Genomic DNA, 52,186 nt, shown 5'->3' on the forward strand with positions numbered 1-52,186 from the left:
GGCGGTGGCGCAGGGCATTCCCGGCGCGCAACTGGCGCGCCTGCCGGGCGGGCATCTCTCCTGCCTCGAGCAGCCCGAGGCATTTGCGAAGACGGTGCTGGATTTCCTCGGCTGAGCCTGCCGTGTCATGCCCCTGCCATGGGAGGCGCCCTAGAGCACGTACCGCGTAGCCGCGACGGGGCCGGTGCTTCGGCGGGGAACATTCCCCGATCGCTCGGCCTTGACGGCGGGCCTCATCGGCGCGGTAAAGGCGTGAGGGCGGGAGACAGCCATGGGCAGCGGGCACGATCATTCGCACGATGCGGCCGAGACGACGCGGCACGCGGGCCATAATCACGCTGGCCACGACCATGGTGAAGGGGGGCATGCTGGCCACGCGCACGCTGCCGAGAGGCATGGCGGCCACTCCCATGGCGGTCATGCGGGACACAGCCATGCGGTGCCCAGTTCCCTGCGGGCCTTCGCCATCGGCGCGTCGGCTAATTTCGCCTTCGTGGTGGTGGAGGCGCTGTTCGGCTACTGGTCCGGCTCGCTCTCGCTGCTGGCGGACGCCGGCCACAATCTCTCCGATGTGCTCGGCCTGCTGCTGGCCTGGGCCGCCGCCTGGGCGGCGCAGCGCGCGCCGACGGAGCGCCGCACCTTCGGCTATGGCCGCACGTCCATCCTCGCTGCGCTGACCAATGCCATCATCCTGCTGCTCGGCACCGGCGGCATCGTGGTGGAGGCGGTGAGCCGCCTGTCCGATCCCGAGCCGGTTCAGACCGGCATCGTCATGGTGGTGGCGCTCATCGGCATCGGCGTGAATTTCGGCACGGCGCTGCTCTTCATGGCCGGGCGCAAGGGCGATCTGAATGTGCGCGGCGCCTTCGTCCACCTCATCGCGGACGCGGCCATCTCGCTGGGCGTGGTGATCGCCGCAGGGGTGATCGCTGTGACCGGCTGGCTCTGGCTCGATCCGGCGGTCAGCCTCGTGATCGCCGTCGCCATCATCGCCGGCACCTGGAGCCTGTTCCGGGACAGCGTCGATCTGGTGCTGGACGCGGTGCCGCGCCACGTGGACCGGGCGGCGGTGGAGACCTATCTGGCGGGTCTGCCCGGCGTCACGGAGGTGCATGACCTCCACATCTGGGGCCTCTCCACCACCGAGGTCGCCCTCATGGTGCACCTCGTCCGCACGACGCCTGCGCCGGACGATGCCTTTCTCGCCGAAGTGACGGGCGAGATGAAGCGTCGCTTCGGCATCGGCCACGTCACCATTCAGGTGGAGGCCGGAACCCACCCTTGCGCGCTGGCGCCCGCCCACGTGGTGTGAGCGGAGCACCTGCAGGCGAAACTCAGTTGTGCGACGACGCGGGAAGGCCCTCCAGCGCCTCGCGGGCGATGGGCAGGAGGCTGGGGTGCTCGGCCAGAAGGTGGGGCACGCGGCCGCGCATGCGCGGATCCCAGAACTTGCGGATGTGCTGCCGGGTGCCGTCCACCGCCTCCGCATGGGGCTGGGTGGAGAAGAAGGTGGCGATCTGGTTTGCCATATAGACGAGGCGCTCGTCCGAGCTCTTGTGCGTGCCCTCGTGGGCGTGGCCGCCGTGGCTGTGCTCGTGATGGTGCTGGCTATGCGACATGGGCTTGCCGTTGGTTCGTCCCGAGGCTGATCCGCCGGGGATGGGTGAAGAGTTCAAAGCCATCGCTGCGCACGATGGCGGCCAGGGTGATGCCCGCGCGCTCCGCCGTGCGGATGGCGAGTGAGGTGGGCGCCGAGACGGCGGCGATGACCGGCACGCCCAGGACGGCGGCCTTCTGCACCATCTCGATGGAGACGCGGCTGGTCAGCAGCAGCACGCCGGAGGCCGGATGCGCCTCAGGCAGGCGGGCGACCTTGCCCACCAGCTTGTCGAGGGCATTGTGCCGGCCCACGTCCTCCGCCACCGCGAGAAGGCCGGCGCCGTGCTGGTAGAAGCCGGCGGCATGCACCGCCCGCGTCTCGTGATTGAGCGTCTGGGCCGGACCCAGCGCCGCCATGGCCTCCAGAAGCGCGCGAGCCTCAATGGTGAGGTCTCCCGCCACCTGTGCGGCCGGCTTCACGGCTTCCGCGAGGCTCTCCACGCCGCACAGCCCGCAGCCGGTGGGGCCGGCGAGATAGCGGCGGCGGGCGCCCAGAAGCGACATGCGTTCCTCGGCGATCCACATGCGGGCCTCAATGCCATCCTCAACCGCGATCACGTCGAGGGAGAGGATGTCGGCGGCCGAGCGGATGATGCCTTCGGTGAGCGAGAAGCCCAGCGCAAACGCCTCGATGTCGATGGGCGAGGCCATCATCACCGCATGCGTGGTGCCGTTATAGGTGAGCGCCACCGGCGTCTCCTCCGGCACCGCGCGCTCGCCCTGCGCGACCTCCCCCTCGCGCCAGACCGCGCGGGCCACCCGCCGGACGGGCTCCGGAATGTCCGGAATCTCCGGCAGGTCGTCAGGGGAGAGGGAAGGGGCCTTGGTCATGATGCCATCCGCGAAACGGGGTCTGTCTCACAGATTGGACCGAAGGCTTCCGACTGCAAGCACTCTGCCCGTGACCCGACCCGGCCGCCACCACGCCCGCTCCCGCTGGACAGGGAGAGGGCGTGGCGACGCGCGGGTGGCCGGGTGTCACGCACAGCTCACTCCGCAGCCTCGGCGATGCGACGGCTGTTGCGGGAGAGCTTCTCATACTCTTCCTGCCACTGCGTCGGACCGTTGGAGGGCGACACCTGGACCGCCGTCACCTTGTACTCGGGGCAGTTGGTCGCCCAGTCCGAGAAGTCGGTGGTGATGACGTTGGCCTGGGTGATCGGGTGGTGGAAGGTCGTGTAGACGACGCCCGTGGGCATGCGGTCGCTGATCACGGCCTTGAGCGAGGTGGAGCCGGCGCGGCTTTCGAGGCGGACGAAATCGCCGTCGCGGATGCCGCGGTTCTCCGCATCGTGCGGGTGGATTTCCAGCACGTCCTCCGGATGCCAGGCGACGTTCGCGGTGCGCCGGGTCTGGGCGCCCACATTGTACTGGCTGAGGATGCGGCCGGTGGTGAGCAGCAGCGGGAAGCGCGGGCCGGTGCGCTCGTCGGTCGCCACATACTCGGTGAGCATGAACTTGCCCTTGCCGCGCACGAAGCCGCCGATGTGCATGACCGGCGTGCCTTCCGGCGCCTTCTCGTTGCAGGGCCACTGCACCGAGCCGAACTCGTCCAGCTTCTTGTAGGAGACGCCGGTGAAGGTGGGCGTCAGCCGGGCGATCTCGTCCATGATCTCGCTCGGGTGCTGGTAGTCCATCTCATAGCCCAGCGCCTTGGAGAGCATCATGGTGACTTCCCAGTCGGCATAGCCGTTCTTGGGAGCCATCACCTTGCGCACCCGCTGGATGCGGCGCTCGGCGTTGGTGAAGGTGCCGTCCTTCTCCAGGAAGGAGCAGCCGGGCAGGAAGACGTGGGCGTAGTTGGCCGTCTCGTTCAGGAACAGGTCCTGCACCACGAGGCATTCCAGCGCGCCGAGGCCGGCGGAGACATGACGGGTGTCGGGGTCGGACTGGAGAATGTCCTCGCCCTGCACATACATGCCCTTGAAGGTGCCATCGACGGCGGCATCGAACATGTTGGGGATGCGCAGGCCGGGCTCGTCGTCCAGCTTCACGCCCCAGTCACGCTCGAACAGCACGCGGGTGTCGTCTTCGGCCACGTGGCGATAGCCGGGCAGTTCGTGCGGGAACGAGCCCATGTCGCACGAGCCCTGCACGTTGTTCTGGCCGCGCAGCGGGTTCACGCCCACGCCGTTCCGGCCGATGTTGCCGGTGGCCATGGCGAGGTTGGCGATGGCGATGACGGTGGTGGAGCCCTGCGAATGCTCGGTGACGCCGAGACCGTAATAGATGGCCGCGTTGCCGCCGGTGGCATAGAGGCGGGCCGCGCCGCGCACCAGCGCGGGATCGACGCCCGTGTACTGCTGCACCGCCTCGGGGCTGTGGCGCTCTTCGGCGACGAACTCGGCCCACTCCTGGAATTCCTCCCAGTCGCAGTAAGTGCGCACGAAGTCCTCGTTCACGAGGCCCTCGGTCACGATCACATGGGCGAGCGCGGTGACGATGGCGACGTTGGTGCCCGGGCGCAGCGGCAGGTGATAGTCGGCTTCCACGTGCGGGGTGCGCACGAGGTCGATCTTGCGCGGATCGACGATGATGAGCTTCGCCCCTTCGCGCAGGCGCTTCTTCATGCGCGAGCCGAACACCGGGTGCCCGTCGGTCGGGTTGGCGCCGATCACCAGGATGACGTCGCTGTCCTCGACCGAATCGAAGTCCTGCGTGCCCGCCGAGGTACCGTAGGTCTGGGAGAGGCCATAGCCGGTGGGCGAGTGGCAGACGCGGGCGCACGTATCGACATTGTTGTTGCCGAAGGCGCCGCGGATCAGCTTCTGGACGAGGTAGGTTTCCTCGTTGGTGCAGCGCGAGGAGGTGATGCCACCCACCGCGCGGCGGCCATACTTGGCCTGGATGCGCTTGAACTCGGAGGCGGCGTAGGCGATCGCCTCCTCATAGCTCACTTCCTTCCACGGCTCGTGGATGGAGGAGCGGATCATGGGCTTCAGGATGCGGTCCTTGTGGGTCGCATAGCCATAAGCGAAGCGGCCCTTCACGCAGGAGTGGCCACGGTTGGCCTTGCCGTCCTTGTAGGGGACCATGCGCACCAGCTCGTCGCCGCGCATCTCCGCCTTGAAGGTGCAGCCGACGCCGCAATAGGCGCAGGTGGTCACCAGCGAGTGCTCGGGCGTGCCGATCTCGTACATGGCCTTTTCGTTGAGGGTCGCCGTCGGGCAGGCCTGAACGCAGGCGCCGCAGGAGACGCACTCGGACGACAGGAAGGGCTCGTCCATGCCGGGAGACACGCGCGAGCCGAAGCCACGGCCGGAAATGGTGAGGGCGAAGGTGCCCTGCACTTCCTCACAGGCGCGGACGCAGCGGTTGCAGACGATGCACTTCGACTGCTCGTAGGTGAAATAGGGGTTGGACTCGTCCTTGCCGAGCTTGGTGTGGTTCTCGCCCTCATAGCCGTAGCGCACTTCGCGCAGGCCCACGACGCCGGCCATGTCCTGCAGCTCGCAATCGCCATTGGCGGAGCAGGTCAGGCAGTCCAGCGGGTGGTCGGAGATGTAGAGCTCCATCACGCCCTTGCGGATCTGCTTCAGGCGCTCGGTCTGGGTCTTCACCACGATCCCGTCCGCCACTGGCGTGGTGCAGGAGGCGGGCGTGCCGTTGCGGCCCTCGATCTCCACCAGGCAGAGCCGGCAGGACCCGAAGGCGTCGAGCATGTCGGTGGCGCAGAGCTTGGGGATCTGGTTCCCCACCTCCATGGCCGCCCGCATGATGGAGGTGCCTTCCGGCACCTGCACCTTCATGCCGTCGATGGTGAGCGTGACCAGCTTCTCGGATTTGGAGGCCGGGGTGCCGTAGTCGATTTCATGCACGAGGGACATGGCGTTCCTCCTATTCGGCGGCCGCGGGCAGCTTCGGCGTGGCGCCGAAGTCTTCCGGGAAATGGGTGAGGGCACTGAGCACGGGATAGGGCGTGAAGCCGCCGAGCGCGCAGAGCGAACCGAGCTTCATAGTCTGGCAAAGGTCGGTAAGGACGGCGAGGTTCGCCTCCCGCCGGTTGCCGGCGATGATCTTGTCCAGCGTCTCCACGCCACGCGTGGAGCCGATGCGGCAGGGGGTGCACTTGCCGCAGCTCTCGTGGGAGCAGAACTCCATGGCGAAGCGGGCCATGTGGGCCATGTCCACCGTGTCGTCGAACACCACGATGCCGCCATGGCCGATGAGCGCGTCCTTGGCCGCGAAGGCCTCGTAATCGAAGGGCGTGTCGAACTGATGCACCGGCAGATAGGCGCCGAGCGGGCCGCCCGCCTGCACCGCGCGCACCGGGCGACCGGAGGCGGTGCCCCCGCCGATGTCATAGACGAGCTCGCCGAGCGGAATGCCGAAGGCGGTCTCGAAGATGCCGCCGAACTTGATGTTACCGGCAAGCTGGATGGGCATGGTGCCGCGCGACCGGCCCATGCCGAAGTCGCGGTAGAAGGCGCCGCCCTTCTCCAGGATCACCGGCACGGTGGCCAGCGAGATCAGGTTGTTGATGACGGTGGGCTTGCCGAACAGGCCCTTGTGCGCCGGCAGCGGGGGCTTGGCCCGCACCACGCCGCGCTTGCCTTCCAGGCTGTCCAGCAGCGCGGTTTCCTCGCCGCACACATAGGCTCCCGCGCCCATGCGCATTTCGAGGTCGAAATCATACTGCGAGCCGGCGACATTCTTGCCCAGCAGGCCGGCGGTGCGGGCGATGGCGATCGCCTTCTCCATCACCTGCAGCGAGAGCGGATATTCAGAGCGGCAGTAGACGAAGCCCTTGGTGGCGCCCACCGCGAGGCCGGCGATGGTCATGCCCTCGATGAGGCAGAAGGGATCCGCCTCCATGATGAGGCGGTCGGCGAAGGTGCCGCTGTCGCCCTCGTCCGCATTGCAGACGATGTAGCGCTGGTCGGCCGGAGCGGCGGCCACCGTGCGCCACTTGATGCCGGTCGGGAAGCCGGCGCCGCCACGGCCACGCAGGCCGCTCTCGAACACCTGCTCGACGGTCGCGGAGGGGCCGATCTCGATGGCCTTGGCGAGGCCCTTGTAGCCGCCGTGGGCCTTGTACTCTTCCAGCGACAGCGGGTCGATGATGCCGCAGCGCGCGAAGGTGAGGCGGGTCTGCTTCTTGAGGAAGGGGATTTCCTCCACGAGGCCGACGCTCAGCGGGTGGTCCGCGCCATGGACGAGGCCGGCGGTGAGCAGGCTTTCCACGTCGGAGGGCTTCACCGGGCCGTAGCCGACACGGCCCTTGGGCGTCTCCACCTCGACGAGGGGCTCCAGCCAGAACAGGCCGCGCGAGCCGTTGCGCACGATGTTGGCGACGATGCCACGGGCGGCGAGCCCCGCCTCGATCGCGCGGGCCACCTTGTCGGCGCCGCAGGCGATGGCGGTGGCGTCGTTGGGAACGAAGATGCGCACGCTCATTGTCCGGCCTCCGCCACGAGTTCGTCGATGGTGGCTTCGTCGAGCCGGCCGACGAGGCGGCCGTCGATCATGGCCGAGGGGGCACAGGCGCACAGGCCGAGGCAGTAAATGGGCTCCAGCGTCACCTTGCCGTCCGGCGAGGTCTCGCCCATCTCGATGCCGAGGCGCTCTTCCGCATAGCGGGCGAGTTTTTCCGAGCCCATGGACTGGCAGGCTTCCGCCGCGCAGAGCTTGATGACATGGCGGCCCGGCGGCTCGCGCCGGAAGTCATGGTAGAAGGTGACGACGCCATAGACCTCGGCGCGGGAGAGGTTCAGGCTCTCCGCGATCATGGGCACGACAGGGTCGGGGACGAAGCCGAAGGTCTCCTGCACCGCGTGGAGGATGGGCATGGTGGCGCCATCCATGTGCCGGTGCTCGGCGATGATCTCCGCTGCGCGCGAGGCGCTCCATGGTTCGTAGCCGGCCATCGGCAATGCCCTTCCCCGTCCCGCCTGAAGCGGTTTCCTTGTGATCGTTCCAATGAATGTGTCACAGGGGCAGGGCGGATCAAGCCAGCTGTGGGATGTTGCAATAGAACATCTCTATCGTTCGGAGCTGCGACAAAAGGTGCGAGTCCCTTATATATGAGGACTTTCGCGACGCCTTGTGTGCGGTATGCCAAGGACACAAACCCTTAGGCGATGCTCCCTGATCGGATTTCTCTATCCGACTCCAGAGCGCGGCCGCCGCTGGAACAGGCGTTGTGTGCAGTGCAGCAGTGCGATTGCGAGACGCAGCGTGACGGCCGTCTTCACACTGGAAAAATTTGCGTGAGGTCAGTTCCTTCGGAGCGGTCGGCGCGTCGCGCGAGCGATTCCTCGACGGTGATCTGGAACGGGGACGGGGGCCGGAGAGACCGAGGATGTCCGGTCCAGGCCGCCGTCGGGTGCCAAAACGCAAACCGGCGGCCCCATCGGGACCGCCGGTCGCTTTTCCGTCCCTGGGCACGGGAGGGGGCGCAGCTTGTCGCGCCACTCGTCAGGGCAGGACGGGCCGGCCCGGCGTGCCGGCATCAGGCCGCGGCACCGGCTTCCAGTTCCTTGAGCTTCTTGCGGGCGTCTTCCAGCGTCTTGAAGGTATTGTAGGTCTCCTGCGCCACCTCGAGGATGCTCTGCCAGTTGGTGGGCAGGTCCTCGGAGAGGTCGTGCAGGTTCATCTTGGCATTCACCGACTTGGCTGAGAGCTTCTTGATCTCGGCCTTGAGGGTCTCGATGTCGGACATGTGGCGTCTCCTGATGATGCGGCCGGTCAGCCGAACTTGAACAGCACGCCGAAGCCGCCGCGCGGATAGGTCCATTCGATGTCGCCGGAGGGCTCGGCGATGACGCGGCAGGTGCCGCATTCCACGCAGCCGTCCACGGTGACTTCCACCTGGCCGGTTTCGTTGAGCTCGTAGCAGCGGGCCGGGCAGAGCTTGAGCATGCTCAGCAGGGCCGGCGGCGGCTCGGTGTGTGGCCGCACCTTGATGTGGGCCCGGCCGGAATCGACCAGGTAGCGATTGTAGAAGAGCTTGTCCTCGACACGGACCGATGCGTCAGCCATCTGTCATCTCCTTGTCTCGCCCGGCCTCAGGCCGGTGGCGGAACGCCCGCTGCAGGGGCAGCGGACCGGGAACGCATGTCACTCGAAACCTTTCGACCGGGCGGGCTCACCGCCACGCGCGGGCGAAGCGGAAGGCATCGCCGAACAGGCCGAACCAGGAGCGGGCCTCCACGAAGGCACGCAGCGTCCGCTTCTCCTTCTCGACCTTCGGGGTGCCATCCACCCGCACGAAATTCTGCATGGCCTTGGAGACCAACTGCGGATAGGTGAGGAAGAAGTTCTGCGAATTGATGTGAAGCAGGGCCGGAAGGTCCTTGTACTTCTTCATGTCCTTCAGGACGAAGCTCTCTTCCAGCATGGTCTTGTAGAGCGAGAGGTTCTTCGCGCTCATGGGCTCGCGGCGGGATTTCACCTGGAAGATGGCTTCCGCCGCGATGCGGCCCGAGGTCATGGCAAGGTTCGACCCCTCGCGATGGACGGCATTGTTGAGCTGGGCGGCATCGCCCACCACCACCCAACCGTCGCCGAAGAGCTGGGGAATGGCCTTGAAGCCGCCCTCGGGAATGAGGTGCGCGGCATATTCCTTCACCTCGGAGCCCTCGATCAGCGGCGCGACGGAGGGATGGCTCTTGAAGCGCTCCAGCAGGCCATAGGGCGTCTCGCCGGTCTTCTGGAAATCGGAGACGAGGCAGCCGATGCCCAGCGAGATGCATTCCTTGTTGGCATAGATGAAGCCCATGCCGGTCATGCCGCGGGAGATGGTGCCGGCGGCCTCGATAACCACGCCCTCGTCACCCTGGAGGTTGAAGCGGGCTTCGATGGTCTCGCGCGGCAGGAAGTGCATTTCCTTCACCGCCAGCGCCACATGCTCGGGCTTCGGCCGTTCGCGCAGGTGCGCCTTGGTGCCGAGCAGGCCGTTCACGCCCTCCGCCAGCACCACCACATCCGCATGGATCTGGCCACCGGAGCGGTCCGTCTTCACCCCGATCACCTTGCCATAGGCATCCTGCACCAGTTCCGTCACCGTGGTCTCGCACAGCACCGTGGCGCCGGCTTCCTTCACCTTGGAGGAGAACCACTTGTCGAACTGGGCGCGGATGATGGTGTAGCGGTTCGGCTTCTCCTCGTTGAAGTCCTCCGAGCGATAGTGGAGGCCCACATGGGAGCGGTCGTCCAGCATCCAGAAGCGCTGTTCCACGAGATGGCGCTCCAGCGGCGCGTCCTCGCGGAAATCGGGGACCAGCTTCTCCAGCATGTCTGCATAGAGGATGGCGCCCTGCACATTCTTGGAGCCGGAATATTCGCCCCGCTCCAGTTGCAGCACCTTCAGGCCGCGCCGGGCGAGGGTGAGCGTGGCGGCGTTGCCCGCCATGCCCGCGCCGACGACGATGGCGTCGAACTTCTCATCAATCATGGCACGCTCCTTCAGCTGGCGATCCGGTCGCGCGAATGGGGGGAGAGGCGGGCGCGGAAGGCTTCGGTCAGCGCCGGCAGCAGCCGGATCGCGTCGGTGACAATGCCCACATGGGCGAAATCGAAGATGGGGGCGTTCTTGTCGGTGTTGATGGCGACGATCATGTCCGCGCCCTCGACGCCCACACGGTGCTGGATGGCGCCCGAAATGCCGGCGGCGATATAGAGCTTCGGCCGGATCGTCTTGCCCGTCTGGCCGATCTGCCGGTCAGACGTGACCCAGCCCTTCTGCACCAGCGGGCGGGAGCAGCCATATTCCGCCCCCAGCACGCCGGCGAGCTGGCGCACGAGCTGGAAATTCTCCGGTGAGCCGAGGCCGAGGCCGCCCGCCACCACCACATCCGCATAGGCGAGGTTGGACTTGGCGGAATCGCGATCCGGCAGGAAGGACAGGATCTTGGTGACGATATCGTCCTCCACCATCCCCAGCGGGTGGGTGATGATGCGGCCGATGGGCTTTTCCTCACGCTCCGGCATGGGCATCACGCGCGGACGCACCGTGGCCATCTGCGGCCGGTAGTTCAGCGTGTAGATGGTGCAGAGCAGGGAGCCGCCGAAGGTGGGGCGGGTGGCGGCGAGTGAGCCGTCCGCATCCACGTCGAGCTCCGTGCAGTCGGCGGTGAGGCCGGTGAGCAGCGTGGTGGCGACCGAGCCGGCAAGGTCACGGCCGAGCGTGGTCGCACCCAGCAGCAGGATCTCCGGCTTGTAGGTGTTCACCACATCGGTGAGGGCCTTGGTATAGGCCTCGTTGCGATAATCGGTGAGCAGGGGATCGGCCACCACATAGGTGAGGTCGGCGCCATAGCTGAAGGCTTCGGCTGCGGCGTGCTGCGTCGCCGCGTCGTCCGGCCCCAGCACGACGGCCGCCAGCTCCACCTTGAGCTTGTCGGCGAGCTTGCGGCCGGCGCCCATCAGCTCCCACGAGACCGGATGGACCTGTCCGCGCTCCTGCTCGATGAACACCCAGACGTGCTTATAGGCCTTGAAGTGCTCGGGCAGTTCCTTCTTCGTCGCGGCGCGGCTTCCGGCGGACGCGGCGGGTGCTTTGGTGGGTTCGCTCATGACGTGCTCCCTCGTCTGTCCGTCAGTAGCCGCGTGCCAGGGCCGCGAGGTCGTCCTCGAGCTTGGGCTGGCGCTTGAAGATTTCCGCGATCAGGGCGTCCGTCGGCGCGGTCTCGCTGAAGTCGACCATCGTCGCCTTCTCCGCGCGGGCGGAGGGCGCAAACACGCGCTTCACGATCGTGGGCGAGCCACGCAGGCCGCATTTGGAGATGTCTTCGACGCCGGCGTCCTTGGCGCTCCAGATCACCACCTCGGCGCGGGCGGCGCGGAGCGCATCGGCCATGGCGCCACGGCGGATCTCGTTGGTGGCCTCCAGCATGGTGATGAGGCAGGGCAGGCGGGTCTGAAGGACCTGCACGCCGCCTTCGGACCGCCGCTCCACCTGGATGCTGCGACCCTCAAGATCGACATTGGCGATCTTCGCCACATAGGTGAGCTGGAGCAGGCCGAGCCGCTTGGCGATGCCGGGGCCGACCTGCGCCGTGTCACCGTCGATGGTCTGCTTGCCGGTGAAGACGATGTCCGGCGCGCCGAAGGTCTCGCCGATCTTCCGCACGGCGGTGGCCAGCGCATAGGTGGTGGCGAGCGTGTCGGAGCCGGCGAAGAAGCGGTCGGTGAGCAGCACCGCCCGGTCGGCACCGAAGGTGAGGGCCTTGCGCAGGCTGTCCTCCGCCGACGGCGGGCCCATGGTGAGCACGGTGACCTCGCCGCCATGCTGGTCGCGCAGCGCGAGCGCGGCCTCCAGTGCGAAGAGGTCGTAAGGATTGATGATCGTGGGCACACCCTGACGCATGATGGTGTTCGTCACGGGGTGGACGCGGATCTGCGCGGAGTCAGGAACCTGCTTGATGCAGACGACGATGTGCATTGCGTTCGCTCCCGGAACGGTTGGGCTCTTGGGGAGGAATGAGCAAGTGTCGTACCAACTGTCTTTCAGCCCGAAAACGCGCATGGAATCAAAGGGCTGTCTGGCATGCCACAATGCGCTTTCCGCCCCGGCTCCGCCGGCCGACAGGAACGTCCGCCACCGGCGTCGGGAATGCGACAGGCGCGTCTTGCCCGTCGCATCTCACCACCCGCCCGCGCCCTGAAACGCGAAGGGCGGCCTGCCGGGTGCAGGCCGCCCTTGACGGACGCGGGAGGGGGGAACGTCACTTGAGAACGGTGAGCGATACCATCGGCTTGGGCTTCGGCGGCTGGGCGGCCTCCTTCAGCACCTTGAACACTCGCTCCTGCAAGGGCGAGGAGGCGAGGAAGTCCGCATAGGCCTGTTCCAGCACCTCTTTGCACCGGGCGCGGATGGCGTCATCCGCCTGGCCTTCGAAATTCTCGCTGACCAGATACTGGCCCATGCGCCGCAGGATATGCAGGCGCACCACGTTCACCACTTGGGGATCGTAATCGACCTCGAGCAGCGCGAAGAAGTCTTCCGCGCTGGATGCCTTGTTGAGCTGATCGAGGATGCCGCCGGCGGTCGCCATGCTCCGTCTCCTGAAAGTCTGGTGCGTGATCGGATGAGGTGAACTCATCCGGTCGCTTTGGCGGGCGAACCCGTTGCCCCGATGTCGGGGCACGGATGAGGTTCAAGCAATGCCCGTGCCAGTACTGGCGATGGGCCAGTCCGCGGGAGGCGGGCGCGCTGCTGCGCGGATGCGGGTGTCCCGAAGGCGACAGGCGGAGCGTCCCTCAGCGGCCCGTGCGACGCAGGCGGACGACGATATCGACGCCGCTCACCTCGTTCTCGTCCGGAATGACGGGCAACTGCGCGACATTCACCGCGCTGGCGTCGATGTCATAGAGGCCGAGCTCGCCCTCGATGAAGAAGTGATGGTGGTGGCTGGTGTTGGTGTCGAAGAAGGTGATGCTGGAACTGATGCCGATCCGCCGTAGCAGGCCGGCTTCCGTGAAATGGTTCAGCGTGTTGTAGACGGTGGCGAGCGACATGGGGATACGGGCGCGCATCGCCTCGTCATGCAGCACCGCCGCCGTCACGTGCCGGTGGCCCTTGGCGAACAGGAGGCGGGCGAGCACCACCCGCTGGCGGGTGGGCCTGAGGCCGTGGCGGCGGAGCATGGCGCTGGCGTCCAGCCACGGCGCATCATCCTTCTTCAGCCGGCGCCAGACCAGACGGAGCTGCTGCTCCATGTTGAGGTCGGCCTGTTCGGGAGAGACGGGAGCGTGCATGGCATCCATCCGTGTCTGTGTCGGTCAGGAAGCGGGGGCGGCGAGGGCGATGCTGCGCCGGCGTTCCGCCATGCGGCTCTCCCCGCTCTCGTCGCCGAAGCAGAGGGCAAAATCGCCGCATTCTGTACAAACGGGCGTTGCGCACATGACGAAGCCGTCGTCCTCGCACAGGCTTCGGTAGAAGAAGCGCTTCCAGCGCATGTTGCGGGTGTTGCGGCCGGCGAGCGGCGCGAAATGCCGGTTCATGAGCCGCGTCAGCTCATCGCGCGCGCGCAGGCCCAGATCCTCCCACAGATGGTTCGGCTCCATGGCCCGGCGCGCCAGCATGGCGGCGAGCCAGCCGCCCACTTGCGGATCGGCCGAACGCTGGGCGAGGAGCAGATCACGCACCATGGCGCTCTCCTCATCGAGGGGCGATGCGTGGGCCTGCCAGCGGGCACCGAGATCGCCCACGGCGGGGAAGAAGCGGTGCAACAGGTCGGAAATCTCGTGCGCCGCAAGACCGCAGCGGCTGGCGACGGGCCCGCCTTCCGAAGCCGAGACTGCCAGGATGGCCGCCAGGACATGCCGGTCGAAGGCTGCCGTATCGCCAACGAGGGCATGGGCGGGCGCGCAGCCGATGAGGCGGCGATAGATCGCGCCGGCCGACGGAAGCGGCGAAGCCTGCCCGGCGCAGGCGGTATCCGCCCCGCCCGGGAAGGGCGTGGAAGCCAGTGGCAGAGACAGGGCCATGCTGGTCATGGGCGTGTACTCCCGGCTTCAGGACACAGTGAGAGGCATGCTCTGCGGCAGGCCCTGAGGGGGCCGCGCGATCGGCTGGGCCGTGTGCTGCCATGGCCGGTCGCGCGGATCGTCGGTCAGAATGAACGGTCGCAATCAAACGTCTTGGGATGAAAGGCTCGGGCATGAACGGATGTCCCCGGCCGGCGGCCGGGGACGGGGGCGTCACGCGGAGAGCGCGGCGAGCTCGGCCGCGGTCTTGCCGACCTGGGTCTCGTCCACGGTCTTCATGATGCCGTGCTCCATGAGCATGTCCTCGAGCTCGTCCATGGTGATGGGGGTGGGGATTATGCCCTTGCCGCCATTGTTGTGGACGCGCTCAGCGAGGTTGCGATAGTGGTTCGCCTGAACGCTGTCGGGCGCATACTCGATCACCGTCATGCGGCGCAGCTCGGCGTGCTGGACGATGTTGTCGCGCGGCACGAAGTAGATGAGCTGGGTGCCGAGCTTCTTGGCGAGGTTCTCGGCCAGTTCCAGCTCCTTGTCCGTCTGGCGCTCGTTGCAGACGAGCCCGCCCAGGCGCACGCCGCCGGAATTGGCGTACTTGAGAATGCCCTTGGAGATGTTGTTGGCCGCATACATGGCCATCATCTCGCCGGACATGACGATGTAGATTTCCTGCGCCTTGTTCTCGCGGATGGGCATGGCGAAGCCGCCGCACACCACGTCGCCGAGCACGTCGTAGGAGACGTAGTCGATGTCCTCATAGGCGCCGTTCTCCTCCAGGAAGTTGATGGAGGTGATGACGCCGCGGCCGGCGCAGCCGACGCCCGGCTCCGGACCGCCGGATTCCACGCAGCGGATGTCGCGGTAGCCGATCTTCATGACCTCTTCGAGCTCGAGGTCTTCGACGCTGCCGGCGGCGGCGGCCAGCGACAGGATGGTGTCCTGCGCCTTGGCGTGCAGGATGAGGCGGGTGGAGTCGGCCTTGGGGTCGCAGCCGACGATGAGGATGCGATGGCCCATCTCCGCCAGCGCCGCCAGCGTGTTCTGGGACGTCGTCGACTTGCCGATGCCCCCCTTGCCGTAAAATGCGATCTGTCTCAGTGACGACATGTCTTGAATTCCTTCGAACCGTTGCCAATGACCACCCCGCCGGGGCTGGGGCGCTCGCGCTCACAAACAGGCTCGTCGGTTACGGGAAGGAGCACATCGCTCGTCGTCGCGTCTGCGTGTACTCAGCCCTCACTCGCCGTGCAGGATGGATATCAGCAACGACCGTGCCATCCGCCTGCGTCTTCATATCCACATGGAAATACAACGGAAAAATGCGCGGGTGACGGGTGGGGAGGGCATGTCTCGAACCTGACAGAACGCCGCAGGCTGTTGGAAAGGAAACACGTCTTCCGCTCGGGTTGCGGCAGGGACCGGCGGGCCGAAGCAAGAGATCATCATCGCCGACACCCGCGTCCGGAACACGGAACGGATTTTGCACGGGTTCACGCGAGGGCCACGGAACGGCGGGGCCCGCATCGAGCGAGGCTGCCATGCAGATTGGTGTCGAAACCGCGAAGGCCGTGGACCAGCGGCGCGTCTTTGTCGTGGACGAGGACGAGATCACCCGCGCGGCGCTGCAGTTCATGCTGCACGACGAGATCGAGACCCATGAGCTGGCCACCCTCGAGGAGGCCTATGAGAAAGGAGAGGGCTGGCTGAAGCCCGACGTGGTGATGCTGGGCGTCTCCTTCCTCGCCGCGCGTGGACCGGGCCTCGTGTCCGAGATCAACGCCCGCTTTCCCGGCGTGCGCATTCTCATCGTCTGCGACAAGGCGCAGGAAGCGACGGCGGTGGAGGGACTGAAGGCCGGTGCCCATGGCGCGGTGGTGAAGCCTTTGACGCTGGAGGCGGTGCGCAAGAAGGTGGACACCATTCTCGGACGCGGCGGGGCGCAGCCGCTGGTCCAGCTTGGCATGATGGCGTAGGTGCCGCTGTGGCGCGCGTGATCTTCTACGAGAAGCCGGGCTGCGGCACCAATGGGCGGCAGAAGCGTCTGCTGGAGCAGGCGGGCCATGAGGTGATGGCCCGCAGCCTTCTCTCCGAGCCTTGGACCGGTGAGCGCCTCGCGGCCTTCTTCGGCGACATGCCTGTGCCGGCACGCTTCAATCCGGCGGCGCCGGGCATCAAGTCGGGCGCGGTCGATCCGCGCGCGTTCAGCGCCGAACAGGCGCTGGCCCTGATGCTGGAGGAGCCGCTCTTCATTCGCCGGCCGCTGCTGGAGGTGGAGGGCGTGCGCTGTGCGGGCTTCGAGGGGCCGCTTGTCGCGCGTCTTCTGGGAACGGGATCCGGGGATGCGCCGCAGGGGTGCTCCCGCCCGGAGGTTGGCGCCTGCCCCACGCCCGCCGAAGCCGCCGCGCCATGACGGCCTCCCCCGGCGCGGGCAACCGGCTGGTCCCGGAAGCGACGCATCCGGGCGCTGTGGCGCGCGGCTATCATCTGCGCACCAAGCACAGGCTCGGCCACTACGCGGCGGGACCGGAGACGCTGGACTGGGATGCCCAGCCCAATTCCTTTCGCGAGTTCTCCGGCTGCCCGAAGCTGGCGCTGCCGGCGATGGCGGAGGACCTCGCCGTCCGTTTCGACGAGATGCTCACGCCCGGCGGGGTGCCGCCCGCACCGCCGACGCTTGGCTCGGTGGCGCTGCTGCTGGAGCTGTCCTTCGGACTTGCCGCCTGGAAGGAGACGGGCCCGGACCGCTGGGCGGTGCGCTGCAATCCCTCCAGCGGCAATCTCCACCCGACGGAAGCCTATGTGCTGGCGCGCAACATCGCCGGCCTCGAGGATGGCCTGCATCATTATGTGAGCCGCGACCATGCGCTGGAGCACCGGGCGGCCGATCCCGGGGCCCCGGACGAGCCGGCGCGGCTCTGGGTCGGCCTGTCCTCCATCCATTGGCGCGAGGCGTGGAAATATGGCGAGCGCGCCTTCCGCTATTGCCAGCTCGATCTCGGCCACGCACTGGGCGCGTTGCGTTATGCGGCGGCGGCGCTGGGCTGGCGGGTGCATCTTCTCACCGCGCTTCCCTCCGAGGCGGTGGCGGCGCGGCTCGGCCTTGACCGCGCGCCCGACTTTGCCGGTGCCGAGGCGGAGGAGGCGGACGTCCTCGTCGCCATCGACATGGGCGTGGCCGGCTTCGAAGCGATGATCCCGGATGCGCCAGCCGGCCCGTGGGCAGGGCGCGCGAACTGCCTCGACCGCCACCCCATGTATCGCTGGCCGGTCATCGATGTGGTGAGCGCGGCCACCCGCGCCTCCGGCGGCGTGCTCGATGCGCTCCCGGCGCCGTCGGATCTGCCCGCGCCTCTGGCTTCGGGAACGGCCCCGGCGGCGCAGGTGCTGCTCGGCCGGCGCAGCGCGCAGCGCTTCGAGGCCGGTTTCGTCATGCCGGCGGCGGACTTCTTCGCTCTTGCGGATGCGCTTCTGCCGCGATGCGCGGCCCCCTTCGACATGTGGCCCCATGCGCCGCAGGTGCATCCCGTCTTCTTCGTCCATCGCGTTCAGGGGCTGGCGCCCGGCCTCTACGCCCTGCCGCGCCGGGCGGACGCGGAAGGCCCGCTGCGCCGGATGCTGCGCGCGGATTTCGCCTGGGACGACGTTCCGGGCGCGCCAGTGCATCTGCCCCTCCGGCGCCTGGTCGAGGCAGACGCTCGCGGCGTGATGCGCACCATCTGCTGCCATCAGGCCATTGCCGGCGACAGCTGCGTGGCCCTGAGCTTCGTCGCCGATTTCGCGCTGGAGCTGGAGATGGACCCGTGGCGCTACCGCGCGCTGCACTGGGAGGCCGGGCTTCTCGGTCATGTGCTCTATCTGGAAGCCGAGCGGGCGGGCCTGCGCGGCACCGGTATCGGCTGCTTCTTCGACGATGCCCTGCACGAGCTTCTCGGGCTTGAGGGCGAGCGTTTCCAGAGCCTCTATCACTTCACCGTCGGCCGGCCGCTCCATGACGGGCGCATCCTGTCGCTGCCCGCCTATCCCGGCCGCCGCCCGCCGCCCGCCCCTGCACAGGAGCCGCTCGCATGACCTTCCGCGTTCCCTTCCGCCGCATTCATCCCGGCGAGGCGGAGGTGCTTCTCCGGCGGGACGATCTCCTCGTCTTCGACACCCGCGATGCGGGCTCCTATGAGGCGGGTCACATGCCGGGCGCCCGGCGGCTTTCGCAGGCCAATCTCTCGGAGATCATCCTGGCGACGCCGCGGCACCATCCCGTGCTGATCTATTGCTATCACGGCAATGCCAGCCAGGAATATGCGCAGACCTTCTCCGATTTCGGCTTCCAGGACGTCTCCAGCTTGGATGACGGCTATGAGGGCTGGCGCACACGCGGCGCCACTCATGCCGTGCCCGACATCGATGCGGATCTCGCTGCCTGGCTCGTCGCCCACGGCTTTCCGGCCGATGACGTGGATGCGGTAATCGACAACGGCACCACGCCGCTCATGAAGGCGGCCCACACGGGCGATACGGAGGCGCTGTGCCAGCTCATCGCGGCGGGCGCACATCTCGATCTGCGCAATGCCGATGGCAACACGGCGCTGTGGCTCGCCTGCGTCGGCCGGCATCTCGACGCCATCGACATGCTGGTGGCTGCCGGCATCGACATCGACAACCAGAATGACAACGGCGCGACCGCCCTGATGTATGCGTCTTCGGCCGGCCTCGGTCCGGTGGTGGGCCGTCTCCTCGCGCGGGGCGCAGATGCGGAGCTCGAAACGCTGGACGGCTTCACGGCGCTGGATCTTGCGGGCACGGTAGAATGCCTGGCGCTCCTGCGCCCCGCACGACAGGCGGCGGGCTGAGGCCCGCCGCGCACGTCGGTATCAGGCGGCCCTGGGGGCGATGCCCTTCTCACTGAACAGGGCCTGAAGCTCGCCCTTCTGCGCCATCTCGCGGACGATGTCGCAGCCGCCGATGAACTCGCCCTTCACGAACACCTGCGGAATGGTCGGCCAGTTGGTGAATTCCTTGATGCCCTCGCGGACAAAGGGATCCTCCAGCACATCGAGCGTCGCATAGGGCACGCCGAGGGTGTTGAGAATCTGCACCACAGCGCCGGAGAAGCCGCAGCGCGGCATGGCGGGCGTGCCCTTCATGAACACCATGATGTCGTTCTCGGAAATCAGGCCGTTGATGCGATCGGACGTGGACATGTCTTGCGTCTCCGGTGGGGAAGGGTGAGGGCCTCAGGCGGGAACGATGGTTTCGAGCGCCAGCGCGTGCAGGGCACCGCCCATCTCCCCTTTCAGCGCGTCGTAGACCATCTTGTGCTGCTGCACGCGGCTCTTGCCGCGGAACTGCTCGGAGGTGATCCGGGCGGCGTAATGGTCGCCGTCGCCCGCGAGATCCACGATCACCACCTGTCCGTCGGGGAACGCTTCCTTGATGAGGCGCTCAATTTCCGATCCGACCATTGCCATCAGACTTGCTCCCGGTCTCTCTCGCCCGGTCCTTGCAAGCTTCAAACCAGTTGTCCTGCGAGGCCGGAATGCGTGGCGCGACGTTGGCTCCGCGTTGCCGGCCCCTGTCGCATGTCGCACATGCGACAGGGGTTCTGGTTGGTGCCGGACATCCCGCTGGCGCCTCCGGGCGCAATGGGCGCTCCCGCGTCCGGCCTCCAATTTGCATCGGCTGCGGCATGATCGAGATGTTTCCGGAAGCCGAACTCATCAATTTCGGCGACATGCCAGTGGCCATCAATGCCTTGCTACAGCAGGGCGTGGCCGCCTATCGCCATGACCATGCCAAGGCGGATGCGCTGTTCCGCCGGGCGCTCGCGGAGGCCCCCGGCGAACTGCCGGTCTATTTCTGCCTCTACAAGATCCACACCTATCAGGGCCATCTGTGGGAGGCCGAGGCGGCAGCGCAGAGCGGTCTGCGCGAGGCAGCGCGGCAGGCCGGCTGGGACGAGGACTGGCGGGCCTGGCAGCCGCGCGACGAGGCCCCGGACGGGCCGGGCCGCTTTGCCCTCTATACGCTCAAGGCTCTGGCATTCATCCATCTGCGGCAGAACCGGGTGGACGAGGCCGAGCGCAAGCTCGCCGCCCTGCGCCAGCTCGATCCGGCAGGCGTCGTGGGCTGGCGCGTCATCGAGGCGCTCGCGGAAGGGCTTTCCTGAGCCCGGCTGGCGCCCGCCAAGGTCTTCTCCTCCCATCCCCTCTCGATTGGCGCCGGGCTTGCATGACGTGGCTTCAGATACGCGCACGCTCATCACCGCCGCGTGATGGGCCGGTGGGCGCGGAGCAGCCGAGAGGAGGCGGGCGCCGATGACCATGAGCGACGATTTCATGACCGACGAGCCTGTGATGCCGGGCACCGAGACCGAGGACCTCTCTTCCGACACGGCGACCGCCGTGGACTGGGACGAGGAGGCCATCACCGCCGAGATCATCGAGGCCCTGCGTACGGTGCATGATCCGGAAATCCCGGTGAACATCTATGATCTCGGCCTCGTCTACCGCATCCAGCTGCTGCCCACGGTGGGCGCCGAGATCGACATGACGCTGACCGCGCCGGGCTGTCCCGTGGCTGGGGAACTGGTCTCCATGGTGCAGCGCGCGGTGCTGACGGTGCGCCAGATCGATGTCGCCAAGGTCAATCTGGTGTTCGATCCGCCGTGGGACACCAACCGCATGACGGACGACGTGAAGCTGGAGCTGGGTCTTCTCTGATCCGGAGGCCATCTGGCACCCTCGATGCATCGGGGAGGGCGGGACCGCGACAACCCCGGATCGCCCTGCCGCCCGCAGGGCCGCGTGTCCCGCGCGAGGATGCCATGTTCCAGCTCACCGCCGCCGACGGCCACGGGCTCTCCGCCTATCGGGCCGAGCCCAATGACGACGCCAAGGGCGCCGTCGTGCTCATTCACGACATGTTCGGCATCACCGATGATGTGCGCGCCGCCGCCGATGACTTTGCCGCACGGGGCTATCTCGCCATCGTGCCGGCCCTGTTCGACCGCGCGGCACCCGGCACTGTCCTCGCCTATGACGAGGAGGGCTTCGCCAAGGGCGTGACCTTGGTGGAGGAAGTGGGCCGCGAGCCCGCCCTCAACGATATTCAGGCGGCCGTGGACGCGGCGCGGGAGGCCGGCAAGGTCGCGGTCGTGGGCTATTCCTGGGGCGGGTTTCTCGCCTATGAGGCGGCGAACCAGCTGCGGGGTCTCGCCTGCGCCATCGCCTATTATCCTCTTGGTGTCGTCGGGGCCGGTGCAGAGAAGCGGCGCGTGCCGACGCTGATCCATTTCGGCGCCACCGATCCGCTGGTGCCGGTGGATCAGGCGCAGCGCTTCCGCGACCAGCGTCCGGATGTGAGCGCCTTCACCTATGAGGGGGCCACGCATGGCTTTGCCAGCGCCGGCCGGGCCACCTACCACGCCGCCGCCACCTGCGAGGCGCAAGCGCGCACGCAGTTCTGGATCGGCCAGTTCGTCGAGGGGCAGGCGCCCGTGCAGTTGAAGAATGCCGGCGCCTATGCCCAGGCCAAGACGGAAAAGAAGAAGGCGAAGGCGCCGGCCGGGGATGATCTTGGCCCGCCGCTCGACTGACCCGGCCGGGGGAGAACGGGATGCGTGAAGGTGAAACGTCCGCGGCGGCCACGGCCTGGGCCGCGCGCCGGCTGCGGACGCAGCTTGGCCTTGAGGCCCTCCATGAGGAGAATGTGCGCGCCAACCCGCTGCCCTATCTGGAGCGGGCCAGCGAGCACATCTACCAGTTGGAGCGGGCGCTGTTCGAGGCCATGGCGGCCGCCTTCGCGCCTCAGGAGGGCATGAGCGAGGTGGGGCCGCCGGAGGCGGGCAGCATCACCCTCAGCGCGGCGGATCATGCCCGCCTCATCGCCTGCCGGGACCGGGTGGCGCGGGCCTTGAGCGAGGTCGTCGCGCAGCGCGGCGGATAGGCCGAAGATCCGGTTGGAACGGGGCCGTTCCCGCGTCGCAATGGCTCCATCGCGACAGGCCCTCCTGTTGCCTTGCCGACAGAGGCCGCACGCTCAGGCGTGGGACGCGGGCCGGCGCTGGCGGTCCGGACCGGCAAGAATCTTGCTCGGGCCGTTGCGTCCGGCGCGCAGCCGGGATGCAGCACGGGGCGTTGAGATGAGCGAAGGTTTCTTCGTGGACTGGGACGGCAACATCCGGGCGACGGAGGATCCCGGCGGCGGCTATCTGTGTGAGGTGGACCGGGTCGCCCGCTATGTGGCCGTGAACACGACGAGCGGCACGCTTGTCCACGAAGCGACGCTCTACAAGACGCTCGCGGACGTGGCCAAGGCGGGGATCACCGCTTCGCTCGTTCCTGGTTCCCATCCCTGGGGCAAGAAGCGCGACGGATTCTGACGGCGACGCGGCGGCGCCGGGCCACCGTGTCTCGCGCCGCCGGCCGTGCCCGAAGGGGCCGGCGTAATGTTCTCGAGACGGGAGGTTCGACGATGCTGCCCACCACCATCCTGATCGACGAGGCGCCGCGCTGCGTGGTCCGGCCCACGGACAACAAGGATCTCCAGCGCTTCCTGCGCAACGGAAAGTCCTTCCTGCTGGCGGAGAAGCCCGGCGGCGTCATCTCCCACCGCATGGCCGAGCCGGCCGAGATGGACAAATGGTCGACGGCGCTTTCCCTGCACAAGGCCTGGGGCGGAGCCGAGGAGGAGTTTTTTGGGATTCCGCTCTAAATCTTCGAAAGCGCGGCGGCTTTGCCCCGCCCCTGCGATGTGGCTGCGGTCCAGCGGAGCGGAACCGGCGTTCGACAGGATCGCTCAGGGCTTCCAGGTCTGTGTGCCCTCGGGCGCGTCGGGCTGGTTGCGCATCCAGTAGGCGAGCTTGGTCAGCGTGTCGTCGAGATGGCTGCGGACGGCCTCGTCCGCGATCGTCTCGGCCATGGCGCCGCGCATGCAGAGCATCCAGGCCTCGGCGTCCGGCGACGCGATGGCAAAGCCCATGTGCCGCTGCCGCAGGCGGGGATGGCCCTTCTCCACCGAATAAAGCTTCGGCCCGCCGAGCCATTCGGTGAGATAGCGCTTGAGCACGGCCTTGGTGTGGGAGAGATCGTCCGCATGCATGAGGCGGATGCGCCGGGCGTCCAGTTCGGTGTCCATGCGCCGATAGAAGGCTTCCACCAGACGATCCACCGTCTCGGCCCCGCCGATGCGCTCGAAAATGGTGACTTCGGCCACGGTCTCGGACATCGCTCTCTCCTTTGCCGGCAGCCCTATCACACCGGCGCGTCGTGTTCAGCGCCCAAAGTGTCCCAGTTCATCGGCCGCGCGCCGACAGCGCCGCACGTTCCCTCATTCCTCCAGGCTCGGCTGGAGAATCACCTCGGAGGGCGCGCCCGGGCCTTCGCCGGCGATGAAATCGAGGCTGTCGACGCCCGCGAGGCCGCCGTCGCAATCCATCAGTACCACGGCGTCCGCCGGCAGGCTGGAGAGGGCGGCGATGAGCTGGGCGACGGTCATGGCGGGCTCCCCGCTGTGTCAGGCTTCGGAGGCGATGGGGATGCCGGCGGCATCGAAGGCGAGTTCGGCCGGCTCCTCATCCAGCATCACGATGGCCGCGTGCCGCAGCGCGCCATTGTCGTGATAGGCATAGCGGTGGGAAAGTTCGATCTCGCCATAGACCACCTTGTCGAAGCCGCGCAGCACGCCCGCGGCATCGAAATAGGCGCGGATGAAGGTGTTGCGATTGGAGAGCGCGTCCGCCGCGATGGGATTGACGAGCGTGAACGGCAGCTTGACGCCCGTGTAGGACACGAAGAACCGCTGGTCCGGCCACTGCGCTGTCTCTGCCTCTTCGATCATGCTCAGCTTGTCCTGTTGCGGAAGAAAGGATGATCAGGAACTCATTCCGGGTGGATCGAGATCTCCATGGTCTCGTCGGGCTCCTCCCGCGCGCTTTCCTCTTCCACCAGGCTGACGCCACACAGGCACACGTCGCCGGCGATGATGGTGAGGGCCAGCGGCTCAAGGCTCGCTCCTTCACAGGGGCCGGAGAGGCAGGTGCCGCTCTCGATGTCGAATTCCGCACGGTGGCGGCTGCAGGCGATGCGCGCGCGATCGGCGGTGAGGAAGCCGCCGGAGCTGATGTTGAGCCAGGTCCTGTTGTGCGGGCACACGTTCACATAGCCTACATATTCCCGCGCGCTCTTGCGGATGACGAAGATGGAAAAGGGACGCGCCTCGCCATTCTCGTGGCGCCGGAAGAGGCTGAAGGCCTTCGCCTCGCCGGGGCTGATCGCCTCCCGGTGGCAGATGGCATAGACCTCGATATCGTCGGCCGGCACGGTTCTGCTCCCTTGGGGTTTCGGCGTCGCAAATCCGACGGCCCGATGTCGCCTCCCGCGCGTCACCGGGCCTGATCTCGCCACCTGCGCCGATATTTGCATGAAGCGTGCCGAAGGCGCCGCGGCGTCGGGGAGGCTCCCATGGCGATGATGAAATTCTATATGACGCCCGGCTCGTGCTCGACCGGCATTCACATTCTGCTGGAAGAGCTGGAGCAGGTCTTCGAGGCTCATGTGGTGAACCTGCCGGCGGGCGACCACTTCCGGCCGGAATACGTGGCGATCAATCCGAAATCGACGATCCCCACTCTCGTGCGGCGCGACGGGACAGCCCTCACGGAGGTGCCGGCCATCGCCTATTGGCTCGGGCGCACGCATCCGCGCGCCGGACTCTGGCCGCAGGACGTGGAGGTGGAAACCCGGCTGCTGGAGGCCATGGCCTATATGACCGCGACCATCCACGGCCAGGGCTTCGCCCGCCTCTTCGCCACCTCCACCTTCACGCGCAACGCGGCCGACCATCCGGCCGTGAAGGCGCTGGGCGAGGAAATCGTGCGCAAGGGGTTCGGTGTGCTTGCGCAGGCGCTGGGCGAAGGGCCCTACCTTGCGGGGGGCTTCAGCGTCGCGGACCCCATCCTGTTCTATCTGGAATTCTGGGCTGACAAGCTCGGTCTCGCTTTGCCGTCCGCCGTTGCCGCGCACTACGCACGCATGCTGGACCGCCCGGTGGTGCGGCGGGTTCTGGCGGAAGAGGGCTACGCTCCGTCAAAGCTCGGTCAAGTCGCGATTGCCGAGATGGTGGAGCCCGCATGACGCATCGAGAATGGGCCGGGCGGACGCCTCTGATTCAGAGGCGCTCGACGTGATAGCGATCCTGCGCCTTGAGCGCGTCGAGGTCCCCCGCTCCGGCTAATGCCAGGTGACCCGCGAGGAGACCAACCATGGTCCGCTCGACGCCGGCCGTCACCACATCGTCGCCACAGACATAGACATGCGCGCCCTCGCTGATCCAGGCGAGCAGCTCGGGAGCGGCTTCCGCAAGCCGTCCTTCCAGGCTCCCTGCTTGGGGGCCGGACTGTGTCCAGGCCGTGGTGAGGGTGGTGAGGTGTCCCTGCGCGCGGAAGGCCCGCAATTCGTCCTCGTAGAAATAATCGGTGGCGGCGCTGGCATGGCTGAAGAACAGCCAGGCGGGCCCGGACTCCATGCGCGCCCGCCGGTCCTGCAGGAAGGCCCGGAAGGGGGCGATCCCTACGCCTGCGCCGATCATGATGAGCGGGACATCCCTTTGCTGCGGCAGGCGGAAGTGCGGCGCCCGCCGCAGCAGGCACTGAAGGCGGGAGCCCACCGGCGCACGCGTGCTCAGGAATGTCGGCGCACTCCCTTTGTCCTCCCTCTCCACCACGAGGGCCGCGATGCCCGGCTGGAGACGGGCGCTGGAGGTCACGAGATGGAAGCGGGGTTCGAGGGGGGCGAGGCACGCGAGCAGCGCCTCCGGACTCGGCCGGAAGCGCGAGAGCAGGCCGAGCGCCGAAAGCACGTCCATGGCGGGCGCAGGGGCATCGCGCAGCGCGAGGGCGATGTCCCGTCGTTCGCCCGTTGCAAGGGTCGCAATCAAGTGGAACAGATCCGGCGTCGCATGGTCGAGATCGTAACGCGCCAGAAGATGGGCGCGCAGGCTTTCGCCATCCGCGAGGCGGCCGGCGAGGCCGAGATGGTCGAGGATGCGCTGCACGAGGATCGGATCGTTCTCCGGCAGGATGCCGATGGCATCTCCGGGCTGGAACGCGACCGGCGTCTCGCTGAGATCGAGTTCCACATGCACGGCGGGTTGGGATGAGCCGGCGCGGCCAAGGCGGCGCCGGCATTTCAGCAGGGCATCGAAAGGGAGGAGGTCCGCCGTATCCGAAGCGTCGGCCGAAGGACGGGCCGGAGCGGCTGGTGGCTGCCCCATCTCGGGCGCACAGAGGCCGTGAGCGGCGAGGAGCGCGCGTACGTCCGCGCGCGCTGCCGGCGTCAGCGTGTCGAGATCAAGCAGGGCACGCGCGAAGCTGCTGGGCGCGTCCGCAATGGGCAGAGCGGCAGCGCTTGCCGACGACTCGCCGAGGGTCGGCTTGTCCCGCCCATCCAGGGCAAGGTCAGGCGGGGGGACGGGCGCCCCCGTCTGAGGCCAGTGGGTGATGGGATGGTTCATCGGGCCGCTCCCGCGCAGGCCGGTGGCGAAACGTCTGCGGGCTGTCGGGCGTGCGGCACCATGATCATCTCCGGATATCACGCGGCGGCGGGGGCGGCGCTTGCCTTCAGCGCCGGAAGCGCTTCCGTCGGGATGCGGAACACGCCGCGGCCGCCGGCGAGGGCCTGGTAGGTGCTCGGCACCTCGAGGCTCAGGAAATTGAACCAGTCCTGAGGCGTGAGCGCTGCAGGGCGTTCGCTGATCTCGATGACGCTGCCGTTGGCAGCAAAGCGCACGTGAAGAATGGCATTGCTCATGGGTCCACTCCGTCTGCTGGGGTCAAAGGAAGCGGAACGTCCGGGCGAGGGCGGGTGCCCGGACGCACGCGGAAACTCAGAGGCCCGAGCCGAAGCCCAGGAGCTCGATCTTGATGTTTTCGGTGCCCAGCACCTTCGCCTGGCAGGCGAGGCGGGACTTCGAGCCGACGCCGACGATGGAGTCGAGCTTCTCATTCTCCTCGCGGGCGATCTTGGTGAGGCCCTTGCGGCCCTCCTGCACGAAGATATGGCAGCTGCCGCAGGAGGCCTTGCCGTCGCACTTGTGCGGGATCTTGATGTCGCCCTTCAGCAGCACGTCCAGCAGGCTCATGCCTTCGGCCGCTTCGAGCACTTCCCCACTGGGAGAGATGGTGACAGTGGTCATGGAAACCTCCTTCATGTCTTCGGGTATGCGACACCTGTTCCGCCCCGGCCGGGCCGGTGCAGATGATTGAATGATCAGTTACGAGACGGAGGGTGGCCGGGATCGCGATCCCTTGGCTCCGGCTCCCGATGGACGTTCCGCCGGCAGCGCCGGCGGGCGTCAATAAATGGCTGCTCCCGCGCCCACATTGATGGAGGCGTCCTTCATCGTCTCGACGATGAACTGGATCTGGTCCTCGCTCAGATGGGCGTGGAAAGGGAGGGCGACGGCTCGGTCCGCGAGCTTCTCCGAGACCAGACAGTCGCCACGCCGGTATCCCAGGTCGAAATAGTGCCGCTGCAGGTGCAGCGGGTGGCAATAGCCGGCGGCCTCCACCTGCTCGACCTTCAGGTCCTCCACGATGGAGTCGCGGCTGGAGCGCGAGAAGCGGTTGCCGAGGTGCACGAGGTAGAGGAACCAGTTCACCTCGGTCACATCGGGCGCCATGTAGGGATCCTTGATCCCCTCGAAGGACTTGATGTGCTTGTAATAGAGGTGCTCGGTGCTGCGCCGCCGTTCCAGGATCTCGTCCAGCCGCTGAAGCTGGGTCAGGGCCAGAGCGGCGGAAATCTCGCTCATCGTGGCCTGGAAGGGCGGGGTGCCGCTCACCACCACGGACGAGCGCTCGTCCAGCCGGTGCGCGCGGTGGCGCCGGGCTGTCACCGCCACGTCCACATCGTCAGTGACGATGATCCCACCCTCGCCGCAGGTGATGGGGAAGGGTTGGGAGAAGTCGAAGACCGACGCATCGCCGAAGGTGCCGACGAGCGCGCCCTTGTAGCGCGAGCCGATGGCTTCGGTGGAATCCTCCAGCAGCTTCAGGCCGTGCCGCTCCGCCACGGCGCGCAGGCCGTCCCACGCGGCCGGATGGCCGTTGGTGTTGGCCGCGAGAATGGCCTTTGTGGCCGGGGTGATACGCGCCTCTGCCTTCTCGGGAACGAGGGTTCCCGACCAGTAATCCACGTCGGCGAAGACCGGTCGTGCGCCCACGAGGCTGATGGCATGGGCCGTTTCGCGGAATGAATAGGGCGAGGCGATCACCTCGTCGCCCGGGCCGATGCCATAGGCCTTCAGAACGAGCATGAGGGCGAAGGTGCCGCTCGGCACCGCCACCGCATAGCGCCGGCCCAGATAGGTCGCAAACGCGGTCTCGAAGGCCGCGACGACGGCTCCCCCCGACAGGCGCGGGCTGCGGAGCACACCATCGACCGCCGCCAGTTCCGCGCCGGTGATATCGGGGTCGGACAGGGGAATGAAGCCGACATCGAGTTCGGCTTCGTCGGTCTCCGCGCGGGTATCGCCATCGATGAGTGCGGACTCAATCATGGCTTCACCTTGCGCTTGGCGAGCACGACGCCGGTGGCGCGGGCGGGATCGGAGGTGAGCTGGACGCAGTGGTCGGCGGTGTCCAGCAGATGGACCTCATAGGCCGGATAGGTGCGGAACGGCTCGTCCGACATGTCGGAAGCATCACAGCCGGTCCAGGACAGGTGCGGAAGCAGACCACGCAATGTAGCGATCACCCCGCTGCCGTTGTCCGGCGCCGAGAGGATTTTCTCGATTTCCGCCAAGTCGTTCTCTGCCAGCGCCATGATCCTGACCCTATGATGGAAGGCCTCAGTCTGGAACGATGCAAAATCATTGCCAGAAGATGCGCTCGGGATCGAGGTTGATCTCCTCCAGCGCATCCGAGAGCTTCTCGTGGATGCTGTGGAGGCCCCAGCGCCGCGCCGCATGCTCACGGGCATAGAGCTGCCAGCGGCCGGTATCCACCTCGTGGATGAGCAGTGCCACATCGACGATGCCGCCCTCCGGGTCGATGTTGCGGGAGCAGCAGGGGCTAGAGATATGATAGCCGCCCGCCGTCGCCTTCACGAGCGGCGACACATAACGATAGCGCTTGCGGTTCTCGAGCCCGCGCTCGATGCGCTTGCGGTCGAGATCATTGGGATGAGGCGACAGGCGCAGGTTGGCGCTCGTCATGGCCGCGGAACGCATCACCGGTTCTCCTTCCAGATCGCGTGCCGCGCCCGTCCTTGCGGCGGCGCGGAAGGGTAAGGCGGGTTGTCCGCTCAAAGCGGCGTGATCTCTTCCTCGAAGCAGCCGACCACCAGCTTCTCTGAGAATTCCACGAGATAGATGGGCAGGTTCGCCTCCGTGTGGGTGCCGACCTGCACGATTTCGCCGAGGCCTCCGGCCGGCACGAGAATCTGCGCAGGCGCGGCCTCGGGGAACGAGCCGTCGTTGATGAGATCGATGGCGGCCCGCACGCGCATGCCCCACTGGTATTTCGGTTCTCTGGGCTCAAACACGGTCGTCACTCCGGCAGGGGGATGTCGATATCGTCGCGGGAGACCACGGGCTCCAGCTCCTTGCGCTTCATGCCGACGCGGTTGCCGCTCTCGGTGAATTCCACGCCATAGATGTAGAACTGCTGGAGGAATGTGCCGATGCTCACCACGTAGCCGAGCTCGCCTTTCCTCGCGAGCACGTCGCCGATCTCCTTGCCGGCGTAGGTGCCGTCGTTCCGGATGGTGCGGCGGGCGCGCACCTTCTCGCCATAGGAGAAATAGGGCGGATCATTCAGTTCCACCACGTCGCTGTCGCGGACAATGTTGCTCATGGCCGGCTCCCGATGCCGTCGGCGCGCGGCGTCGCCTGCCGGGCGCGGGCGGCCTCGCGCACAAGATCGTCGCAGTCGTCGGCGAGAGCGTCGAGTTCGCCAACGGGGGCGGCGCAGGCCACCTCATAGCGCACACGCCAGTCCGCATCGTTCTTGAGCCGTGCCACGAGGTCGGGCGAAAGGCGGCGGGCGATCTCAAGCCGCACGGTGGCGTCGGCGTCATCGGCCATGCGCAGCAGCCACTCGCGGGGCAGGCGCTGCGCGACGACGCGGCGGACCTCCGTCTCCGGATCGGCCATCATGCGCCCGAGCAGGGCGGGCGCGACCCGCCGCGCCACAACGAGGCGCACATAATAATCCTCGTCCGCCATCATCGGGCCGAGGTCGGCATCTTCCAGCAGGGAGACGATGCGGATGCGCACCTCCCGGTGCGGATCGTGGCGCAGCGGCAGGATGAGGCGCTTGGGCAAGCGGCGCGCCGCATTCCAGCGCACGGTCTCCTCCGGATCCTCCAGCAGCGGCGGCAGCAGGAAGGTGCTGGCGTGCTTGGCGGCGATGGCCCGCACCTCGAAATGCGGATGCGCCACATAACGGTTGGCGAGGCCGGGGTTCCAGTTGAAGAAACGGTCGATGCGCCGGGCGTAGCGATCATGCACGCAGGCATGCTTCAGCCGGCAGCGGCCTTCGGCCTCGATGTCGCGATGGGTGCAGCTGGCGCAATCGATGTCGTGGCCCTGCCAGTCCAGAGCCTCGTCGATGTCATCCGTCATCGTCTTGCTCCGCCCGGTCCAGAATGTCGAGCAGCACGCGGGCGCCGATCTTGTCGCTCGGGTCGAGCTGCATCAGCTTGGTGGCGGCGGCACGCCCTTCCTCCAGCTCGCCAAGGCGCATCTGGAGATAAGCGTAGCCCTTGAGGCTGAAGAGAAAGAAGCGCGGCTTCAGGCTCTCATAGCGGCCGAAGTCGGCGTCGCCGGCGCGCACATCGCGCCAGTCCGTGGAGAAATTGTTGTCCCGTGCGGACTTGATCAGACATTCCTTGGACACTTCGAGCGCCTCCGCCAGCCGTCCTTTGTAGAAATAGAAACGGTACAGGCCGATCAGCACAGCCACATGACCAGGCGCGAGCCCTTGTGCGGCCTTGAGATGCGCCTCCGCGACAGCTCCATCCGCATAGGCAAGGCCCGCGGCATGAAGATGGGCTTCGGCGTCCTCCGGCAGCCCGCCGCCCAGCAAGGGATCGGAGAGGATGGCGTCCTCGAAGCCGTCGGAGACAGGGGCTCCCGCGCCGGTGAGGGCGCGGGAGCCGGAGGTGTCGCGTGCCGTGTGCAAGGCCGCTCCGCTCAGGACAGTTGCACGGTGCCGTGCGAGCTGCAGGTGCCCGTGGCCTTCGGATCGCGGAACACCAGCCCGGTCTGGGACGCGGTGTCGGCGAAATCGATGGTCACGCCTTCGAGCAGGATGCGGCTTTCCGCCGGCAGGAAGAGGCGCACGCCATTCTTTTCCACCACCGCATCACCGCTGGCCGGAGCCGGGGTGACGCTGATGTCCGCGCTGAGGCCGGAGCAACCGCCGGGGCTCAGCACCAAGCGGAAGCCGCTTGCGGCATTGCCGTCCGCCCGGAGCATCAGGCGGATGAAACGCTCCGCCGCCGGTGTCATCTGGAAATTCATGGCTGCGCCTCCCCTTTTCTCACGCCGCGCCTTGGTAGCGCGGGTAGGACGTGTCGATGATGCAGGTGTCGTCCACCGGACAGACGGCCGCGCATTGCGGCACGTCATAATGGCCGATGCACTCGGTGCACTTCTTCGGGTCGATCAAGAACGTGCCGTTCTTTTCGCTGATGGCGACGTTCGGGCATTCCGGCTCACAGGCCGAACAACTGGTGCACTGGGATGAGACGATCTTGAGTGCCATGGCTGCCTCCCGATCGTTCGCTCAGGCGGCCGAGATGAGCGCGCCCTGGCGAATGGCGGCATCGCCACGCGCCACGTGCTCGATCTCGCCCGAATTGACCTTCGCGAGATAATCCTTGAACCAGCCGATGGCCGATTTCTCGATGAACTCGTGGGCGAACTGGTCCACCGGCTCGATACCGGCCTTCAGCAGGTCGCTCTTCGGGCAGCCACCGATCTTCGCCACGAACACCGCATGGCAGTCGTTGATGGCGCGGATGATGGTCTCCAGGCTGTCCTCCTCGCCATAGCCGCCCTGGCAATAGAGATCGACGCGGCGATGACCGACGAACTTGGCGCCCGCCGTGGAGAGCTCATAGACTTGGAATTCCTTGGCATGGCCGAAGTGCTCGTTGATGAGGCCCGAGCCCTTGGTCGCCACCGCCACCAGAAGCTTGATGTCGCTCATCTCGCCCGCAAGGCCAGCCAGCTCTTCCTGCTTGGCCACGACCTTGGCGACGCGCTCTTCTTCCACCGCGGCCTGGTAGGCCTTGCGGCCTTCCATGTCGTAATTCACCTCCATCGCCATGATCTTGTCGGTGGTGAATTCGGCGCTGCGGTCCTCGCCGAGCAGGCCCACCGCATCGGCGCGGCATTGGCGGCAGTGACGCATCATGTTCATCTCGCCCTCGCAGCTGTCCTGCAGGGCCTTCAGCTCCTGGGCGGTCGGGCCGCGCTGGCCGTTGAGGCCGAAGACGGTGCCGTGCTCGGGGGCGGAGATGAGGGGCATGATGTTGTGCAGGAAGGCGCCGCGCGACTTCACCGCCTTGTTCACCTCGACCAAATGCTGGTCGTTGATGCCGGGTATCATCACCGAGTTGATCTTGGTGAGGATGCCGCGGGCGGTGAGCATCTCGAGACCGAGCAACTGGCGATCGGTGAGGATCTTGGCCGCGTCGATGCCGGTGTAGCGCTTGTGCTTGTAGAAAACCCAGGGGTAGATCTTCGCGCCGATCTCGGGATCCACCATGTTGATGGTGATGGTCACGTGATCGACATTGTAGCTGGCGATGGTGTCCACGTGGTCCGGCAGGGTGAGGCCGTTGGTGGACAGGCAGAGCTTGATGTCTGGCGCGGTCTTCGAAATCAGCTCGAAGGTCTTGAAGGTCTTCTCCGGATTGGCGAGCGGGTCGCCCGGGCCGGCGATGCCGAGCACCGTCATCTGGGGGATGGTGGAGGCCACCGCGAGCACCTTCTTGGCCGCCTGCTCGGGGGAAAGCTTCTCGCTCACCACGCCGGGCCGGCTCTCGTTCGCGCAATCATACTTGCGGTTGCAGTAGTTGCACTGGATGTTGCACGCCGGGGCGACGGCCACATGCATGCGGGCGTAATGGTGGTGGGCTTCCTCGCTGTAGCAGGGATGGTTCTTCACCTTCTCCCAGATTTCGGTGGGCAGGTCGCCCTGACCCGCGCCGGAGCCGCAGCTGGCCTTGCCGCTGCCGCCCGAGGTGCCACAGCCTTTGTGTTCGGCAATGGCCTGCATGATCTCACCCATGTCGGGAGCGCTTCCGGCGCTGCTGACGTCCTGTGTCAAGCCGTGCATGTCCGTTCCTCGCTGCTGGCCGATCCGCAATATTACTGAGGAGATACCAGCAACAGCCGTGCCACCACGGCGGAAGGAGCCGGAAGCGTTGAACATCAAAGGCTTTGCGGCTTTGTCCACCCTGTCGCGTTGCCAACAGCGCGGGGGAAGCGACACAGCTCATGTTGGAAAGATTACAGATCGACGCTGCGGCCGCGCGGGCAAAAAAGAACCGCGCCCGAAGGGCGCGGCAGGCACAGGAGAGATGATGCCGAAACGCTTCAGGCGCAAAGGATCTCCACCGCCTTGTCCAGCGGCAAGGCGAGCGGCGTGAGACCCGCCTCCAGCAGGAAGCGCAGCTCATTCTTGGAGAGGGCATCGGGCTCGACGAGGGCGTAATGATGATCCGACGATCGCTTGATCAGCTGCCGTGCGTAGGTGCGCAGCATCTGGTCGTTGAACCGGCAGCCGAGGAACAGGAAGCTGCGCTCGGTGCGCCGGTGCTTCACGATGTCGGGGATCGGCGTCTGGATGTCGATCTCGGTCAGAACCTCCACATAATCGGCGTCCGAAATGAGGAAGTTCTTGGCGGGCGCCACGCTGCCGTGCGGCTTGTAGAGCAGGGTGTTCCAGCTCTCGGCCGCGGCCTTGTCGGTTTCCGCGCCCGCGGCATCATAGAAGCGATACCAGCGGTCCTCGCCGATGCCGGCGCGGGTGATGCCCTGTGCCTCGCCCCAGTCGCTGCGCTCGGCAAGGGCCGCCCGCATGGCGCCGTCATACCAGGTGTCGACGATCATCGGCACCGGAAGCGACGCCAACAGGCCATGCAGCGCATTCGGCGCCACCTTGGGCGTGAAGGCTTCCGTCATGTAGGCGGTGACGGTGGAGCGGTGCTTCATGCTCTCGATATGCTGCGCCGAAGCCCAGGCATTGCCCTTCGCCCGGCGGGGCAGCGCCACCTTGGTGCCGAGGAAGGCCGCGAGCGCCTCCGGCCCCAGCGGCACCTCCGGTTGCGAGAGGGCGGCCACCGCCGGCCCGAGATAGGGCACGATCGCCCCGGCGCGCAACTGGCCGGCGACGTCCTTCAGCACGGCCGTGGCGTCGGCGGGATTGGCGAAATCGATATGCGGGGTCGGGGCGTTCATGGCCGTCAGCCTTCGTCTTCGCCGCGCTTGCGCGCATTCACGGTGATGGGCAGCGTGGTGTCGGCCGCCATCTCGGGCAGCTCCAGCACCCAGCCATTGGCGATGCGGATCCAGCCGCCCCAGAGGGTCGGGTGCTCGCTTTCGACGATCGGCTCCTCCAGATCCTTCTTGGGAACATAGATGGAGAGGCCGGTCTCGGGTGAGCGGCGGATCATGATCTTCATCGTCTGGATGCTCCTTGGCGCCTTAGAGCCGGATCTCCGCGCATTGAATTGCTTTGATGTTTCAATGCGAGGCTGAATCCGTTTCTGTTCAATAAGTTGGAACTCGATCCACCGATCGCGCTCTCGGACAGTGAAAGGGCGGGCCGGTCAGGCCGCCACGGTGGCCCGCAGCCTGGCGGTGATTTCCGGCAGCACCTGCAGAACCCGGTCGACGTCGTCGTCCGTATTGTCGCGCGAGAGCGAGAAGCGGATGGCCCCGCGCAGCGCGCTCGCCGGCACCTGCATGGCTTTCAGCACATGGGACGGCTCCATGGAGCCGGAGGCGCAGGCGGAGCCGAGCGAGGCGGCGATGCCCGCCTTGTTGAGATTGTGCAGTACCGCCTCGCCCTCCAGATGCTCGAAGGCGATGTTGGTGGTGTTGGGCAGCCGTCCGTCGGGCACGCCCAGCGCCCGGCAGGGGCCGGCCTGCTGGAGCACGCCCTGTTCCAGCCGGTCGCGCAGCGCGCGCACGCGGCCCTGTTCCTCGGGCAGCTCTTCGAGCGCCAGCGCCGCCGCCGCCCCGAGGCCGACGATGCCCGGCACATTCTCCGTGCCGCCGCGCCGCCGCCGCTCCTGCGGGCCGCCGCGCACCAGTGGGGCGAAAGGCGTGCCCTTGCGCAGATAGAGGGCGCCGATGCCTTTTGGCCCGTGCAGCTTGTGGCCGGAGAGCGAGAGCATGTCGATCTGCGTCGCCGCCAGATCGATCGGTATCTTGCCGACCGCCTGAACCGCGTCCGTGTGGAACAGCGCGCCGACGGCGCGGGCCATCTGCGCCAGCTGGGCGACGGGGAACAGGGTGCCCGTCTCATTGTTCGCCCACATGATGGTGGCGAGCGCCGTGCGCGGCGAGAGCGCGCGGGCGAAGGCCTCAAGATCAAGCCGCCCCTCGCCATCGACACCGATGCGATGAATGGTGATGCCGCGCGTGGCTTCCAGATGATCCAGCAGGTTCAGCACCGCCGGATGCTCGACCGCGCTGGTGACGATCTCGTCCCGTCCCTCCTGCGTGGAGAGGGCGGAAAGGATGGCGGTGTTGTCGGATTCCGTCCCGCCCGAGGTGAAGACGATCTCATGATCGAAGGCGGCGCCGATCAGCGCCTGGAGGCTGCGCCGCGCGGTGCGCACGCTTTCGGCAACGCTGCTGCCGAAAGCGTGGGAGGAGGAGGCATTGCCGAACTGCTCGGTGAAAAAGGGCAACATGGCCGCGACGACGGCGGGATCGACCCGCGTCGTCGCGTTGTTGTCGAGATAGATCGGCACGGTTCCGTCCCGCTCAGTGCTTCGCAGCGCCGGCGACCGGCACCACGCGCACGAGCTCTCCGAGCCGCTCTACGAGGCGGGACTGGATGCCCTCCAGTGTCATGCTCGCGAGCTTGCAGAAGACGCAGGCGCCGGTCATCTTCACCAGCACCTTGTTGCCTTCGAGCCCGAGAAGCTGGCAGTCGCCGCCGTCGCGCTGGAGGTTCGGGCGGATCTCCTCGATCACCGCCTTGATGATCCGTTCGCGCTCGGTTTCGACGACCGGTGCCGCCTCGGGGATCTGGGTCTCGATCAGCATGATGGGAATGTCTCCGTGGGAGCGACGGTTCAGCCGAAGGACTTGCCGCAGGAGCAGCTGTTGTTGGCGTTCGGATTGTCGAAGGTGAAACCCGAGCCTTCGAGCGCCACCACGAAGTCGATGGTGGTGCCGGCGAGATATTCGTGGCTCTTGTTGTCCACGAAGACCCGCACGCCTTCGCGCTCGATCACCGTGTCATCGGGCTCGGCATCGACAACGAGGCCCATCTGGTACTTGTAGCCGGCGCAGCCGCCCGCCTCGACCTGGATGCGCAGGCCGCCCACGGGCCCGCCCGCGGAGCCAATGGCCGTGCGGACCGCATTCAACGCGCTGTCGGTGAGATTGATCATGGCCGTCTCCCTGATGCGTCAGAGCCGTTCTGACGTATGATCAGCAAGAGGCGTGCCAGCGATCAGTCCTTTGGAATCATTGCAGAAGTGTCGCTGCTGCTGTCGCGAAGCAGACCCTTGTCGCCTTTGCGACACGGGCGGTTTGCGCCACCGCCCACCATCCGATTGTCCGGCCTCAGGCCATGCCCCGGAAGACCGCGCAGCGTTCGAACACGGAAAGGCCCGCCGGCACTTGCTTGTGATGGCAGTATTTCGCCACCAGCTTGGCGAGGCCCTTGATGTCGCGGCCGGAGGCGTCGGGAAAGGTCTCCACCAGCGTGTCGATGAGCTGCCCATCTAGGTCGAGCGCGAACTGCTCCGCCATCACGCCCCAGATGCGCCGGCGGGCGGCGGCATCCGGCGTGTGGAACTTGATGAGGGCGATGCAGCGCGAGACGATGGCCTCATCAATGTCATCGATGCGGTTGGTGGTGAGGAACAGCAGGCCGTTGAAATATTCCAGCACCCGCAGGAAGACGCCGACCACCGCATTCATGGTCATGTCGTCCTCGCGCCGCTTGATATAGACGTCGGCCTCGTCGATCAGCATCACCGCGCCCCAGCGCTGGGCGCGGGTGAGTGTCTCGCGCAGCGCCGCCTCCATGGCCGCCGCATTGAGCCCGAGCTGGCCGGAATGCACGCGATAGAGGGGCCGCTGGATGATCTCCGCATACACTTCGGCGGTGAGCGTCTTGCCGACGCCGGGAGGGCCGGCGCAGAGCACGGTGGTGCCGCCCGACTTGCCGGCGACGATGTCGTCCATCAAGAGGTCCATCTCGGCGGTGAGGATATCGATCAGGTCGGTCTGTTCCTCCGGCAGCACCAGCTTGTGCTTGAGGTCCGGCTGGTAGGCATAGGGTTTCATGTCGTCCACATGCACCCACAGATAATGGTGCAGGTCGAGGTGGAACATGAGGATGTAGGGGTGGATGGGAATGCGGCTGAACAGGCCGGCGGGGATGCCCGCCTTCTGCCGCTCCACCTCGTCTTCGGCGTCATAGAGATTGCTCTTGGCCGCCTTGCGCAGATAGGCGCCGAGGATGTCGCCCGGCACGTCGAGCGTCAGGGCGCGGGAGGTCAGGATGCTCTCGTCATTGACGAGCCGCGCCGGGCCGCCGCTGGCGGAGAGCACCACCACATCCTTGCGCGACCAGTCCGTGTCGCGGTGGGAGGCGTTGGGATCTTCCGTATAGAAGGCCGTGCCGGTGCCGGTGAACTGGGCCCCATAGCGGCCGCGCCACTCGAAATAGCGCGCCTCCGTCGCCTCATAGGCGGCGACCAGCTCCGGCGTTTCCTTGACGAACCCCTTGGCCGCGAGGATTTCCGCTACCGTCTTGCCGGCGATGTCGCCGGCCGAGATGCGCAGGGTGGTGGAGGTGAGCGCGCCCTTGGCGTTCGCCTTCAGCTCGACGAACAGGCGTCCGGCCTCATCATTGGAGGGGGCGGTGTAATCGATGCGCGTCACGACATAGGGCAGGGGGCGGCTGGTGACGCTGGCGGTGAACAGCCAGCCCTGGATCGCCCCCTCCACCAGATAGGCAGCGATGGCCGGGAGCACGGCCTCCAACGCATCCGACGTAAACCTGACACTTTTGTCGTTGAACGCCCGTTGCAGCGTCGCGATCTGGGCTGATCGGGTCGCGAGCTCGGGTCCGCCGTCACGATAGAGATCCTGAAGGAAATCGATCTCGTCGCCGGAGAGCTGGGTGAAGCCCACCTCGACGCGATCGCCGAAGCGCAGTTGATCCTTCAAGGGGCTGAGGCCGGGAAAGCGCGCCACCATGGCTTCGAGGTGCGGCCGTTCGATCTGAAGCTTCATGGGCGGACAAAGCCTCTGGTTCGTAAACTCGGGGTGCGTCATCCGATGCAACCCTTGCGCCACAAGGGCCGGCGCGGCGCATCCTGTTTCGGCCCCCGATTTGCATGAAGGCGATTCCAGCCGGCCTGACGCCGGTCCACGGGCTTGAGATCGAGGATGCTTCCATGACCACGCTTGAGAAGACGGTGACCATCGAGGAGACCGCTTTGAGCCGTCTTGACCAGGAGAACCGCCTGTTCAACGCGGTGCTCAAGGGCCCCACCAAGAAGCCGGGCCGCTTCGGCTTTCGCGGCGATATCGCGCTGAAGTTCCAGGCCCAGGTGGCCGACGAGAAGCGTCCGCCGGACTATTCCATCGAAGGGGTGCTGACCGTCGTGCAGGCGGGCGAGCCGACCATCTCGATCCTCGTCGGCTACATCCACTCCTTCGCTTATCTGCCGGAGGTGGCGCAGGTGCTCTCCGGCCTGCTGACCCCGACCGGCACCTACTTCATCTTCTGCAACAACATCGATCTTCTGGCGAAGTATCGCGTGGTCGTGGACGGCATCACCTTCTTCGTGCTGCCCTGCGATGAATCCACCGTCTGGAAGGAGATGACCGACCTGCTCTCCATCGACAAGAACGACATCAAGAAGCTCGATACCGCTGGCAAGCTCGATTATGTGCTGGATGCTGCGATCGGCTTCAAGGAAACCTATCCCACCATCACGGTGGAAGAGGGCATCGCCCGAATGGGGCCGGTGAAGAACCGCAACGAGAACCGTCCTGTCTGACGGTGCGCCGCGTCCGGATGCCGCCCGGTCCGGACGCTGTCTCCCGCTGCCGCTGACCGCCGGATCACCGAGATATCCGTCTCCCGAAATGGGGTCCTGCCCAAAGCCCGTCGGCGTCCGTCCGGCGGGCCTTATCGTCTCGCAAGCCCAGGGGGGATAAGAAATCAGGCTTCCTCGTCGCAGGTCGCCGGGGCGTCGAATTCTTCGTCTTCCGCATCTTCGGCCAACTGGACGCCGACGACGCAGATGTCACCGTCCAGAACCACGAGGGGCACGGGCGTCAGGCTCTCGCCCTTGCACGGGCCGTCCATGCAGCGGCCCGTGCCGAGCTCGAACTGAGCGCCGTGCTTGCCGCACATGAGGCGGATGCCGTTGGGGTCGAGGAACTGGTTGCGCTCCCAGTCCAGATTGACCCCATGATGCGGGCAGCGGTTCTCATAGCCGAACACCTGCCGGCCCCAGCGCACGATGACGATGGGCCAGGCGATTTCGGCGCCGTCCTGCCCAACCCGCACCAGTTGGAGGCCCACAGCGCGCTGGCTAGGAATGTCGTTCAATTGGCAGATGGCATAGACGAGATCGGTATCCATGGGATGGCTCCAGACCGAAAGCTCAGTGCTGCAAGGGGATCACGCGGGCGCCGCTGGCGGCGGGTTCGGCGGCGGGCGTCGCGCCGCCGGCCGCCTTGGCGAGCAGCACGCGGTTGACGGCGCGGGAGAAGTCCTGCCAGGCGGCGGCGACGTCGCGCAGCATCGCCTGCACATAGTCCTTGTCCGGCTTGTGCTCGGTTGGGAAGTTCGACAAGGCACACGAGGTGCGGTTGAAGGCGATGGCGTCGTCCAGAAGAGTCTGGAGAAAGACGCCGAAGGGCTTCTGCACCAGCGGGGTCAGGGCGGAGCGGCCGCGCTCCACCGCCACATCGTCCATCACGAACGGCAGGGCGGCCAGTTCATCCAGCGCCTCGCTGAAGACCCCTTCCACGGCGGCGAGCAGGGCGCGCTGGGTCAACTGGTCGCGCTGCTGTGTGGAGAGATCGCGGGTCAGGTGGCGGCGATAGGCATCGAGCGCCCCGTCATTGCGGCCGGCCACCCAGGCGGTGAAGCGGGCGAGGCAGGCCGCATTGGGGTCCACATCGGCCGCGAGGGTCTCGCCCTGGGTCGTAGGGCGCGGCAGGGTGCGTTCGATGCGGCGGGCGGCCTCAAGCGCGCCCTCCAGATAGCCGGCCCCTCGGGCGGCGGTTTCCGAGCCGCCGAAATGCAGCCGCCCCTCCCAGAAGGGACGGCGCAGCAGCGGCGGACCATGGTCCACATGCTCCGGCGCGGGCGCCGCGAGATCGCGCGTGCTGCAGGTGAAGGGCTCCCGCGCCCAGTCCTGATAGGCCTGCACGCCGCCCTCCACCGCGCTGCCGAAGAGCTGGACCATCTGATTGTCCATGAGCATGGGCAGGCCGGCGGCGAAGGCCTGCCGCAGCTCCGGCGCGAGGGCAAGGAAGCCGCCGAGCGCGGAGGGGCTGCCGCCCGGCCCGCAGGCGTCGTAAATCTCGCCCACCACGGCCTGCTCGTGCGTGACGAAGGCATTGCCGGAGAAGCCGGCCTCCCGCCAAGCGGCGCTGTCATAGGCGATGGCGACCTTGGCCTGCGCCGCCATCCATGTGGCGGTGCCCTCGAGCGCCTCCATCACATGGGGCTCCAGGGCGGGCGTGAAGCGGATGCGCTCGGCCACGAGACGTGGCGGCAGCGCAAGCACCACCGTGCGCGCGGTCATGGCGCGGGGACCGCTGTCGGTTGAGAAGGTGAGGCGCACGTGGTCGCCGGCATCCGCCACTTCGGTCAGGGCATAGCCGAGATAGAGCCGCCCGTCCGGCAGGGCGCCCGCCAGCGCGGAGACGAGTGCGCCGAGCCCCTCTGCGACACGGCGGGCATCGCCATGCACGAACCGCCCCGCGATGCGCTCCACCTTGGCGTCGGCCTCGCGCATGTGCAGAACGGTGCCGTCGTCGTGCTGCGGCAGGCTCTCGAAGCCGAGTTCCGCGAGAAGACCATAGATGAGCGGCTGATTGCCCGGCCAGAACCAGGCCGGCCCCAGGTCCAGCGGCAGGCCGGAGGCCGCGTGCTGTGTCAGGATTCGACCGCCGAGCCGCTGTCGCGCCTCGAACACCGCCGCGAAACGTCCCTGCCGGGCCAGACTGCGGGCGAGGGCCAGTCCGCACAGCCCGCCGCCGATGATCGCCGTCTCAAGCATGGCCGATGCCTCCGCATGCGCCGGATGCCGCGCACCTTCCGGGCGGGCGATCCGGGTGTGTGTATGCTCCAGCAAGAACCGTGCAAGCGCTTTGTCTGGAAGGGTTTCAATCAAGGGGCGAAGCCGTTTGTCGCACCCCGGCCGCGCATCGTGTGTGAAATCCGACGCGCCGGCCGCGGCCAATCGGCTGGGTGGGGAAAAGTGCCAGTCCACGCAATATCTTAAATGTAGGTCCCGCGGCTGGCACGCTTCTTGATGCCTCTCCAGCGAACCCTGTGCTGGAGACCATCCATGAACCTGTCCCTGGAGTTCGCCTCCTCTTCCCTCGACGAGATCAAGGCCGCGCTCGCGGGCGGCACGCTCACCTTCTATTCGGTCGCCCGCCCGCTGACCGCCGACCATAAGGTGGACCGGAGCGCCGTGCTCGCCACGCTCTCCTTCGCAAGCCCCGCCTTCGGCACGCCCACCGATGCCGGCGAGACGCCGCAGTTTGTGGCCAATCCGGTCCAGGGCGCGACCACCGGCACCTTCGGTTTCGCCCGCGCCACCACGGCGGACGGCACGGTCGTGGCGGATTTCTCCGCCGGCCCCGGTGATCGGGAGATCAAGCTGGCCGAAGTGTCCACTTCCCACGGCGCGCCGGTGCGTGTGGTGTCCTTCAAGTTCAATCCGGAGGGCGGCTGGCCGGAGCGGCCCGACTATTACGACACCCATCCGCGCGCGGGTTATCCGCTGCACAAGGCGCTCTGAAACCGGCAGAGGCGGCGTGGGTTTCTGCCCCGCCGCACCTGCCTTCCACCGTGATATCGCGTGAGCTGCGGGAGATCTGTCGATGTCGTCATCCGCCTTTGAAACGCCTGTCGTCAGCACCGAATGGCTCGCCGCGCATCTGGGCGAGGGGGATCTGCGCATCCTCGACTGCACCTGGCATCATCCGAGCACCAATCTGGATGGCCGCACGCAGTATCGGGGCCGTCATCTGCCGGGCGCGGTGCATTTCGACATCGATCAGGTGGCCGACAAGACCAACCCGCTGCCCCACATGCTGCCGAAGGCGGAGGATTTCGCCGCCAAGATGGGGCTGCTCGGTGTGGGCACAGGCGATCGCGTGGTGGTCTATGACCGGCTGTGCGGCGGGGCCGCCGCCGCCCGCGCCTGGTGGATGTTCCGGGTCTTCGGCCATGAGAATGTGGCCCTGCTCGATGGCGGCTATGCCAAATGGGCGGCCGAGAAGCGGCCCGCCGAGATGGCGCCGGTGCGGCCCGAGGCGCGCAGCTTCACCGCCGGCTTCAATCCGGCTCTCCTGCGCACGCTGGACCAGATGAAGGCGAATCTCGCCTCCGGTGCAGAACAGGTTCTGGACGCGCGCGGGCCCGGCAAGTTCGATGGCACGCAGGAGGATGTCTATGCCTTCACCAAGCGTGGCCATATGCCCAACGCGGTGAATGTGCCGTGGGGCGATCTTGTCGATAACCAGACGGGAGCCCTCGTCGCGCCGGAGGCGATCTCTGCCCGCTTCGCGGCGGCCGGTGTCGATCTCGACAGGCCCATCGTCACCACCTGCGCCTCCGGCATTCTCGCGCCCATGCTCTCGCTGGCGCTGAAGCTGCTGGGGCAGGAGGCCCCGGTCTATGACGGCTCCTGGGCCGAGTGGGAGCAGGTCGCCGACGCGCCGGTGGCGGCTGCCGCCTGAGGGAGGGCGCCATGTCGGATGCGGCGGAGACCCTGCTTTCCGGCGCGGAGTATGAACTCCTCGCCGGGCCGGGCGCGGGCGCCTACCGGCTCCGGTGCAAGCCGGAGCAGCGCGTGGCGCTGCTGGAGGGGGAGGATGCGGCGCGCTTCCGCGCCGATCTTGAAACGGTGCAGCAGCAGTTTCCCGGCTGCACGGCGGATCAGGCCCTGGCCCAGCTCTGGGATCAGGGCGGCTACAGCTGGCTGGCGGCGGAAGAGGAGGAGTGAATGGCGACGCTCGTGAAGACCACGCTGGATGGGCGCAAGCTGGAGGTGGTGGGCCTTGCCATCTGCCTCGACGGCAAGCTGGAAGCGCCCGATCTCATCGAGGTGAAGGAGCACCCCAACCGCCGCGCCATCTGGGAGGTGGCGCCGGAGGCCACCCATATGGCCGGCCGCGTGCCGCTGACACAGGACGAGGCGGAGATCGTCTTCCAGGCCTTCAAGGATGCGGAGGCGAAAATCCTCGCCAATCCGGTTGCCATCAATGAGCGTTTTCGTCTCGCCGCCAAATGGAAGGCGTGCGAGCAGGGGATCGAATAGCCGCCCGCTGCGCGGTCCCCTTTTGCAAGAGCCCTGTTCCCCCCTTGCCCTCCAGGCTCCCGCCTTCGGGCTTTCACAACCCGGAGAAATTCCGCATTTCAAGGAACCGCGGAACTCTCTAGGCCCTCGGTTTGACGCTATTCCTTTCGCAGAACGTGCGTGCTTCCGCGAAAATTGCTTCAGCTATGACGTGACCCCATGACTTGCCGGCCCGACCCTGTCGTGGCCGGCATTTTTTTGTGGGCGTCACGCCGCAGCCGCGCCGGCGCTGATGCGGCGCAGGAAGGCGGCAAGGCGTGCAGCGCCCTCCGCCACGGGGCCGGTGTTCTCGATCTCCAGATCGGCTGCCAGCGGCACGTCGGGCGCGCGGGTCAGGCGCTCGCGCACGTCCTCAGCACCTTCCCGGCCCCTGGCGGCGAGGCGCGCGGCGCGTACCTCCAGCGGCACGGTGATGTGCACGACCAAAAGCCGGGAAAACCGGCGTCGCGCCTCCGGCAAAGTGGCGCGTGATCCATTGGCGACCACCGTCTCCCCGGCGGCGATCCGCGCTGCCACCTCGGGTCCCAGCGCATAGGCAAGGCCATGGGCCCGCCACGCCAGCGGATAGCGCCCCGCCGCAAGCTCCGCCTCATAGGTGGCAAGGTCCACGGGCGTGTGGTCCTCGCCCGTGGTGTCGGTGCGCGTCACGAGGCGGCGGGCGAAGGATATCGCCGGCTCTGCCGTCAGCAGTCCGGCGGCGGCGGACATCAGCGTGTCCTTGCCGGCACCGGAGGGACCGACCACCAGCACCAGCGCGCCGGGGCCGAAGGGCGGCTGAGGGCTCATGCCACCCTCTGGCCCTCGCGCCAAACCGCGCGCGCCACCGGAATATCGCCGGCCATGGCGACGCGCACGAGGTCCGCCCGCTTGCCGGGCGCGATCTCGCCGCGATCGGAGAGACTGGCGGCCTCGGCAGGATTCTTCGTCACCAGCCGCACCGCCTCGGGCAAGGAGATGGTGGGCACACGCCGCGTCAGATCGAAAGGCGCCCAGAGCAGGCTCGCCGGCACATAGTCCGAGGACAGGATGTCGAGGAGGCCCTGCCGGGCGAGGTCTTCCGCCGAGGCATTGCCGGTGTGCGAGCCGCCGCGCACGAGGTTCGGCGCCCCCATCAGCACGCGGATGCCGGCCTCGTGCGACAGGCGCGCGGCCTCCACGGTGGTGGGGAATTCGGCAATGGCGATGCCGTCGCCGATGGCCTCTGCCACGTGCTCGGGAGTCGCGTCGTCATGGCTCGCCAGCACAATGCCGTTCGGGTGGGCGAGGGCCACCAGCCCCTGCCGGTTCGGCCGGGCGAGGCGGGTGTGATAATCCATGCGGGTCGCGACGATGACGTCCAGCTCCTCGTCGGTGATGCCGCTCTTCTTCTTGTAATAGGAGCGGAAATGCTCGGTGCTGGCGAACTGGCGCTGGCCCGGTGTGTGGTCCATCAGCGAGATGAGCTGCACCTTGTGGGCCGCGACGATAGCGGCGGCATCTTCAACCACCGTGTCGGTCGCCACCTCGCAGCGCAGATGCACCAGATGGTCCGCCCGCAGCACACCTGCGGCCCGCGCCGTGGCGAGCGCCTCCAGCAGTAGCGGGGCATCCCCATCCATGCCCACCGCCTTCTTGTCCGGCCAGACGCGCAGGCTGTCGAACACGGTGGTGATGCCGGAGGCGGCGATCTGCGCATCATGGGCGACGACGGCTGACACCGGGTTCCAGCGTACACGCGGCCGCGGCGCCAGATGGCCTTCCACATGGTCAGTGTGGAGCTCCACGAGGCCCGGGAGCAGATAGTCGCCTTCAAGGTCGATCGCCCCGGCGGGCACGGCGCCGGTGTCCACGCTGCGGATTGTGCCGCCCACCACCCGCACATGGCCTTCGAGGATGCGGTCCGCCAGCACGATGCGGGCGTTCGCGAAGATCTGTTCGCCGGTTCCGGTCTCGGACATGGGCTGTTCCTTCTGTCAGTTGGGCCGGGTGGCGAAGGCGGAGACGTCCACCACTTCGTCCGCCACCGCATCGCGCGTGTCCGCGTCATGGAAGATGCCGAGGAGGCCGGTGCCGGCGGCCTTCTTCTCGGTGATGAGGTCGATCACCACCTGCCGGTTCACTGCGTCGAGCGAGGCGGTGGGCTCGTCCAGCAGCAGGAGGGGCTGGCTGGAGATGAAGCCGCGCGCCACGTTCACGCGCTGCTGCTCGCCGCCGGAGAAGGTGGCCGGCGGCAGGCTCCACAGCCGCTCCGGCAGATTGAGGCGCGCCAGAAGCTCGCGGGCCTTCGCGCGCGCCTGCTCGGGTGCGACGCCTTCCGCCATCAGCGGCTCGGCCACCACGTCGAGGGCGGAGACGCGGGGAATGACACGCAGGAACTGGCTCACATAGCCGATGCGGCGGCGGCGCAGGTCCAGCATCTGGCGGGGGGCAGCATGGGCGACATCGACGGGGCCGGTCTCGTCCATCAGCCAGATGGCGCCGGCGTCCGTGCGATAGTTGCCATAGACCATCTTGAGGATGGAGCTCTTGCCGGCACCGGACGGGCCGCCGAGCGCCACGCAGGTGCCGGCGCGCACCTCGAAGCCCGCGCCATCCACCACCGGCAGACGGGCGCCGCCGCGCAGATGCAGCGTGAAGGCCTTGGCGAGGCTTTCCACCCGCAGCAGTGTGCCGGCGGGCAGGGTGGGAGGCAGCGGTGTTGCCGCCGTGTGGGGAGCGATGGGGAGCATCATGCGGCGAGCACCGAGGAGACGAGGAGTTGCGTATAGGGCTCGCGCGGATCGTCGAGCACCTGATCAGTCAGCCCCTCCTCGATCACCCGGCCTTCCTTCATCACCATGATACGGTGGGAGAGCAGGCGGGCGACGGCGAGGTCGTGGGTGACGATGACGACCGCAAGGCCAAGGTCCGCCACCAGCGAGCGGATGAGATCCAGCAGGCGCGCCTGCACGGAGACATCGAGGCCGCCAGTGGGCTCGTCCATGAAGACGAGGCGCGGCTTGGTGACGAGATTGCGGGCGATCTGGAGGCGCTGGCGCATGCCGCCGGAGAAGGCGCGCGGATCGTCATCGATCCGGTCCGGCTGGATTTCCACGCGGGACAGCCAGTCGATGGCCTCGTCGCGGATGCCGGCATAGTTGCGCCAGCCCACCGCCATCAGCCGTTCGCCCACATTGCCACCGGCGGAGACCGCCATGCGCAGGCCCTTCTCCGCATGCTGGCGCACGAAACCCCAGTCGGTGCGCAGCAGCAGACGTCGCTCGCCCTCGGTGAGGGAGGCGAGGTCACGAAGGGCACCGTCGCGCATGCGGTAGCTCACATGGCCGGCGGAGGGCTCCAGCTCTGTGGAGAGCAGGCCGAGCAAGGTGGACTTGCCGGAGCCGCTCTCGCCCACGATGGCAAGCACTTCGCCCGGATGGAGCGTGAGGGAGATATCCCGGCAGCCGAGGCGGGCGCCGTAATAGCGCGTCAGCCCTTCGGCGACGAGAAGGGGAGCATCGTCCGTCATGGCCGGGCCTCGATGACGTGTGTCTGGGGAAGGATGGCGGGCTGTCTAGCCGAGCGGCCATCTCGCTCCCCCCTTGCGGGGGAGGGGCAGGGAGGGGGGTAATGCCCTCTCCGAAAGGGTGAGGTCGCGGACGCCGACGGGTCCGTCAGACGTAACCGCGTCACCCCCCTCTCCAACTCTCCCCCGCAAGGGGAGAGAGGGCGCGTTGCGCGGGATAAGGCGGGTGCATTCCCGCTCATGGCACGGCCTCCACAGGCTCCGTGGGAGGGATCGCCTCACCGTCGGGCGTGAGGTCCACGTGCAGGCTCACGCCATGGCGGCGGAAGCCGAGGTTCTCGTAAAACTGGTGGGCCTTCACGCGCTTGGCGTTGGAGGAGAGCACCAGCTTGTAGCAGCCCTTTTCGGCGGCCTTCTTCATGGCGAAGCGCATCATGGCGCCGCCGACCCCGCCGCCCTGTCGGGCGGGAGAAACCACCACATCCTCGATGACGGCGGAGGGCGCGCCGAGGTGGCCGAGATTGTCCATCACCAGCAAGGCGAAGGTGCCGACGATCCCGTCCGCGTCCTGTGCCACATAGAGCACATAGTCGGGATAGCGGGCAAAACGGGCAAAGAGCGCCTTGGCCTCGTCCAGTGGCAGGATCTTTCCGTCATCCATGCCCGGCTGGGCATAGAGTGCGAGGACGTCCGGCAGGTCCTCCTCAGTGGCGGGGCGGATGGTGAGCGCACTCATTCCGCCGCCTCCGGAAGACCGCTCATCTCGCCGCGATGGCCCTCGGCCTGGCGGGTGTTGCAATGGTCGGTGTCAGAGCAGACGAACATGCGCCCGCCGCGATCATCAAGGATCACTTCGTCCAGATAGACGCCGGTGGCGCCGCAGAGCGCGCAGGGCTTGGCGAAATGCTGCACCTTGAAGGGGTGGTCCTCGAAATCGAGCGGCACCACCTTGGTGTGCGGGGGAATGGCATAGATGCGCTTCTCGCGGCCCGCGCCGAAGAGCTGGAGCGCCGGGCTGTCGTCCATCTTCGGGTTGTCGAACTTCGGGATGGGCGAGGGGTCCATCACATAGCGCCCGTCCACTTCCACCGGATAGGCATAGGTGGTGGCGATATGGCCGTGGCGGGCGATGTCCTCATAGAGCTTCACATGCATGAGGCCGTAATCGGCCAGCGCATGCAGCTTCCGCGTCTCGGTCTCGCGCGGCTCGAGGAAGCGCAGCGGCTCGGGGATCGGCACCTGATAGACCAGCACCTGATGCGCCTGAAGCGCGGTCTCGGGCACCCGGTGGCGGGTCTGGATGACGGTGGCGTCCTGCGTGCGCGTCGTGGTGGCAACACCGGCCGTGGTCTCGAAGAAGCCGCGGATGGCCACCGCATTCGTGGTGTCGTCCGAGCCCTGGTCGATCACCTTGAGCACATCGTCCGGCCCGAGGATCGCGGCCGTCACCTGAACGCCGCCGGTGCCCCAGCCATAGGGCATGGGCATTTCGCGGCTGGCGAAGGGCACCTGATAGCCGGGAATGGCGATGGCCTTCAGGATCGCCCGGCGGATCATCCGCTTCGTCTGCTCGTCGAGATAGGCGAAATTGTAGGTGATGGCCGGCATGCCAGCGGGCGTTGCGGCCTGTGCGGTTTCGAAGGGCGCGTTCATTCCGCCGCCTCCTGCTGGCTGGTCTCGGTGCCGTCCGCATGCTCGGCGCGCATCCGGCGCACGAGATCGAGTTCGGCCTGGAAATCCACGTAATGCGGCAGCTTCAGATGCTCCACGAAGCCGGTGGCCTGCACATTGTCGGAGTGGGAGAGGACAAATTCCTCGTCCTGCGTGGGGGCGGACTGTTCCTCGCCCAGTTCCTTGAAGCGGAGCGCGCGATCAACAAGCGCCACCGACATGGCCTTGCGCTCACTCTGGCCAAACACGAGGCCATAGCCGCGCGTGAACTTCGGCGGCTCGCTGGCGGAGCCCTTGAACTGGTTCACCATCTGGCACTCAGTGACCGAAATGTCCCCGAGCGGCACGGCAAAGCCCAGTTCCTCCACGAACAGTTCCACCTCGACCGTGCCGAAGCGGATCTCGCCCACGAAGGGATGGCTGCGGGCATAGCCGCGCTGGGTGGAATAGCCGAGCGAGAGCAGGAAGCCCTCATCGCCCCGCGCGAGATTCTGGAGGCGGAGGGGACGGTCGGCGGGGAAGCTCAAGGGTTCCCGGGTGAGATCGCGCGGCTCCTCGCCGGTGGCGGGCGCGGGCTCGATCAGCCCCTCGTCGCCCAGAAGATCGGTGACGCGGGGCATGGGACCGGGCTCCGCCGCGCCGTCCGCACGCGCGGGCTGGGCCTTGGGCGCTCCGGCCGCGCCGCCGGTCGTCGCGAGCGTCGGGTCGAGCAGGCGGTGGGTGTAATCGAAGGTGGGGCCGAGCACTTGGCCGCCCGGAATGTCCTTGTAGGTGGCGGAGATGCGCCGTTCCACGCGCATGCGGCCGGTGTCCACCGGCGCGCTGTAGCCGAAGCGGGGCAAGGTGGTGCGGAAGGCGCGCACGAGGAAGATGGCCTCGATGAGATCGCCGCGCGCCTGCTTGATGGCGAGCGCGGCAAGTGGGCGGTCATAAAGCGAGCCTTCGCTCATCACGCGATCCACCGCCAGCGTGAGCTGGCCGGCGATCTGGTCGATGCCGATCTCCGGCACCGACGTATCCCCACGCCGGGTCTCGGCGAGCAGGGCATGGGCGTTGCGGATGGCGGTCTCGCCACCCTTGACGGCCACATACATGGATCAGGCCTCCGCGGTGATGCGGGTGGAGCGCGGCAGGGCCGACACCAGCCCTGACGTGGTGAAGATGAGATCGACACCCAGCGGAAACAGCAGCCGGTTGTCGGCCCAGCGGGCGGCAAAATCCGCCGGCAGCGGCACCGCGCCGAAGCGGCGCGTATGCTTGATTCCCGGCCCTTCCAGCGTGAAAGGCGCATCAGTGAGATCGTCAACCGCGAGAATGAGCGTGGTGGAGCGATCCGGATACTCAGGCGTGCCCTGGGCGAAATCCGTGAGGGGCGGGAGCGCCGCCGGATCGCTGATGAGCGCGAGGCGCGCCTCGCCCGGCTCCGCGAGGATCGGGGCCCCGGTATGGAAGCGCAGGAAGTCCAGCACTTCGGCGCGGGCGGCGAGCTTCGCATCGAGCCAGAGAGGCGTCTCATAATCGGCGACCGCGAGGACGCAGGCGGCCATTTCGGGCGTGAGCGGTGCCGGAGGCTTGAGGCCGGTGGCGAGCGGCATCCGGTTGCCGGGGCGCGAGATGGCCCACATCACCGCCTTGAAGGTGGCCTGCGCCTCGCGGACGGGATCGGCGAAGCCGAGGGCAAGATCGGTCATCAGTCCTCTCCACGGACCATGGTGAAGAAGTTCACCTTGGTCGCTTCTGTCTTTTCTCGGGCGTCCGTTGCCTCCGCCGCGAGGCGGGCCCGCACGGGGCCAAGCGCCTCTTCCACCGCGATCCGCAGGGCATTGTCCTGCCAGAGTGCGTCGAGGATGGCGGCGGTTCGGGCCCGGTCCGGCGCCCGGCCGAGCAAATAGGAGACGCCGGTCGCGCCACCCTCGATGCGGACGGCCGCGCGGGTGACGGTGGCCTCGCCGGCATTGAAGGCATCGCCATCGCCGCCGATGCGGCCCCGCACCATGGCGAGTCCCACTTCGGCCGGGCGCAGGTCGTGAATGGGGGGCAGCGGCTTGAACCGCTCCACCGCTGCGGACAGCTCCTGCGCCGTGGCGCGGGCGAGCGTTCCCATGATCGCCAGGCGTTGCGTCGTGTCTTCCGCCGCCATTGTCGCCTCTTCGAACGATTGGCCCCGGCGCCTATCGGCGGGGCGAAGCTGAGGGGCTGGCGCGCGGGTCTCCGCTGCCAGACGTCGCGTGTTGCAAATCTCAAGGCGGACATCGGGCGTGTGCCCATCCCGCCGAAGCATCTGGACGGGATTTGTATAAAAGTCTATACAAATAGGCAAGCGCGAGCGGCGGAAAAATCGAAGGGGGCCACCGGTGGTGCAGGACGACAGTTTGGACGTGGCGGATCACGGCCCGATGACAGGCGAGCGGGACGGCGATCTGCGCCGCGGCAGCGGCGTGGCGCTCTGGAAGCAGATCGCCGAGACGCTGGAGGCGGAGATCGTCTCGGGTGCGCGCCCGGCCGGCGCCCGCCTGCCGGTAGAGGCAGAGTTGGCCGAACGGTTCGGCGTCAACCGCCATACGGTGCGCCGGGCGCTCGGCGTCCTCACGGAACGGGGCCTCGTGGAAGCGACGCCCGGCCGCGGTACCTTCGTGAAGGAGCCGCCGCTGCGCTATCCCATCGGTCCGCGCACCCGCTTTTCGGAAATCGTGCTGGCCAACGGCCGCGAGCCGCATGGCCGTTTCCTTGGGTCGCAGGTGGAGGCGGCGACGCCGGACGTGGCGCGGGAACTGGGCCTCTCGGTCGGCGACAGGGTGCTGCGCATCGACACCATGCATGAGGCGGACGGCGTGCCCATGTCCTGCGGCTCGTCCTGGTTCGTCCATTCCCGCTGTCAGGACCTCGACCTCATCTATGCGGCAACGGGCTCGCTCACCCGTGCGCTCTCCACCCTCGGCATCGTCGATTATCGCCGCAAGGAAACCCGCATCGGCGCGCGCATCGCCGACGAACGCGAGCGCATGCTCCTCGCGATCCCAGCCGGGCGCTCCGTCATGGTTCTGGAACGGGTGGATGTCGACATTGCCGGCATGCCATTACAGTGGGGCCGTTCGAGCTTCGTCGCCGACCGGGTCCAGTT

The 52,186-nt window shown here is 67.3% G+C and carries 69 protein-coding genes (2 of these 69 only partly in view); 19 read left to right on the forward strand and 50 right to left on the reverse strand.

What is annotated here, in order from left to right:
• Window positions 1-115, forward strand: partial view of a 3-oxoadipate enol-lactonase gene (pcaD, locus tag DFO45_RS03625; protein ID WP_043879542.1) — the 3' portion only. Its footprint begins 662 nt before the window's first position; 115 of the gene's 777 nt are visible here — the last part of the coding sequence; its start codon lies off the left edge, out of view; it ends in the stop codon at window positions 113-115.
• A 324-nt stretch (window positions 116-439) separates the two neighbouring features.
• Window positions 440-1,312 (forward strand): cation diffusion facilitator family transporter, encoded by an 873-nt coding sequence (locus DFO45_RS03630; protein WP_245517937.1) that lies wholly within the window; start codon window positions 440-442, stop codon window positions 1,310-1,312.
• A gap of 22 nt (window positions 1,313-1,334) precedes the next feature.
• On the opposite strand, the gene DFO45_RS03635 is transcribed toward DFO45_RS03630, so the two are convergent.
• The 14 genes from DFO45_RS03635 to nifH form a co-directional block, all read right to left on the reverse strand.
• Window positions 1,335-1,619, reverse strand: a complete 285-nt coding sequence (locus DFO45_RS03635; protein WP_081434033.1) for a formate dehydrogenase subunit delta — start codon at window positions 1,617-1,619, stop codon at window positions 1,335-1,337.
• A complete protein-coding gene (fdhD, locus tag DFO45_RS03640; protein ID WP_133863764.1) occupies window positions 1,609-2,490 on the reverse strand; it encodes a formate dehydrogenase accessory sulfurtransferase FdhD in 882 nt (293 codons plus the stop codon). The genes DFO45_RS03635 and fdhD overlap by 11 nt, the downstream gene beginning before the upstream one ends.
• A gap of 158 nt (window positions 2,491-2,648) precedes the next feature.
• Window positions 2,649-5,486: a formate dehydrogenase subunit alpha gene (gene fdhF, locus DFO45_RS03645; RefSeq protein ID WP_133863765.1), complete on the reverse strand. Its 2,838-nt coding sequence runs from the start codon at window positions 5,484-5,486 to the stop codon at window positions 2,649-2,651.
• A 10-nt stretch (window positions 5,487-5,496) separates the two neighbouring features.
• Window positions 5,497-7,056: an NADH-quinone oxidoreductase subunit NuoF gene (locus DFO45_RS03650; RefSeq protein WP_133863766.1), complete on the reverse strand. Its 1,560-nt coding sequence runs from the start codon at window positions 7,054-7,056 to the stop codon at window positions 5,497-5,499.
• Window positions 7,053-7,526: a formate dehydrogenase subunit gamma gene (locus DFO45_RS03655; RefSeq protein ID WP_043879541.1), complete on the reverse strand. Its 474-nt coding sequence runs from the start codon at window positions 7,524-7,526 to the stop codon at window positions 7,053-7,055. The genes DFO45_RS03650 and DFO45_RS03655 overlap by 4 nt, the downstream gene beginning before the upstream one ends.
• Window positions 7,527-8,110: 584 nt before the next feature.
• Entirely contained in the window at window positions 8,111-8,320 is a 210-nt protein-coding gene (locus tag DFO45_RS03660) for a CCE_0567 family metalloprotein (RefSeq protein ID WP_012171974.1), read from the reverse strand.
• Window positions 8,321-8,346: 26 nt separating this feature from the next.
• Window positions 8,347-8,640: a ferredoxin family protein gene (locus DFO45_RS03665; RefSeq protein WP_133863767.1), complete on the reverse strand. Its 294-nt coding sequence runs from the start codon at window positions 8,638-8,640 to the stop codon at window positions 8,347-8,349.
• 106 nt (window positions 8,641-8,746) lie between these two features.
• Window positions 8,747-10,054, reverse strand: coding sequence for an FAD-dependent monooxygenase (locus tag DFO45_RS03670; protein ID WP_012171972.1), 1,308 nt, complete (start codon window positions 10,052-10,054; stop codon window positions 8,747-8,749).
• Window positions 10,055-10,065: 11 nt separating this feature from the next.
• Window positions 10,066-11,175 (reverse strand): electron transfer flavoprotein subunit alpha/FixB family protein, encoded by a 1,110-nt coding sequence (locus tag DFO45_RS03675; protein ID WP_133863768.1) that lies wholly within the window; start codon window positions 11,173-11,175, stop codon window positions 10,066-10,068.
• A gap of 22 nt (window positions 11,176-11,197) precedes the next feature.
• Window positions 11,198-12,043: an electron transfer flavoprotein subunit beta/FixA family protein gene (locus DFO45_RS03680; RefSeq protein ID WP_133863769.1), complete on the reverse strand. Its 846-nt coding sequence runs from the start codon at window positions 12,041-12,043 to the stop codon at window positions 11,198-11,200.
• Window positions 12,044-12,326: 283 nt separating this feature from the next.
• A complete protein-coding gene (gene nifW / locus DFO45_RS03685) occupies window positions 12,327-12,656 on the reverse strand; it encodes a nitrogenase stabilizing/protective protein NifW (RefSeq protein WP_012171969.1) in 330 nt (109 codons plus the stop codon).
• Between the two features lie 205 nt (window positions 12,657-12,861).
• Window positions 12,862-13,359, reverse strand: a complete 498-nt coding sequence (gene irr, locus DFO45_RS03690; protein WP_274532292.1) for a Fur family transcriptional regulator Irr — start codon at window positions 13,357-13,359, stop codon at window positions 12,862-12,864.
• A 24-nt stretch (window positions 13,360-13,383) separates the two neighbouring features.
• Complete coding sequence (locus DFO45_RS03695) at window positions 13,384-14,100, reverse strand: nitrogen fixation protein NifQ (RefSeq protein WP_245517938.1); 717 nt, start codon at window positions 14,098-14,100, stop codon at window positions 13,384-13,386.
• Window positions 14,101-14,304: 204 nt separating this feature from the next.
• Window positions 14,305-15,195, reverse strand: a complete 891-nt coding sequence (gene nifH / locus DFO45_RS03700; RefSeq protein WP_012171966.1) for a nitrogenase iron protein — start codon at window positions 15,193-15,195, stop codon at window positions 14,305-14,307.
• Window positions 15,196-15,626: 431 nt separating this feature from the next.
• Between nifH and DFO45_RS03705 the strand changes: the two genes are divergently transcribed.
• Genes DFO45_RS03705 through DFO45_RS03720 form a run of 4 tightly spaced genes read left to right on the forward strand, consistent with a single transcriptional unit; the run spans window position 15,627 to window position 18,932 of the window.
• Entirely contained in the window at window positions 15,627-16,061 is a 435-nt protein-coding gene (locus tag DFO45_RS03705; protein WP_012171965.1) for a response regulator, read from the forward strand.
• A gap of 8 nt (window positions 16,062-16,069) precedes the next feature.
• Complete coding sequence (locus DFO45_RS03710) at window positions 16,070-16,498, forward strand: arsenate reductase family protein (protein ID WP_133863770.1); 429 nt, start codon at window positions 16,070-16,072, stop codon at window positions 16,496-16,498.
• Window positions 16,495-18,156, forward strand: coding sequence for a SagB/ThcOx family dehydrogenase (locus tag DFO45_RS03715; RefSeq protein WP_133863771.1), 1,662 nt, complete (start codon window positions 16,495-16,497; stop codon window positions 18,154-18,156). Before DFO45_RS03710 ends, DFO45_RS03715 begins: the two co-directional genes overlap by 4 nt.
• Window positions 18,153-18,932, forward strand: a complete 780-nt coding sequence (locus DFO45_RS03720) for an ankyrin repeat domain-containing protein (protein ID WP_133863772.1) — start codon at window positions 18,153-18,155, stop codon at window positions 18,930-18,932. The genes DFO45_RS03715 and DFO45_RS03720 overlap by 4 nt, the downstream gene beginning before the upstream one ends.
• Window positions 18,933-18,953: 21 nt before the next feature.
• Here the strand turns inward: DFO45_RS03720 and grxD are convergent, their stop codons facing one another.
• Together grxD and DFO45_RS03730 are read right to left on the reverse strand one after the other, a co-directional pair.
• Entirely contained in the window at window positions 18,954-19,283 is a 330-nt protein-coding gene (gene grxD, locus DFO45_RS03725) for a Grx4 family monothiol glutaredoxin (RefSeq protein ID WP_012171961.1), read from the reverse strand.
• Window positions 19,284-19,316: 33 nt separating this feature from the next.
• On the reverse strand, window positions 19,317-19,550 hold the full coding sequence (locus DFO45_RS03730; protein WP_012171960.1) for a BolA family transcriptional regulator: 234 nt from the start codon (window positions 19,548-19,550) through the stop codon (window positions 19,317-19,319).
• 218 nt (window positions 19,551-19,768) lie between these two features.
• Here DFO45_RS03730 and DFO45_RS03735 point away from each other — a divergent pair, with 218 nt between their 5' ends.
• From DFO45_RS03735 to DFO45_RS03760, 6 genes are all read left to right on the forward strand, one after another.
• A complete protein-coding gene (locus DFO45_RS03735; RefSeq protein ID WP_133863773.1) occupies window positions 19,769-20,248 on the forward strand; it encodes a hypothetical protein in 480 nt (159 codons plus the stop codon).
• A 148-nt stretch (window positions 20,249-20,396) separates the two neighbouring features.
• A complete protein-coding gene (locus tag DFO45_RS03740) occupies window positions 20,397-20,801 on the forward strand; it encodes an iron-sulfur cluster assembly protein (protein WP_245517939.1) in 405 nt (134 codons plus the stop codon).
• Window positions 20,802-20,905: 104 nt separating this feature from the next.
• The gene (locus DFO45_RS03745; protein WP_133863774.1) at window positions 20,906-21,676 is read left to right on the forward strand and encodes a dienelactone hydrolase family protein; all 771 of its coding nucleotides are present in this window, start codon (window positions 20,906-20,908) and stop codon (window positions 21,674-21,676) included.
• Window positions 21,677-21,696: 20 nt separating this feature from the next.
• On the forward strand, window positions 21,697-22,026 hold the full coding sequence (locus DFO45_RS03750) for a hypothetical protein (RefSeq protein WP_012171956.1): 330 nt from the start codon (window positions 21,697-21,699) through the stop codon (window positions 22,024-22,026).
• A 196-nt stretch (window positions 22,027-22,222) separates the two neighbouring features.
• Window positions 22,223-22,462: a hypothetical protein gene (locus DFO45_RS03755; RefSeq protein ID WP_043879539.1), complete on the forward strand. Its 240-nt coding sequence runs from the start codon at window positions 22,223-22,225 to the stop codon at window positions 22,460-22,462.
• 92 nt (window positions 22,463-22,554) lie between these two features.
• Window positions 22,555-22,794 carry a hypothetical protein gene (locus DFO45_RS03760; RefSeq protein ID WP_012171954.1) on the forward strand — a complete coding sequence of 80 codons (240 nt, stop codon included), beginning with the start codon at window positions 22,555-22,557 and terminating at the stop codon, window positions 22,792-22,794.
• Between the two features lie 84 nt (window positions 22,795-22,878).
• On the opposite strand, the gene DFO45_RS03765 is transcribed toward DFO45_RS03760, so the two are convergent.
• The 4 genes from DFO45_RS03765 to DFO45_RS03775 form a co-directional block, all read right to left on the reverse strand.
• Window positions 22,879-23,307, reverse strand: a complete 429-nt coding sequence (locus tag DFO45_RS03765; RefSeq protein WP_043879538.1) for a group II truncated hemoglobin — start codon at window positions 23,305-23,307, stop codon at window positions 22,879-22,881.
• Window positions 23,308-23,409: 102 nt separating this feature from the next.
• A complete protein-coding gene (locus tag DFO45_RS24880; protein ID WP_166657039.1) occupies window positions 23,410-23,577 on the reverse strand; it encodes a hypothetical protein in 168 nt (55 codons plus the stop codon).
• 18 nt (window positions 23,578-23,595) lie between these two features.
• Window positions 23,596-23,919 carry a DUF6156 family protein gene (locus DFO45_RS03770; RefSeq protein WP_012171951.1) on the reverse strand — a complete coding sequence of 108 codons (324 nt, stop codon included), beginning with the start codon at window positions 23,917-23,919 and terminating at the stop codon, window positions 23,596-23,598.
• 41 nt (window positions 23,920-23,960) lie between these two features.
• Window positions 23,961-24,401, reverse strand: coding sequence for a Rieske 2Fe-2S domain-containing protein (locus DFO45_RS03775; RefSeq protein WP_133863775.1), 441 nt, complete (start codon window positions 24,399-24,401; stop codon window positions 23,961-23,963).
• A 150-nt stretch (window positions 24,402-24,551) separates the two neighbouring features.
• Here DFO45_RS03775 and DFO45_RS03780 point away from each other — a divergent pair, with 150 nt between their 5' ends.
• Window positions 24,552-25,214 (forward strand): glutathione S-transferase family protein, encoded by a 663-nt coding sequence (locus DFO45_RS03780; RefSeq protein WP_133863866.1) that lies wholly within the window; start codon window positions 24,552-24,554, stop codon window positions 25,212-25,214.
• A gap of 34 nt (window positions 25,215-25,248) precedes the next feature.
• Here the strand turns inward: DFO45_RS03780 and DFO45_RS03785 are convergent, their stop codons facing one another.
• From DFO45_RS03785 to DFO45_RS03875, 19 genes are all read right to left on the reverse strand, one after another.
• Window positions 25,249-26,592, reverse strand: a complete 1,344-nt coding sequence (locus DFO45_RS03785) for a hypothetical protein (RefSeq protein ID WP_133863776.1) — start codon at window positions 26,590-26,592, stop codon at window positions 25,249-25,251.
• Between the two features lie 77 nt (window positions 26,593-26,669).
• Window positions 26,670-26,888, reverse strand: a complete 219-nt coding sequence (locus DFO45_RS03790) for a hypothetical protein (protein ID WP_043879536.1) — start codon at window positions 26,886-26,888, stop codon at window positions 26,670-26,672.
• Window positions 26,889-26,964: 76 nt separating this feature from the next.
• Entirely contained in the window at window positions 26,965-27,273 is a 309-nt protein-coding gene (locus tag DFO45_RS03795; RefSeq protein ID WP_133863777.1) for a 2Fe-2S iron-sulfur cluster-binding protein, read from the reverse strand.
• Between the two features lie 159 nt (window positions 27,274-27,432).
• Window positions 27,433-28,638 carry a DegT/DnrJ/EryC1/StrS family aminotransferase gene (locus DFO45_RS03800; RefSeq protein WP_133863778.1) on the reverse strand — a complete coding sequence of 402 codons (1,206 nt, stop codon included), beginning with the start codon at window positions 28,636-28,638 and terminating at the stop codon, window positions 27,433-27,435.
• Window positions 28,635-28,904, reverse strand: a complete 270-nt coding sequence (locus DFO45_RS03805; protein WP_012171945.1) for a hypothetical protein — start codon at window positions 28,902-28,904, stop codon at window positions 28,635-28,637. The genes DFO45_RS03800 and DFO45_RS03805 overlap by 4 nt, the downstream gene beginning before the upstream one ends.
• Window positions 28,905-28,950: 46 nt before the next feature.
• Entirely contained in the window at window positions 28,951-29,310 is a 360-nt protein-coding gene (locus DFO45_RS03810; RefSeq protein WP_043879535.1) for a DUF3024 domain-containing protein, read from the reverse strand.
• A 74-nt stretch (window positions 29,311-29,384) separates the two neighbouring features.
• A complete protein-coding gene (locus DFO45_RS03815) occupies window positions 29,385-29,624 on the reverse strand; it encodes a nitrogen fixation protein NifZ (protein WP_043879534.1) in 240 nt (79 codons plus the stop codon).
• Between the two features lie 5 nt (window positions 29,625-29,629).
• A complete protein-coding gene (locus tag DFO45_RS03820) occupies window positions 29,630-29,935 on the reverse strand; it encodes a nitrogen fixation protein NifZ (protein WP_012171942.1) in 306 nt (101 codons plus the stop codon).
• Complete coding sequence (locus DFO45_RS03825; protein WP_133863779.1) at window positions 29,932-30,705, reverse strand: 4Fe4S-binding leucine-rich repeat protein; 774 nt, start codon at window positions 30,703-30,705, stop codon at window positions 29,932-29,934. Before DFO45_RS03825 ends, DFO45_RS03820 begins: the two co-directional genes overlap by 4 nt.
• The gene (locus tag DFO45_RS03830) at window positions 30,695-31,183 is read right to left on the reverse strand and encodes a hypothetical protein (protein ID WP_133863867.1); all 489 of its coding nucleotides are present in this window, start codon (window positions 31,181-31,183) and stop codon (window positions 30,695-30,697) included. The genes DFO45_RS03825 and DFO45_RS03830 overlap by 11 nt, the downstream gene beginning before the upstream one ends.
• 92 nt (window positions 31,184-31,275) lie before the next feature.
• Window positions 31,276-31,605 (reverse strand): iron-sulfur cluster assembly accessory protein, encoded by a 330-nt coding sequence (locus DFO45_RS03835; RefSeq protein WP_012171939.1) that lies wholly within the window; start codon window positions 31,603-31,605, stop codon window positions 31,276-31,278.
• A gap of 19 nt (window positions 31,606-31,624) precedes the next feature.
• The gene (locus DFO45_RS03840; protein WP_133863780.1) at window positions 31,625-31,849 is read right to left on the reverse strand and encodes a YfhL family 4Fe-4S dicluster ferredoxin; all 225 of its coding nucleotides are present in this window, start codon (window positions 31,847-31,849) and stop codon (window positions 31,625-31,627) included.
• Between the two features lie 21 nt (window positions 31,850-31,870).
• Window positions 31,871-33,430, reverse strand: coding sequence for a nitrogenase cofactor biosynthesis protein NifB (gene nifB, locus DFO45_RS03845; RefSeq protein ID WP_133863781.1), 1,560 nt, complete (start codon window positions 33,428-33,430; stop codon window positions 31,871-31,873).
• Between the two features lie 260 nt (window positions 33,431-33,690).
• Window positions 33,691-34,554, reverse strand: a complete 864-nt coding sequence (locus tag DFO45_RS03850; RefSeq protein ID WP_133863782.1) for an SIR2 family protein — start codon at window positions 34,552-34,554, stop codon at window positions 33,691-33,693.
• A gap of 5 nt (window positions 34,555-34,559) precedes the next feature.
• Window positions 34,560-34,778, reverse strand: coding sequence for a putative nitrogen fixation protein NifT (gene nifT, locus DFO45_RS03855; RefSeq protein WP_012171935.1), 219 nt, complete (start codon window positions 34,776-34,778; stop codon window positions 34,560-34,562).
• A 147-nt stretch (window positions 34,779-34,925) separates the two neighbouring features.
• Window positions 34,926-36,077 carry a cysteine desulfurase NifS gene (nifS, locus tag DFO45_RS03860; protein ID WP_280960272.1) on the reverse strand — a complete coding sequence of 384 codons (1,152 nt, stop codon included), beginning with the start codon at window positions 36,075-36,077 and terminating at the stop codon, window positions 34,926-34,928.
• Between the two features lie 13 nt (window positions 36,078-36,090).
• On the reverse strand, window positions 36,091-36,375 hold the full coding sequence (locus DFO45_RS03865; protein ID WP_012171933.1) for a NifU family protein: 285 nt from the start codon (window positions 36,373-36,375) through the stop codon (window positions 36,091-36,093).
• Window positions 36,376-36,404: 29 nt separating this feature from the next.
• Window positions 36,405-36,725, reverse strand: coding sequence for an iron-sulfur cluster assembly accessory protein (locus DFO45_RS03870; RefSeq protein ID WP_133863784.1), 321 nt, complete (start codon window positions 36,723-36,725; stop codon window positions 36,405-36,407).
• 175 nt (window positions 36,726-36,900) lie between these two features.
• Window positions 36,901-38,583 (reverse strand): ATP-binding protein, encoded by a 1,683-nt coding sequence (locus DFO45_RS03875; RefSeq protein ID WP_133863785.1) that lies wholly within the window; start codon window positions 38,581-38,583, stop codon window positions 36,901-36,903.
• Window positions 38,584-38,747: 164 nt separating this feature from the next.
• On the opposite strand from DFO45_RS03875, the gene DFO45_RS03880 reads away from it, so the two are divergent.
• Window positions 38,748-39,356 (forward strand): hypothetical protein, encoded by a 609-nt coding sequence (locus DFO45_RS03880; protein ID WP_133863786.1) that lies wholly within the window; start codon window positions 38,748-38,750, stop codon window positions 39,354-39,356.
• Between the two features lie 164 nt (window positions 39,357-39,520).
• Here the strand turns inward: DFO45_RS03880 and DFO45_RS03885 are convergent, their stop codons facing one another.
• Both DFO45_RS03885 and DFO45_RS03890 read right to left on the reverse strand, forming a co-directional pair.
• Window positions 39,521-39,946: a Rieske 2Fe-2S domain-containing protein gene (locus DFO45_RS03885; RefSeq protein WP_012171929.1), complete on the reverse strand. Its 426-nt coding sequence runs from the start codon at window positions 39,944-39,946 to the stop codon at window positions 39,521-39,523.
• A 22-nt stretch (window positions 39,947-39,968) separates the two neighbouring features.
• Window positions 39,969-41,597 carry an FAD-dependent oxidoreductase gene (locus tag DFO45_RS03890; protein WP_133863787.1) on the reverse strand — a complete coding sequence of 543 codons (1,629 nt, stop codon included), beginning with the start codon at window positions 41,595-41,597 and terminating at the stop codon, window positions 39,969-39,971.
• Between the two features lie 291 nt (window positions 41,598-41,888).
• Here DFO45_RS03890 and DFO45_RS03895 point away from each other — a divergent pair, with 291 nt between their 5' ends.
• The 4 genes from DFO45_RS03895 to DFO45_RS03910 all read left to right on the forward strand — a co-directional run bounded on the left by DFO45_RS03895 (window position 41,889) and on the right by DFO45_RS03910 (window position 43,871).
• Window positions 41,889-42,347, forward strand: coding sequence for a hypothetical protein (locus DFO45_RS03895; protein ID WP_133863788.1), 459 nt, complete (start codon window positions 41,889-41,891; stop codon window positions 42,345-42,347).
• An 82-nt stretch (window positions 42,348-42,429) separates the two neighbouring features.
• Window positions 42,430-43,290, forward strand: a complete 861-nt coding sequence (locus DFO45_RS03900) for a sulfurtransferase (protein ID WP_133863789.1) — start codon at window positions 42,430-42,432, stop codon at window positions 43,288-43,290.
• An 11-nt stretch (window positions 43,291-43,301) separates the two neighbouring features.
• Window positions 43,302-43,556: a hypothetical protein gene (locus DFO45_RS03905; protein WP_012171925.1), complete on the forward strand. Its 255-nt coding sequence runs from the start codon at window positions 43,302-43,304 to the stop codon at window positions 43,554-43,556.
• Window positions 43,557-43,871 (forward strand): hypothetical protein, encoded by a 315-nt coding sequence (locus DFO45_RS03910; protein WP_133863790.1) that lies wholly within the window; start codon window positions 43,557-43,559, stop codon window positions 43,869-43,871.
• Window positions 43,872-44,117: 246 nt separating this feature from the next.
• Here the strand turns inward: DFO45_RS03910 and phnN are convergent, their stop codons facing one another.
• From phnN to phnG, 9 genes are all read right to left on the reverse strand, one after another.
• On the reverse strand, window positions 44,118-44,696 hold the full coding sequence (gene phnN, locus DFO45_RS03915) for a phosphonate metabolism protein/1,5-bisphosphokinase (PRPP-forming) PhnN (protein ID WP_133863791.1): 579 nt from the start codon (window positions 44,694-44,696) through the stop codon (window positions 44,118-44,120).
• Window positions 44,693-45,847 (reverse strand): alpha-D-ribose 1-methylphosphonate 5-triphosphate diphosphatase, encoded by a 1,155-nt coding sequence (locus DFO45_RS03920; RefSeq protein ID WP_133863792.1) that lies wholly within the window; start codon window positions 45,845-45,847, stop codon window positions 44,693-44,695. The genes phnN and DFO45_RS03920 overlap by 4 nt, the downstream gene beginning before the upstream one ends.
• 15 nt (window positions 45,848-45,862) lie before the next feature.
• Complete coding sequence (phnL, locus tag DFO45_RS03925) at window positions 45,863-46,621, reverse strand: phosphonate C-P lyase system protein PhnL (RefSeq protein WP_245517940.1); 759 nt, start codon at window positions 46,619-46,621, stop codon at window positions 45,863-45,865.
• The gene (gene phnK / locus DFO45_RS03930) at window positions 46,618-47,397 is read right to left on the reverse strand and encodes a phosphonate C-P lyase system protein PhnK (RefSeq protein WP_133863793.1); all 780 of its coding nucleotides are present in this window, start codon (window positions 47,395-47,397) and stop codon (window positions 46,618-46,620) included. Before phnK ends, phnL begins: the two co-directional genes overlap by 4 nt.
• A gap of 235 nt (window positions 47,398-47,632) precedes the next feature.
• Complete coding sequence (locus tag DFO45_RS03935; RefSeq protein ID WP_133863794.1) at window positions 47,633-48,130, reverse strand: GNAT family N-acetyltransferase; 498 nt, start codon at window positions 48,128-48,130, stop codon at window positions 47,633-47,635.
• Entirely contained in the window at window positions 48,127-49,002 is an 876-nt protein-coding gene (locus tag DFO45_RS03940; RefSeq protein ID WP_133863869.1) for an alpha-D-ribose 1-methylphosphonate 5-phosphate C-P-lyase PhnJ, read from the reverse strand. Before DFO45_RS03940 ends, DFO45_RS03935 begins: the two co-directional genes overlap by 4 nt.
• 41 nt (window positions 49,003-49,043) lie before the next feature.
• Entirely contained in the window at window positions 49,044-50,159 is a 1,116-nt protein-coding gene (locus DFO45_RS03945) for a carbon-phosphorus lyase complex subunit PhnI (RefSeq protein ID WP_133863795.1), read from the reverse strand.
• Window positions 50,160-50,162: 3 nt separating this feature from the next.
• On the reverse strand, window positions 50,163-50,756 hold the full coding sequence (gene phnH, locus DFO45_RS03950; protein WP_133863796.1) for a phosphonate C-P lyase system protein PhnH: 594 nt from the start codon (window positions 50,754-50,756) through the stop codon (window positions 50,163-50,165).
• Window positions 50,756-51,205, reverse strand: a complete 450-nt coding sequence (phnG, locus tag DFO45_RS03955) for a phosphonate C-P lyase system protein PhnG (protein WP_133863797.1) — start codon at window positions 51,203-51,205, stop codon at window positions 50,756-50,758. The genes phnH and phnG overlap by 1 nt, the downstream gene beginning before the upstream one ends.
• A 217-nt stretch (window positions 51,206-51,422) precedes the next feature.
• Here phnG and phnF point away from each other — a divergent pair, with 217 nt between their 5' ends.
• A protein-coding gene (phnF, locus tag DFO45_RS03960; protein WP_332116574.1) for a phosphonate metabolism transcriptional regulator PhnF crosses the window boundary here: on the forward strand, window positions 51,423-52,186 show its 5' portion. Its footprint extends 16 nt past the window's final position; only the first 764 of its 780 coding nucleotides appear in the window; the start codon lies at window positions 51,423-51,425; the stop codon falls past the right edge of the window.

Source organism: Azorhizobium sp. AG788, assembly GCF_004364705.1.
Classification (GTDB): Bacteria; Pseudomonadota; Alphaproteobacteria; order Rhizobiales; family Xanthobacteraceae; genus Azorhizobium; species Azorhizobium caulinodans.

Bases quoted from the DNA above. Each gene is read 5' to 3' on its own strand.
- DFO45_RS03635 (WP_081434033.1), bottom strand. From the start codon at position 1,619: ATGTCGCATAGCCAGCACCATCACGAGCACAGCCACGGCGGCCACGCC.
- fdhD (WP_133863764.1), bottom strand. From the start codon at position 2,490: ATGACCAAGGCCCCTTCCCTCTCCCCTGACGACCTGCCGGAGATTCCG.
- fdhF (WP_133863765.1), bottom strand. From the start codon at position 5,486: ATGTCCCTCGTGCATGAAATCGACTACGGCACCCCGGCCTCCAAATCC.
- DFO45_RS03650 (WP_133863766.1), bottom strand. From the start codon at position 7,056: ATGAGCGTGCGCATCTTCGTTCCCAACGACGCCACCGCCATCGCCTGC.
- DFO45_RS03655 (WP_043879541.1), bottom strand. From the start codon at position 7,526: ATGGCCGGCTACGAACCATGGAGCGCCTCGCGCGCAGCGGAGATCATC.
- DFO45_RS03660 (WP_012171974.1), bottom strand. From the start codon at position 8,320: ATGTCCGACATCGAGACCCTCAAGGCCGAGATCAAGAAGCTCTCAGCC.
- DFO45_RS03665 (WP_133863767.1), bottom strand. From the start codon at position 8,640: ATGGCTGACGCATCGGTCCGTGTCGAGGACAAGCTCTTCTACAATCGC.
- DFO45_RS03670 (WP_012171972.1), bottom strand. From the start codon at position 10,054: ATGATTGATGAGAAGTTCGACGCCATCGTCGTCGGCGCGGGCATGGCG.
- DFO45_RS03675 (WP_133863768.1), bottom strand. From the start codon at position 11,175: ATGAGCGAACCCACCAAAGCACCCGCCGCGTCCGCCGGAAGCCGCGCC.
- DFO45_RS03680 (WP_133863769.1), bottom strand. From the start codon at position 12,043: ATGCACATCGTCGTCTGCATCAAGCAGGTTCCTGACTCCGCGCAGATC.
- nifW (WP_012171969.1), bottom strand. From the start codon at position 12,656: ATGGCGACCGCCGGCGGCATCCTCGATCAGCTCAACAAGGCATCCAGC.
- irr (WP_274532292.1), bottom strand. From the start codon at position 13,359: ATGCACGCTCCCGTCTCTCCCGAACAGGCCGACCTCAACATGGAGCAG.
- DFO45_RS03695 (WP_245517938.1), bottom strand. From the start codon at position 14,100: ATGACCAGCATGGCCCTGTCTCTGCCACTGGCTTCCACGCCCTTCCCG.
- nifH (WP_012171966.1), bottom strand. From the start codon at position 15,195: ATGTCGTCACTGAGACAGATCGCATTTTACGGCAAGGGGGGCATCGGC.
- DFO45_RS03705 (WP_012171965.1), top strand. From the start codon at position 15,627: ATGCAGATTGGTGTCGAAACCGCGAAGGCCGTGGACCAGCGGCGCGTC.
- DFO45_RS03715 (WP_133863771.1), top strand. From the start codon at position 16,495: ATGACGGCCTCCCCCGGCGCGGGCAACCGGCTGGTCCCGGAAGCGACG.
- DFO45_RS03720 (WP_133863772.1), top strand. From the start codon at position 18,153: ATGACCTTCCGCGTTCCCTTCCGCCGCATTCATCCCGGCGAGGCGGAG.
- grxD (WP_012171961.1), bottom strand. From the start codon at position 19,283: ATGTCCACGTCCGATCGCATCAACGGCCTGATTTCCGAGAACGACATC.
- DFO45_RS03730 (WP_012171960.1), bottom strand. From the start codon at position 19,550: ATGGCAATGGTCGGATCGGAAATTGAGCGCCTCATCAAGGAAGCGTTC.
- DFO45_RS03735 (WP_133863773.1), top strand. From the start codon at position 19,769: ATGATCGAGATGTTTCCGGAAGCCGAACTCATCAATTTCGGCGACATG.
- DFO45_RS03740 (WP_245517939.1), top strand. From the start codon at position 20,397: ATGACCATGAGCGACGATTTCATGACCGACGAGCCTGTGATGCCGGGC.
- DFO45_RS03745 (WP_133863774.1), top strand. From the start codon at position 20,906: ATGTTCCAGCTCACCGCCGCCGACGGCCACGGGCTCTCCGCCTATCGG.
- DFO45_RS03750 (WP_012171956.1), top strand. From the start codon at position 21,697: ATGCGTGAAGGTGAAACGTCCGCGGCGGCCACGGCCTGGGCCGCGCGC.
- DFO45_RS03755 (WP_043879539.1), top strand. From the start codon at position 22,223: ATGAGCGAAGGTTTCTTCGTGGACTGGGACGGCAACATCCGGGCGACG.
- DFO45_RS03760 (WP_012171954.1), top strand. From the start codon at position 22,555: ATGCTGCCCACCACCATCCTGATCGACGAGGCGCCGCGCTGCGTGGTC.
- DFO45_RS03765 (WP_043879538.1), bottom strand. From the start codon at position 23,307: ATGTCCGAGACCGTGGCCGAAGTCACCATTTTCGAGCGCATCGGCGGG.
- DFO45_RS24880 (WP_166657039.1), bottom strand. From the start codon at position 23,577: ATGACCGTCGCCCAGCTCATCGCCGCCCTCTCCAGCCTGCCGGCGGAC.
- DFO45_RS03770 (WP_012171951.1), bottom strand. From the start codon at position 23,919: ATGATCGAAGAGGCAGAGACAGCGCAGTGGCCGGACCAGCGGTTCTTC.
- DFO45_RS03780 (WP_133863866.1), top strand. From the start codon at position 24,552: ATGAAATTCTATATGACGCCCGGCTCGTGCTCGACCGGCATTCACATT.
- DFO45_RS03785 (WP_133863776.1), bottom strand. From the start codon at position 26,592: ATGAACCATCCCATCACCCACTGGCCTCAGACGGGGGCGCCCGTCCCC.
- DFO45_RS03790 (WP_043879536.1), bottom strand. From the start codon at position 26,888: ATGAGCAATGCCATTCTTCACGTGCGCTTTGCTGCCAACGGCAGCGTC.
- DFO45_RS03795 (WP_133863777.1), bottom strand. From the start codon at position 27,273: ATGACCACTGTCACCATCTCTCCCAGTGGGGAAGTGCTCGAAGCGGCC.
- DFO45_RS03800 (WP_133863778.1), bottom strand. From the start codon at position 28,638: ATGATTGAGTCCGCACTCATCGATGGCGATACCCGCGCGGAGACCGAC.
- DFO45_RS03805 (WP_012171945.1), bottom strand. From the start codon at position 28,904: ATGGCGCTGGCAGAGAACGACTTGGCGGAAATCGAGAAAATCCTCTCG.
- DFO45_RS03810 (WP_043879535.1), bottom strand. From the start codon at position 29,310: ATGCGTTCCGCGGCCATGACGAGCGCCAACCTGCGCCTGTCGCCTCAT.
- DFO45_RS03820 (WP_012171942.1), bottom strand. From the start codon at position 29,935: ATGAGCAACATTGTCCGCGACAGCGACGTGGTGGAACTGAATGATCCG.
- DFO45_RS03825 (WP_133863779.1), bottom strand. From the start codon at position 30,705: ATGACGGATGACATCGACGAGGCTCTGGACTGGCAGGGCCACGACATC.
- DFO45_RS03835 (WP_012171939.1), bottom strand. From the start codon at position 31,605: ATGAATTTCCAGATGACACCGGCGGCGGAGCGTTTCATCCGCCTGATG.
- DFO45_RS03840 (WP_133863780.1), bottom strand. From the start codon at position 31,849: ATGGCACTCAAGATCGTCTCATCCCAGTGCACCAGTTGTTCGGCCTGT.
- nifB (WP_133863781.1), bottom strand. From the start codon at position 33,430: ATGCACGGCTTGACACAGGACGTCAGCAGCGCCGGAAGCGCTCCCGAC.
- DFO45_RS03850 (WP_133863782.1), bottom strand. From the start codon at position 34,554: ATGAACGCCCCGACCCCGCATATCGATTTCGCCAATCCCGCCGACGCC.
- nifT (WP_012171935.1), bottom strand. From the start codon at position 34,778: ATGAAGATCATGATCCGCCGCTCACCCGAGACCGGCCTCTCCATCTAT.
- DFO45_RS03865 (WP_012171933.1), bottom strand. From the start codon at position 36,375: ATGCTGATCGAGACCCAGATCCCCGAGGCGGCACCGGTCGTCGAAACC.
- DFO45_RS03870 (WP_133863784.1), bottom strand. From the start codon at position 36,725: ATGATCAATCTCACCGACAGCGCGTTGAATGCGGTCCGCACGGCCATT.
- DFO45_RS03875 (WP_133863785.1), bottom strand. From the start codon at position 38,583: ATGAAGCTTCAGATCGAACGGCCGCACCTCGAAGCCATGGTGGCGCGC.
- DFO45_RS03880 (WP_133863786.1), top strand. From the start codon at position 38,748: ATGACCACGCTTGAGAAGACGGTGACCATCGAGGAGACCGCTTTGAGC.
- DFO45_RS03885 (WP_012171929.1), bottom strand. From the start codon at position 39,946: ATGGATACCGATCTCGTCTATGCCATCTGCCAATTGAACGACATTCCT.
- DFO45_RS03890 (WP_133863787.1), bottom strand. From the start codon at position 41,597: ATGCTTGAGACGGCGATCATCGGCGGCGGGCTGTGCGGACTGGCCCTC.
- DFO45_RS03895 (WP_133863788.1), top strand. From the start codon at position 41,889: ATGAACCTGTCCCTGGAGTTCGCCTCCTCTTCCCTCGACGAGATCAAG.
- DFO45_RS03900 (WP_133863789.1), top strand. From the start codon at position 42,430: ATGTCGTCATCCGCCTTTGAAACGCCTGTCGTCAGCACCGAATGGCTC.
- DFO45_RS03905 (WP_012171925.1), top strand. From the start codon at position 43,302: ATGTCGGATGCGGCGGAGACCCTGCTTTCCGGCGCGGAGTATGAACTC.
- DFO45_RS03910 (WP_133863790.1), top strand. From the start codon at position 43,557: ATGGCGACGCTCGTGAAGACCACGCTGGATGGGCGCAAGCTGGAGGTG.
- phnN (WP_133863791.1), bottom strand. From the start codon at position 44,696: ATGAGCCCTCAGCCGCCCTTCGGCCCCGGCGCGCTGGTGCTGGTGGTC.
- DFO45_RS03920 (WP_133863792.1), bottom strand. From the start codon at position 45,847: ATGTCCGAGACCGGAACCGGCGAACAGATCTTCGCGAACGCCCGCATC.
- phnL (WP_245517940.1), bottom strand. From the start codon at position 46,621: ATGATGCTCCCCATCGCTCCCCACACGGCGGCAACACCGCTGCCTCCC.
- phnK (WP_133863793.1), bottom strand. From the start codon at position 47,397: ATGACGGACGATGCTCCCCTTCTCGTCGCCGAAGGGCTGACGCGCTAT.
- DFO45_RS03935 (WP_133863794.1), bottom strand. From the start codon at position 48,130: ATGAGTGCGCTCACCATCCGCCCCGCCACTGAGGAGGACCTGCCGGAC.
- DFO45_RS03940 (WP_133863869.1), bottom strand. From the start codon at position 49,002: ATGCCGGCCATCACCTACAATTTCGCCTATCTCGACGAGCAGACGAAG.
- DFO45_RS03945 (WP_133863795.1), bottom strand. From the start codon at position 50,159: ATGTATGTGGCCGTCAAGGGTGGCGAGACCGCCATCCGCAACGCCCAT.
- phnH (WP_133863796.1), bottom strand. From the start codon at position 50,756: ATGACCGATCTTGCCCTCGGCTTCGCCGATCCCGTCCGCGAGGCGCAG.
- phnG (WP_133863797.1), bottom strand. From the start codon at position 51,205: ATGGCGGCGGAAGACACGACGCAACGCCTGGCGATCATGGGAACGCTC.